Origin of the sequence: Glycomyces sp. NPDC021274, assembly GCF_040641195.1 — a bacterium.
In the GTDB taxonomy this organism is placed as follows: domain Bacteria; phylum Actinomycetota; class Actinomycetes; order Mycobacteriales; family Micromonosporaceae; genus Glycomyces.
The window spans coordinates 115344-172341 of the sequence record NZ_JBFADC010000008.1 but is presented as its reverse complement, the minus strand read 5'-3'; the positions used below and the strand labels follow the sequence as shown (position 1 = coordinate 172341).

Below are 56998 nucleotides of genomic sequence, written 5' to 3'. Positions count from 1 at the left end.
ACCCCCGAACCGGTCGGCCGCGGACGCGCCTCGCGCGGCGCGGCGGTCCCCCCGCCCTCCGACCACGAGGGCTTCGGCGACCTGCGCGGCGGCGACGACGAGGGCTTCGGCTTCCTCGCCGGTCCCCCCGACGACGACTATGATGATCCGTTCGCGCAGCGCAGCGGAGCGGACCAAGGGCTCAGCGCCAAGCGCAACGGCGCCGGCCAGGACTTCGGCCGCGGCGGCCCGAACGACTTCGGCCCCGGGCAAGGCGACTTCGGACGCGGCGGCCTGGGCGATTTCGGTCCGCCCCGCGACGAGTTCGGCCCCGGCCAGGGCGACTTCGGCGGCCAGCGCGGCGGCAACGGCTTCGGCCCGCGCGGCGGCGCCCCTGAACCCGCCGGGTTCGGCAACGAGTACGGCGCGCCTGAACCTGCTGGATACGGAGCCCCTGAACCTGCTGCTTTCGGCAATGAGTACGGCGCTCCCGAGCCGAGCGGTTTCGGCAATGAGTACGGCGCCCCGCGCGGCCCCGAGCCGGTGCGCGGCGACTTCGCCCCGCCCACGCAGGCGGTGCCCCGCGCCGGGATGCCGATGCACGACGGCCCGCAGGCCGGTCCGATCCCGCACGGCGCCACCGAGCAGCTCCCGCTCCAGTCCGACCCGCGGCGCGCCGGTGGTTTCGGCCAGCCGAACGACATTCCCGGCCCGTTCGCGCAGAACGACGCCCCGGGCGGTGGTTTCGGCCAGCAGAGCGCGCCGAACGACGCGCCCGGCGGATTCGGCCAGAACGACGCCCAGACCGGCGTCTACGGCCAGGGCCGGCGGCCCGCTCCGGAGCCCGCTCCCGGGTTCGGCGCGGCCTACGACGACGAGTTCAGCGACACCGGGAGCCGCCGCGGCGTGCCGCAGCAGCCCCCGATGCCCCAGCCGCCCATGCAGGGCGGCCACCAGGGCCCGCCCTCCGGCGCGATCCCGCAGGCCGGGCGCTACAACCAGCCCGAACCCGAGCCGATGCCGCCCGCGGCGCCGACTCAGGCGATTCCGCAGAGCCTCGTGAACGGCATGGGCCAGAACCCGATGGGCCGCCCCGAACCGCAGCAGTCCGACCCGTACGGCGGTGCCCCGCGCGGCCGCGACTACGGCCAGGGCGGTTTTGGACAGCAGAACGGTCAGCAGCCGCAGGAGGACACCGGTTACGGCCGCCGCGCGGCCGCACCGAGCCCGCCGATGCAGCAGGGTTTCGACCGCGGTCCGCAGCACGAGCCGACGGGCGGCTTCGGCGCCCCCGCCGGACCGCCTCCCGGCCCCGCCGACCACGGTTTCGGACCCCAGGGCGGCCCGCAGGGCGCCCCGCCCGTACCTCCTCCCGACCCCGCAGGGTTCGGTCAGCCGAGCGCCCCGCGCGGTGCGGCCACCCCGCCGGACTTCGGCCGCCGCAACCCGTACGAGGGCCGCGGCGCGTTCGAGGCCCCCGGCCGGCACGGCCGCGAGGAGATGACGACCGAGATGCGGGCGTCCGACTCCCCGTTCACCCCGGACGACGTGCAGCGCCTGGAGCAGATGCGCCGGGCCTTCCAGCCGCGACGCTTCGGCTCGGGCTACGACCCCAGCCAGGTGGACCAGATGTTCGACGCGGTCTCCGCGGCGATGACCGGGCGCAACCCGGTCCCGCTCTCGGACCGCGAACTCGACACGAGCCAGTTCTCCCTGGTCCAGGGCGGGTACTTCGAAGCCGAAGTGGACTCGGCGCTGCGCGAGGTGCGCGAGATGTTCGCCCGCCGCGGCATGATGCACTAGCAGAGCACGGAAAGGGGCGGGTCCGCGATCGCGGACCCGCCCACTGCTTTTCGTATGTTCGAGGCCCCGGGCGCGCCGGGGCGGTGCCTAGCGCAGGCCGGTCTTGCGCATCCAGGCGTCGGAGACGATGACGCTGAGGAGCACCACGACGGTGATGCCGATGAAGACGTCCTCGATCCAGCCCTGGTGGTTGCCGAACAGGTACGCCAGGTTGATGACGATGGCGACGCTCAGCGCGGTGTACAGGGCCTTGCGGCTGGTGGGCTTGCGCTGCGCGGGCGAGAGCACCTGCTCTTCTGCGGCCATGTGACTTCCTCCGAGCTCTTCGTTGTTCGGCCACAGTCTCCCACGCCACAAGCCCGAACGTCCGGGCCCCGTCGATGCTGTGACTTGTAGAGTTGAGGCGTCGTCGTCCTCCTGTCCGGAAGGGTCACTGTGCGAATCACCGGTACTGGCCACGCCAGCATGTTCATCGAGACCGCCGCGGGGTCGATCCTGTGCGATCCCTGGGTGAACCCCGCCTACTTCGCCTCGTGGTTCCCCTTCCCCGACAACTCGCAGCTGGACTGGGACACGCTCGGGCAGGCCGACTACCTGTACGTCTCGCACCTCCACCGCGACCACTTCGACGAGGAGAACCTCTCGGAGCACATCAGCAAGGACACGACGGTCCTGCTGCCGGAGTACCCCACCGCGGAGCTGGAGTCGGAGCTGCGGGCCCTGGGCTTCCACAAGTTCATCAAGACCGTCTCCGAGGAGATCGTGGAGCTCCCCGGCGGCGTCAAGGTCATGATCCAGGCGCTCACGAGCCCCACGGACGGCCCGATCGGCGACTCGTCGCTGTGGGTCGAGGACGCCGACGGCACCCGCATGCTCAACCAGAACGACGCCCGCCCCACGGACATGGGCGTGTTCCTGCAGCACGGCAAGATCCACGCCCACCTGCTGCAGTTCTCGGGCGCGATCTGGTTCCCGATGGTCTACGAGCTGCCGGACAACGCGAAGCGCGCCTTCGGCAAGCAGAAGCGCGAGCGCGGCTTCGACCGCTCGCTGCGCTACATCGACGACGTCAAGGGCGACTGGGTCTTCCCGATCGCCGGCCCGCCCTGCTTCCTCGACGACTCGCTGTACCAGTTCAACGACGTGTTCGGCGACGAAGGCAACATCTTCCCCGACCAGATGTCCTACGTGGAGTGGCTGGAGGAGCAGGGCCGCAAGCAGAACATCATCCTGCTGCCCGGCTCCGTGGCCGAGATCAGCGCCGACGGCTCAGCCTCGGTCGAGCACCCGGTCGACGACATCCGCGAGTGGTTCAAGAACAAGAAGCAGCACCTCGACGAGTACAAGGAGCGGATGCAGCCGCGCCTCGAAGCGGAGAAGGCCTCCTGGTCGCACCCGGAGATCGACGTGCTGGAGACCCTGCGCGAGCGCATCGAGCCGCTCATGGAGTCGGCCGAGCACATCGCCACGGGCATCGGCGGCCCCGTCCGCTTCGACCTCACGGCGGCCGACTCCGACCAGGTGGTCGAGTCGATCGTCTTCGACTTCCTCGAGCGCAAGATCTACCACGACGACGGCGCGAAGGTCCGCTACCGGTTCCGCACCGAGCGGCGCCTCATCGAGCACCTGCTGCACATCCGCGAGGTCGACTGGGTCAACTCGCTGTTCCTCTCGTGCCGCTTCACCGCGGCGCGCATCGGCCAGTACAACGAGTACGTGTACGCGTTCTTCAAGTGCCTCTCCGAGGAGCGCCTGCAGTACGCCGAGGGCTGGTACGCCGAGCAGCGCCCCGACGACGAGGACATCACGGTGCAGGGCTGGCAGTTCCAGCGCCGGTGCCCGCACCTCAAGGCCGACCTCTCGGTGTTCGGCAAGGTCGAAGAGGGGGTCCTCACCTGCCAGATGCACGGCTGGAAGTGGAACCTCAAGTCCGGCAAGTGCATGACGAGCGTCGGGCACGACATCCGAAGCGCTCGCGCTGAGGATGCTTGAGCTGAGTAGGAGCGCTCGCGCTGAGGATGCCGACGCGGAGGCCTGAGGCCTTCGATCAGGATTTCGGGAACGGCCGGACCGGTGGGGTCCGGCCGTTCACTCTTCCATGCCGAAGTCGCGCAGCATGGACTTGATCTGGGCCTTGTAGAACTCGTCGATGTTCTGCTGCACGGGCAGGGACCCGAACGCCTCCATGGTGACCAGGCCGAACACCCGCACCCAGGCGGAAGTGAACGCGAACACCCAGGACAGGGGCAGGCGTTCGCCGATGATCATCGCCGAGCAGCTCTCGATGAGCTCCTGCTGGAGCCCTTCGGACATCTCGGGCAGGGTGACCGAGCCGAACTCGAACCCCGCGCCCTCGGTCTGGCGGTAGAACGCGGCGAGTTCGTGCCCGCACAGCTGGGCGTGCTCCATCGACTTGAGGGTCACCGGGTCGAGGTCGCCGGCGTCGATGGTCGTCGGGTCGGCGCAGATCGACATCGCGCTGTTGCCCTCGGGATAGCTGATCATGAGTTCGAATTCGCGGCGGTTGCCCACTGACCAGGCCCGGAACGCCCAGACCCAGGCCTTCATCCGTTCGAGGTGCGCGTCGGACGGCGCTTCGTCCATCGCCGTGCGCGTGGCGGCGATAAGTTCGTCGTAGAGATCGCAGACGAGTTGGATGAGCAGCGCGTCGAGGCTGTCGAAGTACCGGTACAGCGCGGCGGGCGTGACACCGACCTCGCGGGCGATGGCTCGCAGGGAGATGCCGCTCGGCCCGTGCTGCAGCAGCTGGCCCCTGGCGCTCGCCTTGATCTCGGCGATCGTCTCGGCGCGCATCCGCTCGCGACGGGACGGGCCTCCCGCGGTGTTCGAGGTCACTGCTCTCCTCAGGCTACAACTTGGTTAACGGTGTTGACTCTTTCAATGGGCGTTTATAGAGTGAACACTGTTAGCAAATTAATCAACGATCACTATCCTACCGCCAGGCGCCCCTCGCGCACCAGCGGTCAACGCCTCACCTTTTCTGGAGAAGCACATGTACTCCCTGCTAGGCAGAGCGGTCATCAAGGCCCGCTGGTTCATCGTCGCAGGCATCATCGCGGTCTTCGCGATCGGCGCGACCTGGGGACTCGGCGTCTTCGACGAGTTCACGGACGGCGGTTACGTCTCCCAGGACTCGCAGTCGGTGCGCGACGCCGAGGCGATCGAGGAGGAGTTCGGCTCCACCGGCGCCGAAGTCGTGGTCCTGTACGAGTCCGAGACGATGACGGCGGACGACCCGGCATTCGCCGCGGCCGTCGAGAGCGCCGTCGCCGACATCGACGACATCGACGAGGTCGAGAGCGTCACCTCGTACTACGACACGCAGCTCCCGTCGTTCGTCTCCGAGGACGGGCACGCGACCTACGCGGCCGTCTCGCTCGCCGGCGCCTCCGACGAGGCCCAGGCCGAGTCCTTTGAAGCCATCGAAGACCAGCTGCGGGACGCCGGGGACACCGGCGACCTCACCGTCTCCCTCGGCGGCGGCGCCGCGATCTTCGCCGACCTCAACGAGCAGGTCCAGCACGACCTCGAGATCGCCGAGATGATCTCGATGCCGATCCTGCTGCTCATCATGATCGTGGTCTTCGGCGCGCTCGTGGCCGCCTCGCTGCCGCTGCTCATCGGCGGCATGTCGATCCTCGGCGGCTTCGCGATCACCCGCGTGATCACCGAGTTCACCGACGTCTCGGTCTTCGCGGCCAACGTCATCACCATCATCGGCCTCGGCATGTCCATCGACTACTCGCTGTTCGTGCTCCGCCGGTTCCGGGAGGAACTCGCGGCCGGGCGCGACAAGCGCCGCGCCGTGCTCAACACCGTCGCCACCGCCGGTCGCACCGTGATGGTCTCGGGCGTCATCATCGTCCTCTCCATGGGCGGCCTGCTCCTGGTCGACGTGCCGTTCCTGCACGGCATCGCCTACGGCGTCATGTCCGCGGTCGGCGTGGCCATGCTCTCGGCGCTCGTGGCGCTCCCGGCGCTGCTCTACCTGCTCGGCCACCGCGTCGACAAGGGCCGCCTGCCTTGGCGTAAGAACAAGGAGCCCAAGACCGACACTGGCTTCTGGCACGGTCTCGCGGCCGGCGTGATGCGCCGCCCGGTGCTCGTGCTGCTGCCGGTCCTCGCGTTCATGGCGCTGCTCGCCAGCCCGATCCTCGGCGTCCAGTTCGGCGGCGTCGACGAACGGGACATGCCGAAGGACGCCGAGTCCCGCGTCGTCACCGAGACCATCGCCGCCGACTTCCCCGGCGGGGAAGAGGAACGGTTCCAAGTCATGGTCACCGGTGGCCAAGATGCGGCCGCCGAAGCCACTGCGGCGCTCCTGGAGCTCGACAACGTCGACGACGTGGTGCCCGCGGCCCAACCCCACGACGACGCGACCCTCCTCGACGTCCTCTACGACCTCGACCCGTTCAGCGCCGAGGCCCGCACCCTCATCGAGGACGCCCGCGGCATCGAGGTCGGCAGCGCCGACCTGTACGTGACCGGCGGGGCCTCCGACCGCGTCGACATGCTCGACGCGATCGGCGAGGGCCTGCCCTACATGCTCGGCTACATCGTCATCGTGACCATGGTGGTGCTCTTCCTGGCCTTCGGCTCGATCGTGCTGCCGATCAAGGCGGTCCTGATGAACGCCGTCTCGCTCGGCGCCGCGCTGGGCATCGTGGTGTGGATCTTCCAGGAGGGCCACCTGTCGGGCCCGCTGGGCTTCACCCCCTCGGGCTTCATCGACCCGTCGAACCTGCTGCTCATGATCGCGCTCCTCTTCGCCCTGGCCACCGACTACGAGGTCTTCCTGCTCTCGCGGGTGCGGGAGGAATGGGACAAGGGGGCCGACAACCGCACCGCCGTGCTGCGCGGCATGCAGGCCACCGGCTCGATCATCACCGCCGCGGCGCTGATCCTCATCGTGGTGGTGGGCGCGTTCGCCTTCAGCGGCATCACCTTCATGAAGATGATCGGCCTGGGCATGGCGATCGCGATCTTCCTGGACGCCACGGTCGTGCGGATGCTGCTCGTGCCCGCCACGATGCGCCTCCTGGGCCGCGCCAACTGGTGGGTCCCGGGCCCGCTCGGCCGGCTCTACTCCAAGTACGGCATCAAGGAGGGCGACGACTCGGTTGCCGCCGTTGAGGAGCGGTCGCCCGCCGGCGTCCGCTGAAGGACCATCCACTGGGGAACCAGCGGCCCGCCCGGAATTCCGGGCGGGCCGCGTTCCGTTGCGGGAGCAGCGGAATCGCACTACGGTAACGATTCGGGGCCGCGACCCGAAAGATATTCGGGAATTTAAGTACAGGCATTGACAAGAGGCAAGCGGTTGCATAGCCTGATGTGATCTAGGAGCCAACCCCCTCCGAAAGGTCCCAAAACCTTATGACCGACAACGATGTCGCTGTGGTGCGCCCGAAGCAGCGCAGCTCGGGAGCACCCCCCGGGCCCGCCGCCTCCGGCCCCCCGCCGAGCCCCGAACGGGCCCGCAGGAGGACCGGCGCGTCCATCCGCTCCCGCGAGCGGTGGGCCGCGCTGAGCTTCCTGTCGCCGTGGCTGATCGGCCTCCTGGCCATCACCATCGGGCCCATGATCGCCTCGTTCTACCTCTCGTTCACCGACTACAGCCTCGGCTACGGCGAATGGGTCGGCGGCGAGAACTATGCGCGCATGTTCGACGACCCGCGCCTGGCCAACGCCATCAAGGTCACCGCCGTCTACACGTTCGTGTCGGTGCCCCTGCAGCTCGCCGCCGCGCTCCTCCTCGCGATCGTGCTCGACCGCGGCCTGCGCGGCATGGCGTTCTACCGCTCGATCTTCTACCTGCCCTCGCTGCTCGGCGGCTCGGTCGCCATCGCCATCATGTGGCGGCAGGTGTTCGGCACCGAAGGCCTCGTCAACCAGGTCCTCGCCCTCTTCGGCATTCAGGGCGAAGGCTGGGTCTCCCACCCCGACTACGCCCTCGGCACCCTGATCATCCTGCACGTGTGGACCTTCGGCTCACCGATGATCATCTTCCTCGCGGGCCTGCGGCAGATCCCCACCATGTACTACGAGGCCGCCAAGATCGACGGCGCCGGCGTCATGCAGCGCTTCGTGAGCGTCACCCTGCCGCTCTTGACCCCCATCATCTTCTTCAACCTCGTGCTGCAGATCATCAACTCGTTCCAGTCCTTCACGCAGGCGTTCATCATCTCCAGCGGCAAGGGCGGCCCGGCCGACTCCACGATGTTCCTCACGCTGTACCTCTACGACCAGGGCTTCACCCAGTTCGACATGGGGTACGCCTCGGCCATCGCCTGGCTCCTGCTGGCCATCATCGCGATCTTCACCGCGCTCAACTTCCTGATGTCGAAATTCTGGGTGTTCTATGGCGACAATGACTGAGACTCCGACCCCCGCGCCGCCCAGGCCGCGCGCCAAGCAGCGTCCCGCCACCGTCGGGCTCAAGCGCTTCGTCTTCCACCTGGTGCTCATCGCCGCCGCGATGGTCATGATCTACCCGCTGCTGTGGATGCTCTCGGCCAGCCTCAAGCCGATCGACGAGATCTTCGCCGACCCCGGGCTCCTCCCGTCCTCCTGGGAATGGGGCAACTACGCCGAGGGCTGGAACGCCCTGCCGCACCCGTTCGAGAAGTACATCTGGAACTCGATGCTCATCGTGGCCGGGTCCATCCTCGGCAACCTGGTCTCCTGCTCCATGGCCGCCTACGCCTTCGCCAGGCTGCGGTTCCCCATGCGCGGCATGCTCTTCGCGGTCATGCTCGGCACCATCATGCTGCCGATCCACGTCGTGATCATCCCGCAGTACATCCTGTTCAACAACCTCGGCTGGGTCGACACCTTCTGGCCCCTCATCGTGCCCAAGCTCCTGGCGACCGACGCGTTCTTCGTCTTCCTCATGGTCCAGTTCATCCGCGGCCTGCCCAAGGAGCTCGACGAGGCCGCCTCGATCGACGGCTGCGGCTACTGGGGCACCTACCTGCGCGTCATCATGCCGCTGTGCATGCCCGCGCTGGCGACGACCGCGATCTTCACGTTCATCTGGACCTGGAACGACTTCTACTCGCAGCTGATCTACCTGCGCGACGTCGACCTCCAGACGGTCCCGCTGGCGCTGCGCCTGTTCATGGACTCGACGGGCACCACCAACTGGGGCGCGCTCTTCGCGATGTCTATTGTGGCTCTTGGCCCGATCTTCGGGTTCTTCCTCGCCGGCCAGCGCTACCTCGTCCGGGGTATCGCCACCACCGGTATCAAGTAAACCGGCAAACAGCCCTCACGAAAGTCCTGAAAGGACCACGACAATGCAGTCATCCAACCCCTCGGGCGTCTCTCGGAGAACGCTCGCCAAGGCCGGGATCTTCGGCGCCGCCTCCGCACCCCTCCTCGCGGCCTGCGGCAACGGCGACGGCGGCGGCGGTGCCGAAGGCGACGGCGAGCTCGACTTCTGGTGGTGGGGCTCCGACCCGCGCCACGAGTACACCCAGAAGATCATCGAGGCCTTCCTCGCGAAGAACGACGGCGTCACGATCAAGCCGAGCCCGAACGAGTTCGACGCCTACTGGGACGCCCTGAACGTCTCGGTGTCCGGCAACAACGCGCCCGACGTCCTCCAGCAGGACGAGCGCTACCTGCGCGACTACGCGGACAAGAACGCCCTCCTGGCGCTGGACGACATCGGCATCGACCTGTCGAACATCGACGAGGCCGCCATCAAGGCGGGGCAGCTCAACGGCGAGACCTACGGCATCGCCACGGGTCTGAACTCGCTGTGCCTCATGGTCAACCCGGTCCTCCTGGAGGCCTCGGGCGTCGCCATGCCCGATGACAAGGCCTGGACCTGGGACGACTTCAAGCAGTTCGTCATCGACGTCACCAACGGCGGCGACGCGATCGGCAACTCCGGCATCTCGTTCAACAACGAGTCGCTGTTCAACGTGTTCGCACGCCAGAAGGGGGAGAGCCTCTACACCCCCGAAGGCGAACTCGGTTTCAGCGAGGCCACCATGAACGAGTGGTGGCAGATGGTGATCGACCTGCGCGACGCCGGGGCCACCCCCGGGGCGAGCCAGATCGTCGAGGCCTACGCGGCCGGCCAGGACCAGGCGCCGCTGGCGACCGGGACCGGCGTCACCGAGTTCTACTGGACCAACCAGGTCGGCGCCATCCAGAAGGTGCTCGGCGGCGACCTCGTGCTCCTGCGCATCCCGGGCGAGTCCGCCGGCACGCAGCCGGGCATGTACCTCAAGTCGGCCATGTTCTGGTCGATCGCCCGGTCCACCTCCGACCAGGAGGCCGCTGCGAAGCTGGTCGACTTCCTGCTCAACGACGACGCCTCGATCGACCTCATGCTCGGCGACCGGGGCCTGCCGTCCAACACGGCGCAGCGCGATCGCGTCCTGCCGATGCTCCCGCCCGACCAGGCGCTGGCCGCCGACTTCATCGCGGCGCTCACTCCTGACCTGGTCGAGGGCCCGCCGGTGCCGCCGGTCGGCGCGGGCGGTGTGGCCGACATCATGCTGGGCCTGTACGAGACCCTGCTGTTCGACCAGACCTCCGTCGAGGAGACCACCGCCGGGTTCATCGAGCAGACGAACGCGGCGATCGGCGCTTAGCGTTACTTGACAATCACGCCGAGTGAGTTATAATGAAGGTCGAAGGGTGAACTCGAAAGAGTCCGCCCTTCCTCCTTGTCCGGCCCCTGCCGCGGCGCCGATCAGGTCGAAATGCGACACCCCGTGACAACCCGTCCGTGACGGAAGTCGATGGCCGCCCGCTCGGGCCGCTCCGTATCATTGGTGGGATGACCAGCCAGTTCGTGCTCACGCTCTCGTGCCCCGACCGCCTCGGCATCGTGTACGCCGTCTCGGGTTTCCTGACCCGCCGCGACGCCAACATCGAGGACTCCCAGCAGTTCTCCGAGCACGGATCGGGTCGCTTCTTCATGCGCGTCGAGTTCAGGACGGCCGCGCAGCGCGACGAGCTGGCCGTGGGCTTCGCCGACATCGCCCGCGAGTTCGGCATGGACTGGCAGCTGCACGACCGCGCCGTCAAGCGCCGCGTCCTCATCATGGCCTCCAAGCAGGGGCACTGCCTCAACGACCTGCTGTACCGCTTCCGCATCGGCGCCCTCCACGGCGAGGCCGCCGCGGTCGTCTCCAACCACCCCGACTGGGCCGACCTCGCCGCCTCCTCGGGCGTGCCGTTCCACTACCTGCCGGTCGGCGTCGAGGGCAAGGCCGTCCAGGAGCAGCGCATCCTCGACCTGATCGAGGAGGAGCGCATCGACACCGTGGTCCTGGCCCGGTACATGCAGATCCTGTCCTCGGACTTCTGCGCGAAGCTCCCGGGGAAGATCCTCAACATCCACCACTCGTTCCTGCCGAGCTTCAAGGGCGCCAAGCCCTACCACCAGGCTCATGAGCGCGGCGTCAAGCTCATCGGCGCGACCTGCCACTACGTCACCGCCGACCTCGACGAGGGCCCGATCATCGAGCAGGAGGTCGCCCGCGTCGACCACGCGCACAGCCCCGAGGAGCTCGTGGCCGCCGGCCGCGACCTCGAATCGACCTGCCTCGCCCGCGGCCTGGCCGCCCACCTGGACGACCGCGTCCTCATCAACGGCACCAAGACGGTGGTTTTCCGCTAGCGGATAATCATGCCCGTGACTGACCAACGCGAGATCGTGCTCCTGGGGTCCACCGGCTCCATCGGCACCCAGGCCATCGACATCGTCCGCGCCAATCCCGACCGCTTCCGCGTCGTCGGTATCGGCGCGGGCGGCGGCAACCCGGCGCTCCTGGCCGAGCAGGCGATCGAACTGGGGGTCGACGTCGTCGCCGTCGCCGACGCCACGTCGCTCGAGGACGTCCAGCTGCGGCTCTTCGCCGCCGCCACCAAAGCGGGCTGGACCTCCGGGGACGCCCGGATGCCGAAGCTCATCGCCGGACGCAAGGCCATGACCGAACTCGCGGCCTGGCCCTGCGACACCGTCGTGAACGGCATCAACGGCTCCATCGGCCTCGAGCCCACGCTCGCCGCCCTGAAGGCCGGACGCCAAGTGGCCCTTGCCAACAAGGAGTCCCTGGTGGCCGGCGGCCCGCTCGTGCGCGATCTCGCGAAGCCCGGCCAGCTCGTGCCGGTCGACTCGGAGCACTCCGCGCTCGCGCAGTGCCTGCGCTCCGGTTCGATGGAGCGGGTCGCGAGACTCATCCTCACCGCCTCGGGCGGCCCCTTCCGCGGCAGGACCCGTGGCGAACTCGCCGAGGTCACCGTCGACCAGGCGCTCGCCCACCCCACGTGGGCCATGGGGCCGGTCGTCACGATCAACTCCGCGACCATGGTCAACAAGGCCCTCGAGGTGATCGAGGCCCACGAGCTCTTCGACGTGCCGTACGACGACGTCGCGGTCGTGGTCCACCCGCAGTCGGTGATCCACTCGATGGTCGAGTTCACCGACGGCTCCACCATCGCCCAGGCCTCCCCGCCGGACATGCGCCTGCCCATCGGCCACGCGCTCGCCTGGCCCGACCGCCTCCCGGGCGCCGCGCGTCCGGTCGACTGGACGAAGGCCGCCGACTGGCACTTCGAGCCGCTCGACGAGACCGCGTTCCCGGCCGTCGCCCTCGCCAAGGCCGCCGGCCGCGCGGGCGGCCTCATGCCCGCGGTCTACAACGCCGCCAACGAAGAGGCCGTCGCGGCCTTCCGCGACGGGCGGCTCCCGTTCCTCGGCATCGTCGACACCATCGAAGCCGTCCTCGCCGCCAGCCCCGAGTTCGGGCGACCCGCCGGTGTCGCAGACGTACTCGAGGCGGAGAACTGGGCGCGCGCGTGCGCCCGGCGGCTAGTGTTGGACGCGTCCGAGCGTTAGAAGGAGACCGACTTGCTGGCCTACATCACCGGGATCGTCCTGTTCGCGTTGGCGATCCTCATTTCCGTGAGCCTGCACGAATTCGGCCACATGCTCACGGCCAAGGGCTTCGGCATGAAGGTCACCCGCTACTTCGTGGGCTTCGGGCCCACCCTGTGGTCCTTCCACAAGGGAGAGACCGAGTACGGCCTCAAGGGCATTCCGCTCGGCGGCTTCGTCAAGATCGTCGGGATGACCCCGCTCGAAGAGGACGAGAAGGAGCTGAACGAGGCCGACAAGAAGCGGGTCTTCTGGCGCAAGCCCCTGTGGCAGCGCACGGTCGTGCTCGCCGCCGGCTCGGTCACCCACTTCATCATCGGCTTCATCGCGCTGTGGATCCTCGTCGCGTTCGTCGGCGTCACCCAGAACCCTGCCTACGCCGAGGCGGTCAGCGAATCCCAGGCGAACGCGCAGGTCGCCGTCTCCCCGTGCGTCGTCTCCACCGACACCGAGGCCGCCACGGGGGACTGCCCCGACGGCCAGATCGAGGGCCCGGCCTACGCCGCCGGCATCCAGGACGGCGACGCGATCAAAGCCGTCGACGGGACGGCCGTCGACGGCTGGGAATCGCTCGTCGCCACGGTCTCCGAGCTGACCCCCGGCGAGCCCGTCGCGGTCACGGTCGAATCGGGCGGCACCGAGAAGACCGTCGAAGTGACCCCGTACCCCGCCGCGGTCGAGACCGAGGACGGCGAGACCGAGACGGTCGCCCGCCTCGGCGTCGTCGGCTACGTCGACCCCGCGATCGCACCCGCCATCGCCGTGGGCCCGATCGACGGCATCGGCGAGACCGCCAGCGTCACCGGCGACATGTTCAAGGAGACGTTCATCGCCCTGGGCCAGCTGCCCTCGAAGATCGCGCCGCTGTGGGACGCGATCATGGGCGGCGAGCGCAGCGCGGACTCGCCCGTCAGCGTCGTGGGCGCCTCGCGCCTGGGCGGCGAGATGGTCCAGTACGACCAGTGGGCCATGTTCTTCATGCTCCTCGTCGTCCTGAACTACTTCATCGGCATCTTCAACCTGCTGCCGCTCCTGCCGATGGACGGCGGGCACATCGCCATCGCCTGGTACGAGAAGGCCCGCTCGTGGGTCGCCGCCAGGCGCGGACGGCCCGACCCCGGGCGTGTCGACTACCTGAAGCTCATGCCGCTGACCTACGCTGTCATCGTCCTCCTGGGCGGCTTCATGCTGCTGACGATCACCGCAGACATCGTCAACCCGATCACTATCTTCAATTAACCCGCGAATCAAGGTGGAAACTAGCCACATGACCGCAGTGAACCTCGGTATCCCCACCAAGCGCCACGACCACGAGATCGAGCCGCTCGCCCCGCGCCGCAAGACCCGGCAGCTCAACGTCGGCGGCGTGCTCGTGGGCGGCGGCGCGCCCATCAGCGTCCAGTCGATGACCACCACCCGCACCTCGGACATCGGCGCGACGCTGCAGCAGATCGCCGAGCTCACCGCCACCGGCTGCAACATCGTGCGCGTCGCGTGCCCCACCCAGGACGACGCCGACGCGCTCAAGATCATCGCCAGGCAGTCGCAGATCCCGGTCATCGCCGACATCCACTTCCAGCCGAAGTACGTCTTCGCCGCGATCGACGCCGGATGCGCCGCCGTGCGCGTCAACCCCGGCAACATCAAGCAGTTCGACGACCGCGTGGGGGAGATCGCCAAGGCCGCGAAGGACGCCGGCACGCCGATCCGCATCGGCGTGAACGCCGGTTCGCTCGACAAGCGCCTGCTCCAGAAGTACGGCAAGGCCACCCCCGAAGCGCTGGTCGAATCCGCGCTGTGGGAGGCCTCGCTGTTCGAGGAGCACGACTTCCGCGACATCAAGATCTCCGTCAAGCACAACGACCCGGTCGTCATGATCAAGGCCTACCGGCTCCTCTCCCAGCAGTGCGAGTACCCGCTGCACCTGGGCGTCACCGAGGCCGGGCCCGCCTTCCAGGGCACCATCAAGTCCGCCGCCGCGTTCGGCGCGCTGCTCGCCGAGGGCATCGGCGACACCATCCGCGTCTCCCTCTCGGCCCCGCCGGTCGAGGAGGTCAAGGTCGGCAACCAGATCCTGGAGTCGATGGGCCTCAAGGAACGCGGCCTGGAGATCGTCTCCTGCCCGTCCTGCGGCCGCGCCCAAGTGGACGTCTACACGCTCGCCGAGCAGGTCACGGCCGGGCTCGAGGGCCTGCCCGTGCCGCTGCGCGTCGCCGTCATGGGCTGCGTCGTCAACGGCCCCGGCGAGGCCCGCGAGGCCGACCTGGGCGTCGCGAGCGGCAACGGCAAGGGCCAGATCTTCGTCAAGGGCGAGGTCATCCGCACCGTGCCCGAGTCGCAGATCGTGGAGACGCTCATCGAGGAGGCCGTGAAGCTGGCCGAGGCGATGGGCGCGGACCTGCCCGAGGAGCTCAAGGGCCTCACCGGCCCGGTCGTCCAGGTCCACTGACGCGACTGTCGGATCGCCGACTCACAAGTCGGCCGCTCTTCCGTACGCTGGTACGCAGCACCAGCTGCAGGCCCGTGAAATCCGACATCCGGATCATCTTGTGCGAAATTCCACAAAGGTGACTCGAAGGGATTCCGCCGAACCGCCGTCCGGTGCCGCGCATAATGACTTCCGTGCGTGTCAAGCGCAGCCCGACGGCTGCGTCCGCGAAAGGGGAGCGACCGGCATGGGGAAGTTCGAACGACAGATTTCCGAGGGCGTCACCAAGTACTACTGGTACCCCGGCGAGAAGGTCGACTGGATCAGGGGCGTGCTCACCGTTCTCGGCGGCGGCCTGCTCTTCGTCCTGATCTACGTGGTCACCGAGAACCTGCTCCTCGCCGCCGTCGTCTCGGGCACCGCCGTCCAAGCGGTCGTCGGCGCCTACCTGGGCCGCCGCGACGCCGCAGGCCTCTCCGAGTTCCACGACCCCGCGACCGAGCGCCGCGAAGCGGTCGTGGACGGCACCCGCGCCGCCTGGCGCGGAACGCTCCAGGGCCTGCTCTGCGCCGGTTCGGCGATGCTCGTGCTGAACATGCCGCACTCGGGGTTCCTCGCCGACTGGGTGCTCCCGTTCGTCCCGTCGATCGTCGGCGCGCTGGCCCACTCCGGGGGGATGCTCTGGGAGCGGCTCGCGCAGGAGGTCGGCACCGCCGACATGGAAGCGGCGGCCGAAGCGGACGCGGAGGCGCCCACCAAGGCGCTCGAAGCCGCGTAACCGCCGTATTCGTCAAATTCGTCAAGGCCCGCAGCCGATCTGAGGCCGCGGGCCTTCGCGTGTGCGGGGGAGGGGACGTGGAGAGCCGACGCGGGGCGACTGCACGCCGCCTGGGTTGGACAGGCGGGGCGCTCGACCGCAGCAGGTGTCGTACACCGGGCCCGGCCTGAGCCGGACCGCGGAACTCCTGCGGGAGCCGCGCCCCGCGCCGGCTCGGTAGGAAAGTCGTTCGGACTCTCGGTGTTCGCCGTGTTCGCGGGGTCCCGGATCACCCCGCTCCGAAACGCTCGGGCACGGGCTCGCCGGAAGTCCAGAATGCTGCCTGGCGTGCCGGAACGCAAGCGGTTTTCGCGGTCACCAGGGCTTTTCTGCGCGTCGTCTCGGTAACGGACCGGACCGCCCCCGAACCCCTCCGGTTAGGCTTGGCGCATGGAAACCCGTCCCGCGCTGCGTCCAGGCAGGCAGAGTCCCCGCAGGAGTGTCCCGGAGGCCATCGAGCGGCCCGAGTACGTCGGCAAGCCCGCGCCCTCGCCGTACACCGGTTCGGAGGTGAAGGACGCCGAGACGATCGAGCGGATGCGCGTCGCCGGCCGCATCGCCGCCGACGCCCTGGAGACCGCGGGCAAGGCCGTCGCCCCCGGCGTCACCACCGACGAGCTCGACCAGATCGTCCACGAGTACCTGTGCGACCTCGGCGCCTACCCCTCGACGCTCGGCTACCGCGGGTACCCGAAGTCGTGCTGCACCTCGCTCAACGAGGTCATCTGCCACGGCATCCCCGACTCCACGGTGGTCCAGGACGGCGACATCGTCAACATCGACATCACCGCGTTCATCGGCGGCGTGCACGGCGACTGCAACGCCACGTTCCTCGCCGGGGACGTCTCGCAGGAGGCCCGCGACCTCGTGGAGCGCACCTGGACGGCGACGTGGCGCGGCATCAAGGCGGTCAAGCCCGGCCGTCAGCTCAATGTCGTCGGCAAGGTCATCGAGGCCTACGCCAAGCGCTTCGGGTACGGCGTGGTCCGCCAGTTCACCGGCCATGGCATCGGCACGGCGTTCCACTCCGGACTGTACGTGCCGCACTACGACAACCCCGGCCTCGAAGTCGTGATCGAGACCGGCATGACCTTCACGATCGAGCCGATGATCAACCTCGGCACCGCCGAGCACGAGATGTGGGACGACGGCTGGACCGCCGTCACCCGCGACCGCAAGTGGACCGCCCAGTTCGAGCACACGCTGCTCGTCACCGACGACGGCTTCGAGATCCTCACGATGCCCTCCAGCGGCGTGCCCGCGGGAACGCCCGAACACCACCGCTGAACAGCGGCATTGTCATTGGCACCCCCTGCATAGGCTGGAACGGGGCGGCTCACAGAGATGCCGATGTCTCCGAGGGGTCGAGCCGGCGCCGCCTCCCGGTCGGACCTGCCAAAGCCGAAGGGCCCCAGCGCATTCGCGCTGAGGCCCTTGGCTTCCTTGGAGTGTTACGTCAGGCGTCGCTCACTCGGGAGCCTCGCCTTGGTGAAGACGAGCGCCCCGACCGCGGCGAGGACCGGCACGGCCAGCAGGCTCACCGCGATCGCCGCCCACGGCAGCTCCCAGCCGTAGAGGACCTCGAACGGGTACACGAACTGGAGCGCCCGGTTCAGCGCCTGCTGGATGAGCGCGTACCCGATGACGCCCGCCACCGTGCCGAGCCCGGCACCGAACACGGCGATCATCAAGGTCTGCCACATCGCGAACCGCTTCCGCAGCCCGGGAGCCGCCCCGACCGCGCCGAGCGTGGTCATGTCCTTCTTCTGCTCGGCGATGATGAGCCCCGTCGAGACCGCGGTCGCCCCCAGTGCGACGAGGGCGCACAGCCCGGACACGAGCAGCACCATGTAGAACGAGAAGTCGTCCGTGTAGTCGGTGACGCTGACCCGGGCGCTGACGTCCGAGCCGCTCGTCGCCTGCTCCAGGTCGGCGGCCAAGGCCTCCTGCACCGAACCCTCGACCGCAGTGGGCGTCTCGATCAGGTACTGCCGCTCCCAGTCGCTGTACGTCTGGCCCATCTGCTCGGCGGCCTCAGGGCTCAAGAAGATCTTGTTGAACCCCAGGAGCTCGTCGTCGACGGCCATCGCGGGCAGTTCGAGGTACTGCGGATCGAACGTCTCGGGTTCGCCGTTCTCCGTCCACACGAAGATCGAGCCCTCGAGGACGACCGTGCCCTCGTCGGTGACGGCGAGCGGGTCGGCGACGAGCACGCCGCCGCCCTCGAGGAACGCCACCGCCTCATCGAGCTCCGCGCCCTCGAAACCGGTGTAGGCGGCCACGACCCGCGGGTCGGTCGAACCGGGAGTGCCGTCCGAACTGATGCCGATGTCGTTGGTGGTCTCGTTGCAGTTGGGGTCCTCCCGAGCGGCCTCCACCGCCGCCCGCATCGCGTCCTCGGTCGCGACGTCGGCTTCAGCGAGCCAGTACGAGCACTGGTTCGCTTCAGGGCGGGTCACGGTCCAGGAGCACTCGGCCTGGCCCTCGATGCCCTCGACGAGCGGCAGGGTGCAGCCGTTCCAAGCGGAGTACATCGGGATCTCCACCGCCTCGACATCGTCCAGGTGGCGTTCGAGCACCGGGCGGGACGCCTCGAACCCGGACTCCCAGTCCGGCTCGACATCGCTGTCGCCCATGTTGGTCAAGGTGAGCACCGGGGTGCCGTCGATGAGCTCCTGGGCCGCCATCTCCTCCGAGCGTTCCGCGTCGGCGGTGATGTACATGGAGAAGACCATGCCTCCGGCCACGACCCCGAGGACCGCCGCGATCGCGGGCGCGGCCGAACCGCGGTTGCGTCCGGCCTCCCGCAGTGCCATGCGCGGCGCGAGCGGCAGCAGGCGGCCGAGCTTCGCGGCGGCCGACAGCAGCGCCGGCGTGCACACCACGAGGCCCAGCTGCGCCAGGACGATCGCCGCGGCCATGAGCGGGAAGACGCCCATCGTCACGCCCGCGAAACCCGAGGCGACGCCCGCGCCGAGCATGAGCAGGCCGATCACCAGCCAGCGCTTGGAGCCCTTGCGGCCCGGTGTGCGCCCCATGAGCGCCGCGACCACGTTGACGCGCGAGGCGCTGATCGCCGCCGCGAGCGCCGAGAGCAGCCCGGTCGCGATCGCGACCCCCACCAGCGCGACCTGCAGCCACGGCATGACCCGCAGCCCCGCGCTGCGGTAGCCGTAGATCCCCTCCAGGAACGGCAGTCCGGCGAACACCACGAGGACGCCGAGGGCGATCGCGATGAACGCGGCGATGAGTCCGAAGAGGACGCCGCCCGCCAGGACGATCCGGCGAATCTGCACCGGTGTCGCGCCGTTGGCGCTCATCAGCGCGAACTCGCGGGTGCGGCGGCGGGCGCTGATCGCGAACGCCGGCCCGGCCAAGAGGATGACCTCCATGGCCACGACCACCACGATGAGCCCGATGATCATGAACAGCGTCGAGTCGAGCTCCTCCGAGTAGTAGACCTCCTCGGACATGGGCCGGTCGATCAGCGAGGTCGCCCAGACCGTGACGCCCAGCTCATTGAGGGCCAGTGCGTCCTCGTACGTCAGCTCCTCGGGCGTGTCCAGCAGCCAGCCCCCGGACGGGACCGAGAACATCGAGCCGATCGCGAACCGCTCGTTCAGGTTCCACGGGATCTCGACGATCCCGCTCACCTCGGCCTCCTGCGTGCCGACGGTCTGGTCGGCGACGAGCATGTCGCCGACCCCGAGCTCGAGGTGCTCGGCGGCGGCCTCGGAGAGGACCACCTCGCCCTTCCCCGGAGCCGAGCCGTCGAGGAACTCGACCCCGGCCTTCTCGTACAGCTCGTCGGAGAGGTTGTACCCGTAGGCGGTGATCGATCCGAGACCGTCAGGGGTCTGGACCTGGATCTCCTCCCAACCGCCGTCGAAGCTGTAGGGCACGATCCAGGAGCCGATCGGGAGCGCGTTGAGGATCTCGCCCTCAGTCGGGCCGGTCGCCCCTTCGACCCACTCCTCGTCGCTCCCGTAGGAAGCCCACTGATCGCTCCACGAGTACTGCTCGATCGGTATGCCGCTGCCGGTGTCCTGGATGAACGCGTCGTTCTCGCCCAGGTGCTGGAGCGCGTTCTCCTCGTCGGAGAGCGTCATCGTGTCGTAGGCGCTCACGCCGATGGCCACGGCCAGCAGCGGCAGGCCCAGCAGCGTGATCGACAGCGCCGAGCGTCCTTTGTAGCGCAATGCCTCGCGGCGCGCGATCCTGAAAGCGAGTCGTTGGCTCGCCAGCAGTCGTCCCACGTTACGAACCCGCGCCTTCGAGCAGGCTGTCCGCTCCGGCGAGCGGCGCGGAGGTGTCCACGATCCGCCCGTCCCGCAGGAACACCACCCGGTCGGCCCAGCCCGCATGCCGGGCGTCGTGCGTGACCAGGAGGCCGGCGGCGCCCGCGTCCACGCGGCGGCGCAGCAGCTTCAGCACCTCCTCGCCGGTGTGCGAGTCGAGCGCCCCGGTCGGCTCGTCGGCGAGCACGAGCCGCCGCTCCCCGATGAGGGCCCGCGCGATGGCGACGCGCTGCGCCTGCCCGCCCGAGATCTCGTCGGGGAACCGGTCGGCCTGCTTCACGTCCAGCCCGACCTCCTCCAGCGCCTCGAGCGCCAGCTTGCGGGCCTTGCCCGCGGACAGCCCGTCGAGTTCCAGCGGCAGGGCCGCGTTCTCGGCGGCCGTGAGGCTGGGTACCAGGTTGTAGTCCTGGAACACGTACCCGACGCTGCGCCGCCGCAGCCCCGCGAGCTGCTTCTTGTTCAGCGAGGCGAGGACGGTGCCCTCGACGAGGACCTCGCCCGAAGTGGGGGCGTCGAGCCCTCCGGCGAGGTTGAGCAGCGTGGACTTGCCGGACCCGGACGGGCCCATGATGGCGACGAGTTCGCCGGCCTCGATCGTGAGCTCGGCGTCGACGAGGGCGTGGACGATGTTCTCGCCGGTGCCGTGGGTGCGGCTCACGCCTTTCAGGTGCAGAACGGTCATGGGGGGTACCGCGTTCTCTCTTAGTGGGTTCGGGTTCGGTTGCGTTCAGGCGTCGCGTCGGCCGAGTCGGGCTCGACTTCCGGGAAAGGGAACGGCGCGGGCACTCCGGCGCGGGCGACGACGGCCTCGGTGTGGTCCAGCCAGCGGATCTCGGCTTCGGCGCGGAAGATCATCGACTCCAGCACCAGGCGCCAGGCCAGTTCCGCGTGCTCCTCCGCCGATTTGAGCCGCGTGTACTCCTGCAGCAGGCGCAAGGTCGCCGCCCGCTGCCGCTGGATGACGTCCGCGACGTCCACGCCGGGCGTGGTCACCGCGAGGGCCAGTTTGATGGTGAGCTCGTCCCGGGGCCGGTCCGCGGCCTGCACGGGCGAGGCGAACCAGCCCGCCAGGTGGCGGCGGCCGGTCTCGGTGATCCGGTACGGGCGCTGACCGGAGTCGTTCTCCGGCAGGGCTTCGACGAGTTCGTCGCGTTCGAGCCGGTTGAGGGTGGTGTAGACCTGTCCGATATTGAGCGGCCAGGTGTTCCCCGTGGCGCTCTCGAACGCGGCCCGCAGTTGGTAGCCGTAGGCGGGTCCCCGTTCGAGCAGCGCGAGGAGGCTGTGCTTGACACTCATGTGCAACCTCGTATCGCTACTTCACTCTCCATCTGGAGAGATACCGAGTATGGCATAACTGGTATGCAGCTCGGGGATACGGGGTATGGAATGCGCGTTGCGCGTCGGTGAACGGGGTCGGGCTACGCGGGGCGGCCCGGCCAGGGGTCGGCGGCGGACCGGCCGACCGCGAGGCGCCAGCGGGCCAGCGCGACCGCGGAGTCGCCGTACATCCGCAGGCAGATCTCGCGCTCGTGCGGCTCGGTGGAGGCCACGCCCGCGCGCCAGGTCGCGGTCACGCTCGTCTCGATGCCGAGCAGCAACTCCTGCGCGGCGGCGGCGTCGGCCACCGGCTCGATGTCGTATCCGGCCAGGGACGGGGCCGCTTCGAGCCCGTGCTCGTCGTAGAAGTCGAGCAGCGCGTCGCGCCGCGAGCGGTGCTCGGACTCGAGCTCCTCGGCGATCCAGCGCGGGTCGCCGTCAAGGTGCACCGTGGCGGCGCTGTAGGCGTAGATCGCCGCGTACTCGGCGGCGAGTCCGGTGTCGACGACGGTCATGCGAGCACCGCCGCGTGGGCGGCGCGGCAGGCCGCGATCTCGGCGAGGAGCACGGCGTAGTCCGATTCGGTGGTGAGGCAGGCGTCGCGGGCCGCCGTCCCGGCGGCGGCCTCGGCCTCGGCGAGCGCGGCGGCGTCCGCCGGGAGCTCGCCGGTCTGGTCGCCGACCACATTGGGCCGCAGGAGCCGCTCCAATGTGGCGGCGTGGGTCCGGTGGTCTTCGGCGAAGTCGCCGAATTCCAGGGCGTCGGAGGCCGCGGCCAGCATGCGCGCGGCGTGGAGCGCGGCGGTGAGGTCCGCGTCGGACGTGATGATGTGCGCCGTCTCCCGGGTGCATCCGGCGGCCGTGAGAACGGCCGCCCCGACCAGGAGTCCGCGTCGGGTCGTGAACACCCCCCCAGTTTCCCAGGCTGCCTTTCCATTCTGTCCCCGGGCGGTTAATCTCGGCCGAACAGCCAACGGGAGGGAAGTGCGCATGGGTGCTGAGCGGCAAGCGGAGGTGGAGGCGATCCTGGCTCCGGCCGTCGCCAAGATCGGGTTCGACCTCGAAGGGCTGCAGGTGACCAAGGCCGGTCGGCGGCTGCTCGTCCGCGTCCTGGTCGACAAGGACGGCGGGATCAGCCTGGACGATGTGGCCGTCGTCTCCAAAGCGTGCTCGAAGGCCCTGGACGAGGCGGAGACCACGGGCGGGCCCTTCGCCGACAGCGCCTATACCCTGGAAGTGTCCTCGCCGGGCGTGGACCGTCCGCTGACCGAGCCTCGGCACTGGCGGCGTAATATTGGGCGCTTGGTAGCCGTGCACATCGGGGAGGAGCCCTTCACTGGGCGCGTCACGGCCGCCAGCGAGCGGGGGATTGAACTAGAAGCCGACGGCGTGCGCCGCTCGGCTACCTATGCCGAGCTGGGGCCCGGCAAGGTGCAGATCGAGCTGAGATGAGCGTCTGCTCGAAGACGCGGCTCGCACGCCTTGAACGGCCGCGGTGAGGACAACTCAAGACTTAAGGAGAACGGGTGCATATCGACCTGGCCGCGCTGCGGTCGCTGGAACGCGAGCGCGACATCCCTTTCGAGACCATCCTCGGCGCTATCGAAACGGCGCTGCTGACCGCCTACAAGCACACCCCCGGGGCCGATGAGCGCGCGCGAGTAGTGGTGAACCGCGACAGCGGGATCGCCAATGTCCTTGTGCCGGTGCTGAACGAAGAGGACGAGGTCGTCTCGGAGCGCGACGACACCCCCGAGGGCTTCGGCCGCATCGCCGCCCAGACCGCGAAGCAGGTCATCCTCCAGCGGCTCCGCGAGGCCGCCGACGAGGTCAACTACGGCGAGTACTCCGGCAAGGAGGGCGACATCGTCACCGGTGTCGTCCAGGCCCACGGCGAGCGCAACGAGCGCGGCATCGTCACTGTGGACCTCGGCAAGATCGAGGCCACCCTGCCCCTCAACGAGCAGGTCCCCGGCGAGAACTACGAGCACGGCAAGCGCATCCGCGCGATCGTCATCCAGGTGAACCGCACCGCCCGCGGCCCCCAGATCACGTTGTCGCGCACCCACCCCGCCCTGGTGAAGAAGCTGTTCGCGTTCGAGGTGCCCGAGATCGACGAGGGCGCCGTGGAGATTCCGGCCATCGCGCGTGAGGCCGGTCACCGTTCCAAGATCGCGGTGCGCGCCACAACGAAGGACGTCAACGCGAAGGGCGCGTGCATCGGCCCGATGGGCTCGCGCGTGCGCGCCGTCATGAGCGAGCTCGGCGGCGAGAAGATCGACATCGTGGACTGGGACGCCGACCCCGCGCGTTTCGTCGCGAACGCCCTGTCGCCGGCGAAGACCCTGTCGGTGCGGGTGGTCGACGAGTCCACCCGGTCCACTGAGGTGATCGTCCCGGACTATCAGCTTTCGCTCGCGATCGGCCGCGAAGGCCAGAACGCCCGCCTCGCCGCGCGCCTCACGGGATGGCGGATCGACATCAAGTCCGACGCGCACGTCTCCGGCGGCGCGAAGGAGGAGACCGGCCCGGCCGGTGGCGGTCGGCGGTCCGGGAGGTAGACTGAATATCGGATCGCAACGTGACGCAGCGGTTGTCCGCACTTGTGTGGGCTGCCGCAGACGCGCATCGGCCACTGAGCTGCTGCGCGTCGTCGTTCAACGCTCTGAGGGTTCCCTGAATCGCTTGGTTCCGGACCCGCAGCGCCGCCTCAGCGGCCGCGGAGCACATGTGCACCACGACCTGAACTGCCTTGACCAGGCAGTTCGCAAGCGTGCGTTCGCCCGAGCCCTCAGAATAGAGGGGACGGCAGACGTTGAAGCGGTGCGAGCCCATGTCGAGTCGGAGTCGGCCGAGAGGCCGACTCCCGCACACGAAGCAGGTAGAGACCGAATGAAGACCACGCGATGAAGTTCTTCGAATGAACACGTTGCTAGTCGGTAGATAAGGTCGGCGGGCGCTGCCCGTACGACCTCGAATTGAGGAGTGCAGTGGCAGCAAAGCCCCGCGTACATGAACTTGCCAAGGAACTGGGCACGACGAGCAAGGAATTGCTCTCCCGCCTCGGTGACATGGGCGAGTTCGTGAAGTCAGCGTCGAGCACGGTCGAAGCGCCAGTGGCGCGTCGACTGCGGCAGGAATACGACGCCGCACAGGGCGCCCCGGCAGCGTCGGCCGGGAAGACCGAGTCCCCGACGCCTGAGCCCGCCAAGGCCGCGGCCCCCAAGGGCCCGCGCCCGGCGGCACCGAGCCCGTCCAAGATCATGCAGGCCAAGGTCGAAGCCAAGGACGCCAAGTCCGAAGCCAAGGCCGAGGCCGAGGCGAAGAAGGCCGAGAAGAAGGCCGCCCCGAAGCCGGGTGCGGCCGCCGGCCCGAAGCCGGGCCCCAAGCCCGCGCCCGTCGCGCCCCAGCCCGAAGTGAAGCCCACGAGCGCCCGCGACATCGAGGTGGCCGCGGAGCAGAAGCGCGCCGAGGAACTGGTCAAGCGCCAGCAGGAGCAGGCAGAGGCCGCCAAGCGCGCCGCCGCTGCTCCGAAGCCCGGCCCCAAGCCCGCTCCGGCCGCCCGTCCGGGCGGCCCGAAGCCGGGCCCCAAGAACCCGTTCGGCGTCGGCAACGCCGGTGCCAAGCCGCGTCCCGCCGCCGCTGACGGCGGCGCGGAGCGCCCGGGCGGTCCCCGTCCGAGCCCGCGCATGATGCCCCCGCGGCCGAACCCGGGCATGATGCCCGGTCGTCCCGCAGGCGGCGGCCGTGACGGCGGCGGTCCCCGCGGGGCCCGCGGCGGCGGTCGCGGCGGCCCCGGTGGCGGCGCAGGTCGTCCTGGTGGCGGCGGCGGTCGTCCCGGTGGCGGCGGCGGCAACTACCGCGGCACCTTCGGTGGTGCCGGCGGCGGCACCGGTGGCGGTGCCGGTGGTGCGGGCGGTTCCGGTCCTTCGACCGGCACGCCCACCCCGTACCGCGGTGGCGGCGGTCGCGCAGGCGGCGGCGGCAAGGCCCGCGGCGGCGGTGCGGCCGGTGCGTTCGGTCGCGGCGGCCCCCGAGGCAAGAGCCGCAAGTCGCGTCGTCAGCGTCGCCAGGAGTTCGACAACCTCGCAGCGCCGAGGATGCAGTCGGGCGCTCCGCGCGGCAACGGCGAGACCATTCGCCTGGCCCGCGGCGCGTCGCTCTCCGACTTCGCCGACAAGATCGGCACCCTGCCGGGCACGCTCGTCCAGGAGCTGTTCGGCCTGGGCGAGATGGTGACGGCCACGCAGTCCGTGTCCGAGGACACCTTCACGCTGCTCGGCGCCCACCTCGACTGGGACATCAAGATCGTGTCCCCCGAGGAAGAGGACCGCGAGCTGCTCTCGCAGTTCGGCATCGACCTCGACGCCGAGGACAAGGACACGTTCGTCGCGCGTCCCCCGGTCGTCACGGTCATGGGCCACGTCGACCACGGTAAGACGAAGCTGCTGGACGCGATCCGCAGCTCCAACGTGGTCGCCGGCGAAGCGGGCGGCATCACCCAGCACATCGGCGCGTACCAGGTGCACGTCGAGCACGAGGGCGAAGACCGCGCGATCACCTTCATCGACACCCCGGGCCACGAGGCGTTCACCGCCATGCGTGCTCGCGGTGCGAACGTCACGGACATCGTGGTGCTCGTGGTCGCGGCCGACGACGGCGTCATGCCGCAGACCGTGGAGGCTTTGAACCACGCGAGTGCCGCCGGCGCTCCCGTCGTGGTGGCGGTCAACAAGACCGACCTCCCCGACGCGAACCCGGGCAAGGTCCGCCAGCAGCTGACCGAGTACGGCCTGGTCGCCGAGGAGTACGGCGGGCAGACCATGTTCGTCGACGTGGCCGCCAAGCCGCGCATCGGCATCGCGGAACTGCTCGAAGCGGTGCTCCTCACCGCCGACGCCTCCCTTGAACTGGAAGCGTCGGAAGAGGGCAACGCGCAGGGCATCGCGATCGAGGCGCACCTCGACAAGGGCCGCGGCCCTGTCGCGAGCGTCCTGGTCCAGAAGGGCACGCTGCGGGTCGGCGACTCGATCGTCGCCGGCGGGGCCCACGGCCGCGTCCGGGCGATGCACGACGCCGACGGCAACCGCGTCACCGAGGCGACCCCGTCGTTCCCGGTGCAGGTGCAGGGCCTCGCGTCCGTCCCGATGGCGGGGGACGTGTTCCTCGCCGCCGACGACGACCGCATGGTCCGGCAGATCGCCGAGCAGCGTCAGGCTCGCCGCCGCGCCGCTCAGCAGGCGTCCCGCGTCTCGCGCACCACGCTCGAGAACCTCATGGACAAGATCGCCGAGGGCGAGCGCACCACGCTCTCGCTCATCATCAAGGGCGATGGCGCCGGTTCGGTCGAGGCCCTCGAAGAGGCCCTGGTCGCGCTGGAGATCCCCGAGGAAGTGCACCTGCAGGTCATCCACCGCGGCGTCGGTCCGATCACCGAGAGCGACGTCAACCTCGCCGCGGCGGGCGACGGCGAGTCGGCGACGATCATCGCCTTCAACGTGCGAGCCGAGGGTCGCGTCCGCGACATGGCCGAGCGCGAAGGCGTGGACGTCCGGTACTACACGGTCATCTACCAGGCGATCGAAGAGATCGAGACCGCGCTCAAGGGCATGCTGAAGCCCGAGTACGAGGAAGTCGCGCTCGGCACCGCCGAGATCCGCGAGGTCTTCCGCTCCTCGAAGCTCGGCAACATCGCCGGTGCGCTGGTCACGAGCGGTTCGATCAAGCGCAACGCGAAGGTGCGCCTCATGCGCGACGGCAACGTCGTCATCGAGACGACCATCTCCTCGCTGCGCCGGTTCAAGGACGACGCGACCGAGGTCCGCGAGGGCTTCGAGTGCGGTTTCACCTTGAAGAACTACAACAACATCGAAGAGGGCGACATCGTCGAGGCCTTCGAGATGCGCGAGAAGCCGCGCCTTTAGTGCGACTGCTCGAAACCGAAGCCGCAGCGCGGCTCGGCGAAGCCTTTCGGGGCTTCCGCCGGGCCGCGCTGTCGGCCGTCTACGGCGACCAGGCGATGCACGCCGCCGACCGCGGCGACTACCGGGCCCTCCTCGCGCAGTGCGGGGACGACCGGCTCGGGGTGTGGACTCGGCTGTTCGTCGCCGGTGTGCCCGTGCTCGCCGATGCCGCGTCAGCGGCCTTGGCGCCCTTCACGTTCGATGAAGCGCTCGACTGCGGACTCTTGGAGCCCCTGGACTGCGGCCGCCTCTCGGGCGACGGCGAGGTCGCGGCCGGCTGGGGCGCCCAGTTCGAAGGCAAGCGGCTGCTCTTCTCGGACCAGCTGCCGAACACGACGGGCGGGCGGATGCGCGAGCACGTGCTCGGTATCGGCGGCGCCTCGAAGCTCCTCATGGACGCCACGCTGCGCGCTCCGGTCGGCAGTGCCCTGGACCTGGGGACCGGCTGCGGGGTCCAGGCGCTCGGCCTGGCCGAGCACGCCGACAGTGTGACCGCCACCGACCTGAGCGAACGCGCGGTGGCCTTCGCCGCGCTGAACGCCGTCGTGAACGGCGTGGAGCTCGAACTCCTGCAAGGCGACCTGCTCGCGCCGGTGGCGGGCCGCAGTTTCGACCTCGTGGTCGCGAACCCGCCGTTCGTGATCGGTACGCCCGGATCCGGTTGGACGTACCGGGACGGCGGCCGGGAGGCCGACGGCCTCGCCGCCGAACTCGCAGCGGCCGCGGCAGGCCTGCTCAACCCGGGCGGCACCATGCAGTTCCTCGCGAACTGGCTGCACGTCGCCGGCGAGGACTGGGCTGAACGTGTCGCGGGCTGGTTCCCGGACGACGGCCTCCAGGTGTGGGCCGTGGAGCGCGAGCGGCTCGACCCGCTCGACTACGTGCGCACCTGGCAGCGCGACTCCGGCGAGGACCACGACGCCGCGCAGGCCGCGGCCTGGCTCGACTGGTTCGAGTCCGCTTCCGTTGCGGGCGTGGGCTTCGGCTTCATCAACGTCCGCCGCGTCGCAGGCCCGACGACCGTGGTCTGCGAGGAGGCCCGCCACGCGGTCGAGACCCCGTGGCGCGACCGCGTAGCTGACTGGTTCGCGGTGCGCGCCAAAGACCTCGAGCCCGAAACGCTGTGGCAGGCGAAGCTCCGCGTCGCCGACGGCGTCGTGCTCCAGCAGACCGCCGGGATCGGAGACGAAGGCTGGGACGTCGATCGCCAATGGCTCCAGCAGTCCGGCGGCATGCGCTACGCCGAAGAACTGGACCCGCTCGTGGTCCAGTTCATGGGTGCGTGCACCGGCGAAGCCGAAGTGCGCCTCCAGGTCCAGCTCCTCGCCGACACGTACGGGGCAGAGCCTGCGATGCTGTACGCCCAGCTCTACCCCGTGATCCGCCGCCTCGTCGAACGCGGCTTCCTCGAGTTACGACCGCAGGTAGGCCAGGACGGCCTTGACCCTGCGGTGGTGGTCGCCGTCCTCGCTGCTGAGCGTCAGCTTGGTGAAGATGTTGCGGATGTGCTTCTCGACCGCGCCGTCGGAGATGAAGAGCTTCTTCCCGATCGCCTTGTTGGAGTGGCCCTCGGCCATGAGGCCCAGGACCTCCTTCTCGCGGGGGGTGAGGGTCAGGACCGGGTCGTTCTTCCTGCGGCGCACCATGAGCTGCGAGACGACCTCGGGGTCGAAGACCGTGCCGCCCCCGGCGACCCGCTTCAGCGAGTCCATGAAGTCGTCCACGTCGATCACGCGGTCCTTCAGCAGGTAGCCCACCGCGCCGCGGGCGTCCGCGAGGAGGTCGTCCGCGTAGGAGACCTCCACGTACTGGCTGAGGATGAGCACCGGCGCGCCCGGCACGAGCTCACGGGCGCGGGTCGCGGCCCGCAGCCCCTCGTCGGTGAAGGACGGCGGCATCCGCACGTCCACCACCGACACGTCGGGCTTGTGCTCGACGACGGCCTCCACGAGGGCGTCGCCGTCGCCGACCTCGGCGACCACGTCGCAGCCGAACTCCTCCAAGAGCCTGACCAGGCCGGAGCGGATGAGCACTGCGTCATCGGCCACCACTACACGCACGGAACCTCCACGACGATCACTGTCGGACCGCCGTCGGGGGAGTCGATGGTCCACTGGCCCTCGACGGCTTTGACCCGGTCGGTGAGACCCGAGAGCCCGTGCCCCTTCGAGACGTGCGCGCCCCCGATCCCGTTGTCGCCGACCGAGAGCACCAGCCTATCCCCCCAGTCCTCGACCGCCACCGTCGCTTTGGTCGCCTGCGAGTGCTTCGCGATGTTCGTCAGGCACTCGGCGGTCACGAAGTACACGGTGCTCTCGACGCTGGCCTTGTAGCGGCCGTTGAGGTTCGTCTCCAGCTCCACCGGCACGAGCGAGCGCGCCGCGAGCGCCGCCAGCGCCGCCGCGAGGCCCCGGTCGGTGAGGATCGGCGGGGCGATGCCACGCGAGAGCGAGCGGAGCTCGTCGATGGTCTCCCGGGTCTGCGCGATCGCGGCCTCCAGGGTCGCCTGCGCCGCTTCGGGGTTGGTGCCGAGCTGGCGTTTGACGCGGGCCAGTTCCATGCCCAGGCCCACCAGCCGCTGCTGCGGGCCGTCGTGGATGTCGCGTTCGATCCGGCGCAGCGCGTCGGCCTCGGCGGAGGTGGCCGCGTTCCGGGACTCCTCGAGCTGGTCGATCCGCTCGTGCAGGCCGCTGATGGAGGTGAGCATGCCTTTGCCGACGAGCGCTTGGGCGAGCGCCAGGCCGCGCAGGACGGGGACGAGCGTCAGCGCCATGATCACGCCGCCGATCATCGCCAGGATCGACCGGGCCAGGTACGAGTCGCCCCAGCCGAGCCATGCCGTGGCGTACTGCAGGCCGTCGTCGTTGTCGCCGTTGGTCGCGGCGTCGATGATCCACGAGTAGGCCGGGTACAGGAGCGCGGCGGCGGTCGCGGCCCACCACGAGATCGCGACCGCGAACCCCGCGATGGCGATCGGCAGGATCGCGACGGCCCACAGCACGTTGAGCCACGACTGGCCGTCCGTGAGCGGGGTCAGGTACCGGCGCAGCGCCGACGCGTCTTCGCGGGCGCGCTTGTAGCGGGGGCGGGGCAGCTCGCGCCGCAGTACCGCGGGGAGCATCGACCGGCCGGCGGCGGCCATGCCGCGCATAGCGAAGAGGGTGGCGGCGGCGATGGGCACGCCGATCCAGATGACGGCGGTGCCGACGCCGAGCACGGTGCCGACCACGCCGATGATGAAGGCGGGCAAGGCGATGAAGAACATCGACAGGAGATAGCCGGTGTCGATGCCCAGTTGTCGCAGGGTTGTACGCATGCGTCAACACTAGAAAGGCCGGGCCGCAGTCGCGACCCGGCCGTCCTGTGTCTTCGTGGTAGGGACAGCCCTACCTCAGTACGCTGCCGCCCCAGGCTGGCGCGGTTCGCGCGTCGCGATCCCGGCCACGGAGTTGAGCAGGCTCAGGATGCAGAGCCCGATGACGAGGTTCAACCCGGCCGTCGCGATCTGCGAATCCAGATCGGCCACGACGGTGAACGGGATGAGCACGCCCACCGCGATCACCAGCAGCATGATCCAGACGAAGAAGCTCATCGGACGCGGCATGAGCAGCAGCAGCATGTGCACGACTGCGGTCGCGAGGATCGCGACGCCGAACGCGCCGCCCGCGTAGGTCGTCGTGGTCGCGTCGCCGTACGCCCCCGCATCCGACGGCGACAGGATGTGGATGCCGAAGACCCCGCGCACGAGCAGGATGCCCACCAGCGCGACCAGCGCGGCGACCACGGCCGTGCCGAACCCGCCCGCCCACAGTTTCGCGGCGTCGACGGAAGGCCGCTGCCGGGGCTCGGCCGCCGACGGATAGCGCCTCGTAGGGTCGTTCTCGGCCCAGCCGCCTTGCGGTGCCGACATGGTTCCTCCCTCTCGGCGAAGATCGCGGACCGCCCGGAACGGCCCGCTTCTCGGCCTCATGGTGGCAGTTACCCGTGATGGAGGTCGCGAAACCGTTGTTTTCGGACAGCTGAAAAGATCTTGGGGATGTCAGGGCCTGCGCGTAATCTAGAGCGGTGTTCACCGGATGCGCAGAATTCGACCTCCTCCTCCCGCAGGACTCCCGTTCGCTGAAGGCCAAGCGCTCCTATGTGCGCCCGATCGTCGCCTCGCTGCGGAAGTACGAGGTGGCGGTGGCCGAAGTCGGCGACCAGGACGTGCACGGCCGCACCACCATCGGCGTCGCCGCAGTGGCGGGCGAGCACCGGCACGTGCAGGAACTCCTGGACGCCTGCGAGCACCACGTCGCGGGGCGACCCGAAGTGGACCTCCTGAGCGTCAGGCGGCGGGTCTTCGGCCCGGAGGACGAATAGACGCGGCAGCGTCGGCAACACCAGTAGCGGCACGCCCTACGGGCGAGCGGCAGAACGGCCCCGGGGGCGCTCGGCGGGCCGTGCAGGAGTATGGCGCATCCGAACCGAGGTGCGCGTCGAGCGGAAGGCAGGAATGCGATGGCAGACGCGGCGAAGCGAGCCCAGGTTTCCAAGCGGGTCATGGAGTTGACCGCCCAGGCGGTGCGCAAGCTCAAGGACCCCCGGGTCGGCATGGTCACCATCACTGATGCGCGCATGACCCCCGACCTGCGCGAAGCGACGGTCTTCTACACCGTCCTCGGCGACGAAGAGCACGTCAAGGCCTCCGCGGCCGGTCTGGAGCGCGCCACCGGGCACCTCCGCACCACCGTCGGACGCGCCCTCGGGATGCGCCACACGCCGTCCCTCACCTTCGTGGCCGACACCGTCCCCGACCAGGCCAACCGCATCGAGGAACTTCTCGCGAAAGCCGCCGCGGCGGACGCCGAGGTCCACAAGATCGCCGAAGGCGCCGCCTACGCGGGCGACGAGAACCCGTACATAGAGAAGGACGCTGAGGAGGACTCGGAAGAGCCCACCCGGTGACCCCGGCGCCGCAGGACGCCGCCCCGCGCCCGGCCTCGTACCGGCGCATCGCGTCCCTGGCGGTCCCGGCCCTGGTCGTGCTCGCCGCCGAGCCGATCTACCTCCTCATCGACACGGCCGTCGTCGGCCACCTCGGCGCGGTACCGCTCGGCGGCCTCGCCCTCGGCGGCGTCATCATGGGCCTCGCGCCGTTCGTCGGCGCGGTCCTCGCCTACGGCACCACCGCCCGGGCCTCCCGCCGCTACGGCGCCGGAGACCGGCCCGGCGCGGTGGCCGAAGGCGTCCAAGGCACCTGGCTCGCGCTCGCCGCCGGCCTGGTCATGATCGTCGCCTTCCAGTTCCTCGCCGGCCCCGTCGCCGGACTCATGGGCGACGACCCCGCCGTCGAGGCCGCCGCGGCCGAATGGCTGCGCGTCGCCGTGCTCGGCGCCCCGTTCCTGCTCGTGGCCGGCGCCGGCCAGGGCTGGATGCGCGCGGTCCAGGACACCAAGCGCCCCATGTGGTTCGTGACGGCCTCGTTCCTGCTCTCGGCCGTCCTCGCGCCGATCCTCGTCTACCCGGTCGGCCTCGGCCTGGTCGGCTCAGCCTGGGCCAACGCCGTCGCGCAGGCCGTCTCGGGCGTGCTGTTCCTCCTGGCGCTGCGCCGCGAACGCGTGCCCCTGCGCGTCGACCGGGCACTCATGTCGAAGCAGCTCGTCGCCAACGGCGACTTGATCATCCGCGGCATCGCCTTCCAGGTCAGCGCCTTCTCGGCCACCGCCGTGGCCGCCCGCGTCGGCACCGTGGCGCTCGGCGCGCACCAGATCGGCATGCAGCTGTGGTTCTTCGCGGCGCTGGCGCTCGACGCCGTGGCGATCGCGGCCCAGGCGCTCATCGGCGCGGACCTCGGCGCGGGCCGGCCCGCCGCCGCGCGGGCCTCCGCGAAGCGGCTGACGATCGTCGGCCTCGGCTACGGCGTGGCCTTCCTCGTCGCGGTGCTCTTGCTGCTCCCGGTCCTGCCCGGCCTGTTCACCGCCGAAGCGGGCGTGCACGAGCAGCTCGGCCGCATCTGGCCGTGGCTCGTGCTCCTCCTGCCGGTGGCGGGGGTGGTCTTCGCGCTCGACGGCGTGCTCATCGGCGCGGGCGACCTGCGGTTCATGCGGAACATGACCGTCATCTCGATCGCGAGCGGACTGCCGTTCACGTGGCTCACGCTCGTCTTCGGGTGGGGCCTCTCCGGCATCTGGGGCGGCATCGCCGTCTTCATGCTCGTGCGCCTCGGCCTGATCCTCTGGCGTCTGCGCTCGGGTGAGTGGGCCGTCACCGGAGCCGAGCGCTCCTGAAAACTCTTGTCCCACTATGTGAATTCCTCACAGAACGTGACCTGAACCTTCGTTAAGGTGTCGAGGATGAAGACTGATTCATCGACACGACGGAAGCGCCGCACCCGTCCCAATACTTGGGACGAGGAGAAGGCGGAGGCACTGCGCGCCCTTCAGGAATCGCTCGACCGGCACCAGTAGCCACCCGCGCGGCGGGCGCGGTCCGGGGCGCGGTTAGCCTCTACGACCGTGACCACAGTGCCGCCCTCATCCGCGCAGCCCGCATCCTCGAAAGCCGCGCGCCCGGTGCAACCGGGCCTCATCGTCGTAGACAAGCCGCAGGGCATCACCTCGCACGGCGTGGTGTCCCGGATGCGCCGCATCTGCGGCACCCGCAAGGTCGGCCACGGCGGCACGCTCGACCCGATGGCGACCGGCGTGCTCATCATCGCGGTCGGCAAGGCCACCAAGCTGCTGACGTACGTGTCCGGCCTTGACAAGTCCTATGCCGCGACCATCCGGCTCGGCCAGTCCACGGTCACCGACGACGCTGAAGGCGATGTGCTCGCGAGCGCCGACGCCGCTGCGGTCGCCGACGCCGCGATCCGCGACGGCCTTGCGGCCATGACCGGCGAAATCGACCAGGTGCCGAGCGCGGTGAGCGCGGTGAAGATCGACGGCCAGCGCGCCTACAAGCGGGTGCGCGACGGCGAGACCGTGGAGCTGAAGGCCCGGCGCGTCACGATCGCCTCCATCGAGGTGGTCGCGATCCGGCGCGAGGGCGAGTTCGTCGACGTGGACGTCGACGTGTCGTGCTCTTCAGGCACCTACATCCGCGCGATCGCACGCGACCTCGGCGACGCACTCGGGGTCGGCGGCCACCTGACCGCGTTGCGGCGCACCAGGATCGGCGGCTTCGGCATCGACACTGCGGCGACCCTGGAGACGCTGGGGGAGCGGTCCGAGGCGGGCGAGCCGCTGGGCGTGCTCGCGATGGGCGAGGCGGCGGCGCGGCTCATGCCGACGCGCACGGCGACTGAGGCCGAGGCGAAGGCGCTGTCGTACGGCAAGCAGCTCGACGCGGTCGGCATCGAAGGGCGCTACGCGGTGCTCAGCGCGGACGGCGACCTGCTCGCGGTCATGGTCGAGAAGGACGGCAAGGCCAAGCCGGAGACGGTCTTCGCCGCGGCTTCCTGAAACGCGAGCGAGATGACCCCGAACGGGGTCGCCGGGAGGCATCGCAGTGTCGTACCCCGCTGGCACCGTTGAAGACCGGGGGCCCAAACCCGAAGGTCCCGAGGGCTTTCGCAATGCCTGCGGTTCGGCGGGCCTCAGCTTCCTTGCGACTGCGCTGCGGCGCGGAAGGCGATCGGGGTCGTGCCGGTTCGCTGGGCGAAGAACTTGTTGAAGTTGGTGGCGCTGCTGAAACCGAGCCGCTCGCCGATGCGGGCCGCCGGGATCGGCGAGCAGGCGAGCATCCGCTTGGCCTCCAATATGACCCGACGATCGATGAACTCCTTTGCCGGAATCCCCGCCGCCGCGAGCGTCGCGCGCGACAGCGTCCTGGGGGAGTAGGCGAGCGCCTCAGCGTAGTCGCTGAGCCGCCGCGAGTTCGCGAAGTCCCGCTCGACCGCGTCCCGGAACGCCAGGTACACCTCGCTCGGGTCCGGACCCGCCTGCGGCGCAGGCAGACTCGCCACCCGGAGCACCAGCACGGCGAGCAGGTGCCGCAGTACCTGCAGCCGCGTGTCCAGCGCCAGCCGGTCCGCCGAATGCTCCCATTGCAGCTGCGTGGTCGCCGCGCGCAGCAGCGCGTGGTCGTCCTTCTGGGGGACGCGCACCGCCGGGGCGTGCGGGTCGTCGACGCACACGCCGATCGCCGTGTCGGGGTCCAGGAACTCGGTCGCGAACCGAATCACAATGCCCTCGGCCTGGTCGAGGCCGCGCCACTGCTGCACCTGGCCCGGCCGCGCCCACAGCCACTGGGTCGGCGCGAGGGCGTGCTCGGTGAAGTCCACCGAGTGCCGCATCGCACCGGAAGTGAGGGTGAGCAGGCAGTGCCGGTCCGACCGGAACGGCCGCGCCAGCGCGGGAGCGTCGCCGCTCGCGCGCAGCCGAGCGAGCGTGAGGATCTCGATCAAGGGATCGCGGCCGTCGTGCGTGGCCGGCTCCGAAGCGGGCGCGAAACTGCGGCCCGTTATGTCGTCTTGTCGCGTATTCACCAGCATCGACGGCAAGTTTATCCCTTTTATCGTGGTTCCACGTTGTGTCTCGATCATAGGGCCGAGCCGCCCAGAGAACTTGTTTAAATTTGAAGTAGTGTAGTGCGCATGGCTGAAACCAAGACTGTCGACTTCTGGTTCGACCCCGCCTGCCCTTGGGCGTGGATGACCTCCCGCTGGATCCTCGAGGCCGCCAAGCTGCGTCCGATCAACGTCCGCTGGAACGTGATGAGCCTCTTCGTGCTCAACGAGCCGAAGCTGGACGAGCTTCCCGAGTTCTACCAGAACCTCCTGCCCAAGACCGTTCCGGCCGTGCGCGTCGCGACGGCCGTGGCCGAGCAGTACGACAACGAGACCCTCGGGCGCCTCTACACCGCCCTGGGCAACCGCATCCACCTCGGCGGCGAGAAGGACGCCGAGGTCTACATCCCGGCCGCGCTCGAGGCCGTCGGCCTCCCGGTCGAACTGGCCGACGCCGGCAAGACCGAGGAGTGGGACGAGGCCCTCAAGGCCTCGCACCAGCGCGGCATCGGCCTCGTCGGCACTGACGTCGGCACGCCCGTGGTGGCCGTCGAGAACGACGAGGGCGTGCAGGTCGGGCTCTTCGGTCCCGTCGTCACCCCCGCGCCGATGGGCGAGGCCGCCGCGAAGCTGTGGGACGGCGTCTACGCCGTGGCCACCACCCCGGGCTTCTACGAGCTCAAGCGTTCGCGCACCGACGGCCCGAACTTCGACAACCTCACCGCCGAGCTCTAGGCGGCGCGAACGAACTGAGGCGGGCCCCGCATGTCGCGGGACCCGCCTCGTAGTGTCTTGCGCCGGCGGAGCCGGTCTGCAGTGGCGTTCGGCGGCGCCGGCTGCAATCGCCGCTAAGCGCCAGTGCCGCTAACCGACCTGGGACAGCCAGGACTGCTCGGTGCCGCCCGCGGCCTGCCGGTAGGGCCGCAGTTCCCGGTCCCACTCCAGGCCCAGCAGCTGGTCCAGCCCATTGCGCAGCGCCTCGGCGCTGGTCGTGGTCGCCAGCAGCGCGCGGATGCGGTCCTCGGCGATCATGATCTCGCCGCCGGCGCTCATCGCCGCGCGGTAGATGCCGCGGCCGGGGACGTGCATGATCCGCTCGCCGTCGACGCCCGCGCTCGGGTCCTCGGTGATCTCGAAACGCAGCATCGGCCACTGCGCGAGGGCCTTCGCGAACTCGGCGCCCATGCCGGCGTAGCCGGTCCAGGGGCGCTCGGCGCGCATGGTGGCGCGCTCGACGTGCTGCGGGGTCCATCCGAGCTTCACGCCCTGGCCCGCCGCGGAGCCGGAGCGCTCCAGGACACGTCCGATCGCCCACTCGACATGCGGGCAGACCGCAGACGGGCTGGAGTGGATGTAGATCACGCCGCGTGTCTGCATCGCGCACCTCCTTGGGAATCGGCGTATCTGAGTACTGGCTCACTCCTTGTGGTCATTTCATTACGACTTGAAGTCGTGCAACGGGTATCGGCCGGGATGAGAGTGGGATGAACTCGAACCCGGCACGCTATTCCGCTCAGTTACATACTGACAGCTTCGAAAGCATCGCGCTAGGCTTAAAGCGCCCCGGGGGCTCACTTTTTCGATCATTCGATGCGTCACACCCGGTACGTGTGCTAGTTGCCGCACCCCGCGGCTGAGCTAGACTTGCGCATGACCGGCGGACTGTCGGTTTTCTTTTGTGGTCCAACCCAGGTTCAGAGCCCGCCTTTCGAGCTGCTCTCCCTGCGCCGGGCCGAAGATTCGTCGTAACGACATGGTGAGGAGACCGGCGTGGCAGCCAACACTTCCAAGACAGCACGCGCTTCCGTCAAGGCCGGCCAGAAGGGCGGCTCCGCTGGGGGACTCAACGTCCTCGGCGAGTTCAAGTACCTGATCCCGCTCAACAACGGGAAGCACGTGTACCTGCGCAACCTGACCAACGGCAAGACGCTGCACCTGGCCACCGGCTCTGAGGCGTTCACCGAGGCCGTCAAGGCCCTCGCCGCCGCCGGCCACGGCGCGAAGATCAAGGCCGAGATCGAGGGCCTCGCCGCCAAGCTCCCCGCGGAGCAGGGCTGGGACACCACCCTCAAGACCCTCGAAGAGGCGGACGCTTTCGCCGCCGAGGCCGTCGCCGCCTAGGTTTCGCACCCGCGACGTTCGCGCTCCATGCCCGCGAGGGCGTGGAGCGCTTTTTCGTTCTCGGATCCGCGGCACTCCCGAATTGCTCGATCGCCTGTTCGAGTGTGTCTATGCAAATTGCGGTTCGCAGTTAATCGGAAGCACTCCGAATGCGCCCTCGAAGGCGCATGCCTCCCCCGATCGGACGATCCCCATTGGGACGAGCGTCTCAGTCCGCCAGATCGGCGGTGCAGACCGGTTCGGACATGGGGATCGTGTTGTAGTCCCACAGTGCGCTCACCGTGAAGCAGTACTCCTCGCCGGGGATCAGGCCGGCCGCGGTGAACTCGGTCTCGAGGGTGCCGTCGGGATTGAGCGGCTCGGCCTTTTCGTCGCCGACCCGCTGGGCGAAGACGATGTACCGCAGGCTGTCGGTGCTCTCAGGCGGCGCCGTCCAGGTCAGGACCACCTCGCCCTCGTTCCAGGACTCGATCGCCAGCTGCTCGACCGCGGCGCCGTCGTCCGTGTTCGCCTGGTCGAGGTCATCGGGCCCTTGGTTCGGGGTCAGGAGCCACAGCCACACGGTCATGATGCCGCCGAGCAGCACCGTGATCGCGAGGCCGAGGAACACGTACGACTTGAGGCTCCGCTCGTCCTTCTGCTTCGGCTGGACCTGCTTGGGGGCCTTGTACGCCTGGGGTTTGCGCGGCTTGGAGCCGTCGCGGCCGATCACCGGCGGCGCGAACACCTGCTCCTGCGGGGACGCCTGCTGCATCTGCGGCGACTGCTGCCCGCTCCACTGCATCGGCGGCGGCTGCATGCTCACCGGCGCCTGCGGCGGCGCGGAGTACGGGGCGACGCCAGCATGGAGCGCGGCCTGCGGCGCGCCGGAGAACGGCTGGGCGCTCATCGGCGCCCCCGAGAACGGCTGCCCGCTCATCGGCACGCCCGAGAACGGCGCGGCCGAGACAGGGCCGCCCTGCGTCCCGCCCTGGGCGAGGCCGTCGAGCTGCGCGTACCGCGGGTCGACCGCGTGGCCCAGCTCCCCGGCGTAGCCGCCCGTGCGGCCCCCGGTGAGGCCGCCGCCGAGCGTGCCGCCCCGGTCGGGCTGCGCCATCGGGTGCACGGGCGCGAACGGGTCCAGCGGCACCCTGGTGCCGCGCGAGGCGACCTCGGGCCGGTAGACCGTCTCCTCGTTGCTCACGTCGCCGATCACGGCGGGCGCGGCGGCCTTGCCGACCCCGCCGCCGTACATCCCGCGCTGGAGCTCTTCGGCGAACGCCTGCCCCGAAGCGGGGCGGCGGGCCGGGTCGCGCGAGAGGCCGCGCACGAGCAGGCTCTCCAGCCACTCGGGCACGTCGTCGCGGGGGAGTTTCGGCGGCGGCGCGTCGGAGGTGACGCGCTCGCGGTGCGTGTCCGGGTCGGTGCCGCCCTCGGGGTTCGCGAACGGCGCGTACCCGGCGAGGAGGTGCCACATGCTCGACGCGAGGCTGAACAGGTCGCTCGCGGAGGTCTGGGCCTGGCGCAGCAGCGCCTCGGGGGAGGCGTGGAGCGGGGTGAGCTTGTCGATCGCGGCGGTCGCGGCCAGCGAGGCGGGCGTGCGCGCGATGCCGAAGTCCGCCAGCGCCGGCCCGTACTGGCCGCGGAGGATGTTCTGCGGCTTGACGTCCCGGTGGAGGATGTCCGCGCTGTGCGCGGCCTGGAGGGCCTGGCCGATCTTGATGCCCATGTCGATCACGTCGTCCACGGGCAGCGGCCCGTCGACCTTCAGGATCGCCGAGTAGGAGCCGCCTTCGCAGTACTCCATGACGATGTACGGCTGCCCGGCGTCGGTGTGGCCGGTGTCGATGATCGAGACGATGTGGGGGTGGTTCGAGACCGCGACGGTGGCCTCGAGTTCCTTCTCGACCGAGTCGGCGGTGGTCATGTCGTCGTCGACGAGCAGGACCTTCACGGCGACCGTGCGGTCGAGCCGCTCCTGGACGGCGGTGTAGACGAACGCGGTCGACCCGTGCGCGACCATCGTGAAGTCGCGGTAGCCGGGGATGGCAGGAGTGGGGGAGCTCAAGGCGAGGGCTTCCTGTCAGGATGCATTTGCAGTCCTGAACAGAGTAGCCCTCGCCTTGAGGGTGCCTCAGATGCGTCCGCTTTGGCCGTTCAGCAGGTTCGCGACCCGGATGAGGCCCAGGTGCGAGTACGCCTGCGGGTGGTTGCCCAGGCCGCGCTCGGCGATCGGGTCCCACTGCTCGGGCAGCAGCCCCGTGGGGCCCGCGCACGCGAGGATCTGCTCGAACAGCTCCTCGGCGTCGGTCCGGCGGCCCACCTGCAGGTACGCCTCGGCGAGCCAGGCGGCGCAGATGATGAACCCGCCCTCGGTGCCCGGCAGGCCGTCGTCGCGGTGGTAGCGGTAGACCGTCGGGCCCGAGCGCAGCCCGGCCTCGATCTTGAGCACGGTCCTGAGGTAGCGCGGGTCGTCCGGCGGGAGCAGCCCGGAGAGGCCGATCCACAGCGAGGCGGCGTCGAGGTCCTCGTGGCCGTACGCGGCCGTGTAGGCCCCGGCCTCGTCGTTCCAGCCCAGCTCGAGCACGTTCTTCGCGATCTGGTCGCGCAGCTCGTGCCAGTCGGGGCCGTACTCCATGCCGAAGTGGTCGGCGACCTTGAGCGCGCGATCCACGGTCACCCAGCACATGACCTTCGAGTACACGTGGTGGCGGGGGGCCTGGCGGGCCTCCCAGATGCCGTGGTCGGGCTCGTGCCAGCGCTTGGCGACGGCCTCGACCATGCTCCCGAGGACCTGCTGCTCGAAGTCCGAGAGGTGCCCGCGGCGCTGCGCGACGGCCTCCACCAGCATCGCGACGGGGCCGAACACGTCCAGCTGGACCTGGTTCGACGCCGCGTTGTTGATGCGCACCGGCCGCGCCCCGGCGTACCCGGGGAGCGTGTCGATGATCGCCTCGGGGCTCGGGGCCATGCCCTCGATGTCGTAGAGCGGGGCGAGCCGCTCAGGGTGGCCCGCGGTGCGCTCGAGAATGCCGGCGACCCACGCGAAGTACGCCTCGGCCTCCTGGAGCGAGCCCAGGTCGACGAGGGCGTTCGCGGTCATCGCGGCGTCGCGGATCCAGCAGAACCGGTAGTCCCAGTTGCGGACGCCGCCCAGCTCCTCGGGGAGCGAGGTGGTGCCGGCGGCGAGGATCGCGCCCGTGGGCTGGTAGCAGAGCGCCTTGAGCGCCAGTGCGGAGCGGGAGACCATCTCGGTCTCCACGCGCGGGAGCTTCAGCGAGTCAGACCAGTTGCGCCAGCCGGCCTCGGTGGTGCGGCGGCGGACGTTGACGGCGGGCTTCCACTCGTCGAGGCTCGCCGAGCCGGAGCGCATCTCGAGGACCAGGTTCCCGCCGATGGCGGCGAGGTCGACGACGGCGACGGCGAGCGAGTGCTGGCCGTCGTACTCGATCTGCCAGTCCACGCCCGGTGAGCGCAGGCTGATGGGCTCGCGGCCGCCGAGGACGTGCAGGCCGTCGTCGCCGACGGGCTGGAGCTGCACGGGCAGCTGCCCGAACTCGGGGCGCGGCGCGAAGGTGATCTTGACGGGGACCTCGCCGGTGATCTCGCGGACGAGGACGGTGGCGTTGAGGTCGCCGCGGCGGCGCGGCGTCGAGTCGAGCCAGTCGGTGACCGCGAGGCCCGGCCAGCGGGTCTCGACGGTCATCGTGCCGGACACGTACCGCTGCCCCAGGGGGATGCCGGCGTTGACGGGCTGGACGCTGAAGTGCCCGGCGTGCTCGCCGCCGAGCAGGTCGGCGAAGACCGAACCGGAGTCGGGCCGCGGGTGGCACATCCAGGTGACGCGCCCGTCGGGCGTGAGCAGCGCGTGGTTGGCGCCGTCGGCGAGCATCGTGTGGCGCTCGATGAGCTGCGCCGATTCGCCTTGGAGCCAGGCGCGGCGGGTGTCGACGAGGCGGGCGAGGAGCTTCGCGACGTCTTCGGGGTCGCCGATGCGGTACGCGGCGCGGGTGGGGCCGGGGCCGATTCTGACGCCGACGTCCGGGCCGTGCAGGTGCGCAAACGCATTCTCGTCGGTCACGTCGTCGCCCAGGAAGAGGACCGCGGAGGCCCCCAGCTGGTGGCGCAGCTTGTCGAGCGCGTCGCCCTTGTGGGTGGTGACCACCGACAGGTCGACGACGGCCTTGCCCTCGGTGGTCTGCACGCCGTCCCAAGTGGACGGTCCCTCGTGGACGTCCTCGACCGCGCGCCTCGCGTCGGCCTCGGTCGCCTCGCGGACGTGCAGTGCGCACCCGGCGGGCTTGGGCTCGACCCGGGCGCCCTCGTAGCGTTCGGCGATCGCGGACAGCTCGGCTACGAGCTTGTCGCGCAACCGCTGGTCCTCGCTGGAGAGCGCCCGGGTGAAGCCGACGTCGAACTCGGATCCGTGGGACCCGACCAGATGGATCTCGGAAGGGAGGCGGGAGAGCGCCGCCAGATCCCGCAGTGCCCGGCCGGAGATGACCGCGACCTTCGTCTGCGGCAGGTTCGCCAGCGTCCGCAGAGCCGAGACCGACTCGGGAAGCGGCATGGCCTGCGAAGGATCGGTCACGATCGGCGCGAGCGTGCCGTCGTAGTCGCACGCGATCAGCAGCTGCGGAACGCGGGCGAGCAGTGTGAGGGCCGAGCGCAGCTCCTCGGAGGAGCTGAAGTCCTCCGGCGCGGGGCCCTCAGGGCGTGGTGCGGTCATCGTGGCGTATCTCTCCAACACCGTCGTTGCGGAAATGTCTGTGCCTGCCGCCCGACCGCCGGGTAGGTATCAGACTTCGGCAGGCGGGCTGCCCGGATTGTACGCCGCGCTGCGCTCCGGAACTCCTAGCGCTGTGAGGAAACTGCGCGCCCAGCGACTGACATCGTGCTTGCGCAGATACCGCCTCATGGCGCGCATCCTCTTCATCTTATCGTCGAGCGGCGCGTTCGCCGCTGTCACAAATCCGTCTTTCAAATCGGTCAAATCATGCGGATTCACAAGGAATGCCTGCCGCAGATCGCCTGCGGCACCGGCGAACTCGCTCAGCACGAGCGCCCCGCGGTTGTCGACGCGGCTCGCCACGTACTCCTTCGCGACCAGGTTCATGCCGTCGCGCAGCGGGGTGACCGCCATGACGTCGGCCGCCTGGTACAGCGCCGCGAGCTCGTACCGGTCGAAGCTCTGGTGCAGGTAGTGCACCGCCGGGAGCCCGACCTGCCCGTACTCGCCGTTGATCTGCCCGACCTGCCGCTCCACCCGCTCGCGCAGCTTCACGTACTGGTCCACGCGTTCGCGACTGGGGGTCGCGACCTGCACCATCACCGCGTTCGGCACCTGCAGCCGGCCGTCCTCCAGGAGCTCCCGGAAGGCCTTGAGCCGCTGCTCGATGCCCTTGGTGTAGTCGAGCCGGTCCACGCCGAGGATGATCGTCTCCGGCTCGCCGAGCTCGGCGCGGATCTCCTTGGCGCGCTGGCGGACCCGCTCGGTGCCCGCGACCTCTTCGTTGTGGGCGGTGTCGATCGAGATGGGGAAGGCGTCGGCGCGCACGAGCCGGTCGTCGACGGTGACGTAGTGCCCCCGCGGCCGGTAGCCGAGGAGGTGCCGGGTGAGCGCCAGGAAGTTCTGCGCCGCGAGGGGCCGCTGGAAGCCGACCAGGTCGGCGCCGAGGAGCCCGTTGAGGATCTCCATGCGGTGCGGCAGCTGCATGAACAGCTCCACGGGCGGGAACGGGATGTGCAGGAAGAACCCGATCCGCAGGTCCGGGCGCCGCTCGCGCAGCATGCCCGGGACGAGCTGGAGCTGGTAGTCCTGGACCCACACGACCGCCCCGGGGGCGGCCTCGCGGGCGCAGATGTCCGCGAACCGCTCGTTGACCTCGTAGTAGGACTTCCACCAGGAGCGGCGGAAGACGCGCGGTTCGACCGCGTCGTGGTAGAGCGGCCACAGCGAGGCGTTCGAGAACCCCTCGTAGTAGCGCAGGACCTCGGTCTCGCTCAGTGGTACCGGCATGAGGGTCACGCCGTCGGATTCGAAGGCGTCGGGGGCTTCGCCGGCGGTGCCGGCCCAGCCGATCCACGTGCCGCGGTTGGCTTGGAGTACTGGTTCGAGGGCGGTGACGAGGCCGCCAGGGGATCGGCGCCAGGTTCGGTTTCCCTCGTCGTCGACCACTGAGTCGACGGGGAGGCGGTTGGCGACGACAATGAAGGATGCGTTGCTCAATTCGTATTTCCTCCTTTTCGCCAGCCTACCGGGGCGCGGGGCCCGGCGGTCGCGGTGACGCAGACGGTCCCGGCGACGGGCCCGTTTGCGGGAGCGCCCCGGGACTTGACATCATTGACACCGGTCAGTTCAGTACGGCTCGTCCCAAAGCGAAGGATCAGCGTGGCGCAGTTCATCTACACCTTGGAAAAGGCGCGTAAGGCGCACGGTGACAAGGTCGTCCTCGACGACGTCACCCTGTACTTCAACCCGGGTGCGAAGATCGGCGTGGTCGGCCCCAACGGCGCCGGCAAGTCCAGCCTCCTGCGCATCATGGCTGGTCAGGACCAGGTCTCCAACGGCGAGGCGAAGCTCGCCAACGGCGCCACCGTGGGCATGCTCGCCCAGGAGCCGCCGCTGAACGAGTCCAAGACCGTCATGGAGAACGTGATGGAGGCCGTGGCCGACATCCAGGGCAAGCTCGACCGGTTCAACGAGGTCGCCATGGAGATGGCCACCGACTACACCGACGAGCTCATGACCGAGATGGGCCGCCTCCAGGAGGAGCTCGACGCCGCCAACGCCTGGGAGCTCGACTCGAAGATCGAGCAGGCCATGGACGCGCTGCGCTGCCCGCCCGGCGACTGGCCGGTCACCAACCTCTCCGGTGGCGAGCGCCGCCGCGTGGCGCTCTGCAAGCTGCTGCTCGAAGCGCCCGACCTGCTGCTCCTCGACGAGCCCACCAACCACCTCGACGCCGAGTCCGTGCTCTGGCTGGAGCGCCACCTCGCCGCGTACGCCGGCGCGGTGATCGCGATCACCCACGACCGGTACTTCCTCGACAACGTCGCGGAGTGGATCCTCGAGCTCGACCGCGGCCGCACCTACCCCTACGAGGGCAACTACTCCACCTACCTGGAGAAGAAGGCCGAGCGCATGAAGGTGGAGGGCCGCAAGGACTCCAAGCTCCAGAAGCGCCTCAAGGACGAGCTCGAGTGGGTCCGCTCCAACGCCAAGGGCCGCCAGACCAAGTCCAAGGCCCGCCTCGGCCGCTACGAGGAGATGGCCGCGGAGGCCGACAAGACCCGCAAGCTCGACTTCGAGGAGATCCAGATCCCGCCGGGCCCGCGCCTGGGCTCCACGGTGATCGAGGCCAAGGGCCTGGTCAAGGGCTTCGACGGCGAGGTCCTCATCAACAACCTGGACTTCAACCTGCCGCGCAACGGCATCATCGGCATCATCGGCCCCAACGGCGTCGGCAAGACCACGCTGTTCAAGACCATCGTCGGCCTCGAGAAGCCCGACGCGGGCGAGGTCAACGTCGGCGGCACCGTCCAGCTCTCCTATGTGGACCAGAACCGGGCCGGCCTGGCGGGCGACAAGTCCGTGTGGCAGGTCGTCTCCGACGGCCTCGACTACCTCATGGTCGGCAAGGTCGAGATGCCCTCGCGCGCCTACATCGCCGCGTTCGGCTTCAAGGGCCCGGACCAGCAGAAGCCCACCAAGGTCCTCTCGGGCGGCGAGCGCAACCGCCTGAACCTGGCGCTCACCCTCAAGCAGGGCGGCAACGTCCTCCTGCTCGACGAGCCCACCAACGACCTCGACGTCGAGACCCTCTCCAGCCTCGAGAACGCGCTGCTGGAGTTCCCCGGCTGCGCCGTGGTCATCAGCCACGACCGGGCCTTCCTCGACAAGGTCGCCACCCACATCCTCGCCTGGGAGGGCGAGGGCGAGGACGGCCTGCCGAAGTGGTTCTGGTTCGAGGGCAACTTCGACTCCTACGAGAAGAACAAGATCGAGCGGCTCGGCCCCGACGCGGCGAACCCGCACCGCGTCACCCACCGGAAGCTCACCCGGGACTAGCCGTGGCGCGCTTCAAGACCGACGTCCCGCTGCGCTGGTCGGACATGGACGCCTTCGGGCACGTGAACAACAACCAGTTCATGGTGCTGCTCGAAGAGGCCCGGGTCGCGATGATGTTCTCCGCCGCAACGGAATCGGGCATCCCCGGGTTCCGCGAGGGCGTCGTCGTGGCCCGCCACGAGGTGGACTTCCTGCTGCCCGTGGTCGTGCCCGCCGAGACCCGCGTCGAGCTCTGGGTCGAGCGGATCGGGAACTCCTCGTTCTCGTTCGCCTACGAGCTCATGGCGAACGACAAGCTCGCGCTGCGCGCCAAGACCGTGATGGTCCCCTTCGACGTGGCGGCCCAGCGGCCCCGGCGGCTCACCGCCGAGGAGCGGGCCTACCTCGAGCAGTGGACCGACTGACGCGCCGATGCTGATCCGATGACCGACACGACGACCGCCGGGGACGACGCGGCCTTCGCCGCGCGCGCCGCCCGGCTCGACCCCGACACCCTCGTGCTCGCGCAGGGCGGCCGCCTCTGGGCCGCCCTGCCCATCGGGGTCCTCGCCGTCCGCGAAGCCGGTGCGGCGCCTGAAGCCGGCGCCCTGGCCGACGGGGTCTACCGCGCCGGCGACCTCGCCTCCGGCAACGCCTCCCCGCGACCCGCCGCCGAATGGCGCGGGCGCCTCCCCAGGCCGCCGTGGACGGCCGTCGAGGCCGTCCCCGCCGCCGACATCGCCGACATCGACCGCAAGGCCGCTCAGGCCCTGCGGGAGCGCCGCGGCCAGGGCATCGGCGACCGCCGCCTGCGCGACGCCATGCTCGAGCACGTCACCCTCCGCGTCGAGCACGACGGCCGGATCTACCCGGTCGAGTTCCGGCTCGTCGCCGGCCTCTGCCGGATGGGCTTCCTCGGCGAGGACCCCGTGCGGGTCGTCAAGGCCGGGCGCCGCATCGGTCTCGCCGCCACCTACGGCACCGTCTGGGACAGGGACCGCGGCCTGCCGATGCTGTGACCGATTAGGAACACACGGTAACGGTCGCACCGATCGGTGACGGATACCCGACGTCCGGAGGATGGGATCGCCCTTCCCGTTCTGATACATATGAAACCGGTGACAGTACCCCGTTCGTGCCTGCGAACAAACGCGCGACGGTTCATACTTTTGGTCAGGATTGGCTGACGGTTGTGCCATGTCAGTGGTGAGCCCTAGTCTGCTCACTGCAACACGACGTAACTTGGCTATGCCCCGCGAAGCACAACCAATCACAACCAATGGTTCAGCCCAGCATGAATGCCAACGTATTACCCAACACTGCCAGTGATTCGCATTTGGGTGGGAAGGCGGACAACACCATGGCATGGTGGCGCAGCAGAAAACGCGACGCACAGCAAGAGTCGATCGCCGAGGCGGTCGCGGAACCCGACACCGAGCTCGGAGGAGCCGCCGAACGCGCCCAGGCGCGCGGCAGCCAGCCGAGCGCGGTCCCGAACCCGCGCGCCGAACGGCACGAGGACCCCGAGCTCGACACCGAGGAGTACGAGGTCGACCTCGAGTTCGCCTCCCGCGAGCTGCGCCACGAACTCACCGCGGAACAGCTCCTGCTCGGCCCCGAGCACGAGCAGATCTCCGAGGTCGACCGCTGGCACCTCATCAAGCGCGACCTCGAGGAGATCGACCCGGAGTTCATCTCCGACCTGGAGCAGATCGCCGCCGACGCGGTCGCCCAGGAGACCGACGAGGCCGCGCCGCTCGACTCGGACCGCATCATCGCGGCCCTGAAGAACCTCGACATCCGCTACCTCGTCGACGAGAACGGCGGCATCGTGGCCCTCTGGGAGCGCCACATCGTCCAGGTCCGCGCCGAAGGCCCCGACGCCGACATCCTGGTCCTGCGCGCCCGCGCGTACCAGACCGTCCCCCGCGAATGGGCCGAGCGCGGCTACGCGGCCATGAACGAGTGGAACCGCACCCGCCGCTTCCTCAAGGCCTACCTCGGCGAGCCGACCGAATCGGGCGCGCTCCCGGTCTTCGGCGAGATCCAGGTCCCCGTCCGCCCCGGCATCACCACCGCCCTGCTCGAAGAGCTCATCGACTGCGGCACCGCGATCTCGGGCACATTCGTCGAGTGGCTCGAAGGCGAACTGCTGTAAACCCTGCCGGTCTGACCGTTGTGCACCGCCGCCCCGGACTCCCATCGGAGTCCGGGGCGGCGCTTTGAACAGGTGCGATGAGCTATCGACCGGTACGATCATGAGGCACCCCCATCTCCAAATTGGATAGGAGACCCCATGACCCCCGAACCCCAAGGCGCCCAGCCTCCCGAGTCCCCCGCGCCTCCTCCCTTCACTCCCGACCCCGTACCTGAAGCGCCGCAAGCGGATGCCGCGGTCAGGATCCCGGCCCAGGCCTCGCCGTCGGTCTTCGAATCCGAATCCGACGCGACCGTGAAGGTCGTGCCGGGAGCCGCGCCGCAAGCCGCCCCCGAAGCCGTTTCCGCCGCTGCGCCTGCCGAAGCGGCCCCCGCCTCCCCAGTGCCGCAGTCGTCGTTCGCGTCCTCGAACGACGACTTCCTCACGGAGGCACAGCCGCCCGCGGCCTCGCACCCGGCGGACCAGCCCGGATACCCGCCGCCGGCACCCGCCACCTCGACGGGCGCCATGCCGCAGACGACCCTCCCGTCGCCGGTGGCCCCGCCCGCCCAGGGCTACGCGATGACCCCGCCGCCCATGGGATCACCCGCCGGCCCGCCGCAGATGGGCGCACCCGGCGGCCAGCCGCCGATGATGGGAGCGCCCGCCGGCCCGCCGCCCAACATGCAGACCGGTCCGATGCCGCTCCCGCCGGCACCACGAAAGCCCCGCAACAAGGCCGCAGTGGCCTTCGGCGTGATCGCCATCGTGCTGCTCGCCGCCGCCGCGACCTTCGGCATCCTCTACTCGGAGAAGTCGAACGACTTCACCGAGCAGGCCGACCGGTTGGCGTCCGTCGAGGAGCAGCGCGACGCACTCGAAGACGAGAAGGCCCAACTCGAGGACGAGCTCGTCGCACTCCAGCTGGAGCGCGACAACCTCCAGGGCGACTCCGACGCCCGCCAGGCCTGCTCCGACGCGCTCGACACCCTGATCGCCGACGAGTACCCGGGCACCATCGACGACCTCGAGGACCTCGCCAGCGACGAGTACCTGGCCTGGGCCCAGGCCCACGACGAGCTCTACCGCGAAGTCGAGCGCCAGTGCCTCGCCTGACCTGAGGACGAACGAGAACGGAGCGGCGGGTTTCCCCGCCGCTCCGTTCTGCTGTTCAGTTGCCTTGGCGCGTAAGGCTAGTCATGCGTTCCGCATGCTCTACTCATGCTTCATGCGTTCCGCATGAAGTCCGCCGCGCGCTCCATGTACTCCCACATGACCTTGTCGTACTCGGGAGCGAGGGCGACCTCGTCCATCGCGTGGCGCATGCAGCGGAGCCAGGCGTCGCGCTCGCGCTCGCCGATCGTGTAAGGGGCGTGGCGCATCCGCAGGCGCGGGTGGCCCCGCTCCTCGGAGTAGGTGTGCGGGCCGCCCCAGTACTGCTCGAGGAACATCTTCAGGCGCCGGGCGGCCGGGGCCAGGTCCTCTTCGGGGTACATGGGCCGCATGATCGGGTCGTCGGCCACCTGGGCGTAGAACGAGGCGACCAGGCGCTCGAAGGTCTCCTCGCCGCCCACGGCCTCGTAGAAGGACTGCGTGGGCGCAGGCTGTCCGGTCGGCGTCAAGGCCACCACGGCCCGCGGGCTGTCACTAGGCATCTCCCAATCGTGCCAAGGGCAGGACCGCCTGGGAAGCCGATCCGGCACGCGTCACACCGAATGGGCCGTATATCACTTGGGAAGCGCTGTGCCTAAGCGGTAGGCCCGGTCGCTCCGGACGCGCCGGCAGCGCCGGCAGCCCCGCCGTTGGCGATGCGCGGCACGTAGATCCGCCCCGATGAAGCGAGGTCGATGATCCCGGCCGCACGCAGCGCCTCCGTGACGCGCAGCCGCAGCTCGCGCCCGGCCGCCCACTGCTGGTCCGAGGTGGTCCGCACGCCGAGGCGCACCTTGATCTCGTCGATCGTCATCTCGACCGGCCCGAGGTATTCGGGTTCCTTGAGGATGTGGGTGCTCCAGTCCTCGTCCGCGACGAACTCCTCGGCGACCTGCGTGATGATCTCCCCGGCCCGGTCGATGTCCGCCGTCGGCGGCAGCGGTGTGTCCACCACCACGTACGCCCAGCTCTGGCTCGAGTTGCCGACCCGCAGGATCTGGCCGTTGCGCACGTACCACAGCGTCCCGTCGAGCGACCTGAGCGTGGTGACGCGCAGGCCCATGTCCACCACGGTGCCCTGGGCGTCGCCGACGTCGACGTTGTCGCCCACGCCGTACTGGTCCTCGATGAGGATGAAGATGCCGGCCAGGTAGTCCTGCACCAGGTTCTGGGCGCCGAAGCCGATGGCGATGCCCGCGATGCCCGCGCTGGCGAGGATCGGCGCGAGGTTCACGTTGAAGGCGCTGAGCACCAGCATGAACGCGACGGTGAAGATGACGATCCCGGAGACGTGCTGGAGCACGCCGGTGAGGGTCTCCGCTCGCTTGTCGCCGCGGTCGCCGAGGAGCTCGTCGCGGCGGGCGTTGCCGGAGCCGAGCTTGTCCGCGAGCTCGGCGATCGACTGCGGGCCCTTGATGGAGGTGACCTGCTTGATGATGCGCTCGATGGCGCGGTTGGCGAGCCAGCGGAGGAACACGGCCGCCAGGAGGATGAGCAGGACCTGACCGATCTTGTCGAGGACCACGCCGCCGTCGGCGGCGAACCCTTCGCTGCCGGTGATCTTGTACAGCAGCGAGCACGAGTTGAAACCCGCGTCGCACGGGCTCCCCTCGGTGGCGGCAAGCAGTTCCACGTTCGTCCTTCTCAAGGTCATCGAGGCGGGACCGCAGCGTTCACGGCCCTCGCGCACCCTTACCGACGTCCGTCCGATCCGGTGTCGTCCTGGGTCCGCACAGACGATATTCGCGCGTCATTCAAGATCCCACCGAACCAGGGTGCAATTTTCTGAGATATAGGTCAAACTTGACGGGACCGATGGCTTGGAGGTACGTCACCGTGATAGGTCCTCGACATAGGAGCACGCTCGACAGCGATGACCCTGCCCCAGGGATGCTCCCGAATCTTTTCACGCACAACGCGGCCACGCTGGGCTCCGCCCTCGTCCTGAACCAGAGTTACGAGCCGCTGTGCGTGATACCGGTCAAGCGGGCGGCGGTGCTACTGCTCACCCGCAAGGCCGAAACCGTCACTCCTGGTGACGGTTTTCTGCGCTCTGAAACCATGCACATCCCGGTCCCCTCGGTGGTCCGCCTCAACCGCTATGTGCCGATCCCCAGGCAGGTCGGGTCGAGCCCCTCTCGGCGCGGCGTGTTCGCCCGCGACGACTGGCGCTGCGTGTACTGCAACGCGTCGGCCGAGACCATCGACCACGTGGTGCCCCGCTCGCGCGGCGGGACGCACACGTGGGACAACGTCGTGGCGGCGTGCGCCCCCTGCAACCACCGCAAGAGCGACAAGACCCTGGCCGAGCTCGGCTGGCGCCTGCCCCGCGTGCCCCGGCCCCCCTCGGGCTGGCAGCTGCGCGGCTTCCGCGGCCAGCGCCGTCCCGACCCGGCGTGGGAGGCCTGGCTTCCCCGCCACGGGAAGGAGCGCGCCCGGCTCTCGTAGCCGCCATCGGACGAACAGGGCCCGCCGGCAGCCGCATGACCGCCGGCGGGCCCTGTTCGTGCCCACAGCCTTGCCGCACCAACGCTTTCGGCCCCGGTGCGACCGGCTGCACGGAGTTACCACCTGCGGCGATGTGAGGGGCGTAATTGGATTAGTCTGAGTGGCAGGCTTGGTGCCCGCTTGCCGGCCGTTGAGAAGGCGGGGCGGCGGCCAGCCGGCCGTGACTTCGCCGAGTCGCCCTGTACCTGTATTTAGGGGAGCAACATGACTATCCAGGACTTGCTGATACTGTTCGGCGCCCCGATCCTGGTTGTGGTCGCGGTCTTCGCCGTGATCTTCCTGCGGCACCCGAGGCCGCAGTCCCGCTACCGCGCGGGCGAGCCCTACAACTTCAAACCGGTGTGGTTCGTCGCCCGCAATGGCGCGGTGGCAGGCGAGTCCGGCTTGGCCGAACTCGAGTCCGGCGCCCACGGCGCCGAGGCTGTCGCCAGTGGACCCAAGGGAGGCTCGCATGGCAAGTGGTAACCAGGTGGCGATCGTCGAGGGCGTCGACAAGAGCCCCGAGGAGGTCCAGCCGGCCGTCCTCGAAGGCCCGTTCGACACCCGCGAACTGCTGCACATCGACGAGGCCCTCTCCGTCGCCGAGCGCGACGGCGGCGGCCTGCACTACAGCGTCTACGTCGGACCGCTGCACGACCCGTTCCGGGGCGCGGCGGAGGAGCTGCACGACAAGCTCGCCGACCCCGACCGCTCGATCCTCATCGCCGTCTCGCCCGAGCAGCGGCAGCTGGAGATCGTGACGGGCAAACTCGCCCAGGAGAAGGTCCCGGACCGCTCCGCGGCCCTCGTGGTCTTCTCGATGGAGGCCGCGTTCGGCGCCGGGCAGCTCGCCGGTGGCATCATCACCGGCCTGCGCATGCTCGCCGAGACCGCCGCGAGCCGCTAGACCAGACGTGAGCACGGCCCGGAGGCTTCGGCTTCCGGGCCATTGCTTTGCGTTGGGCTACTTGGCTTTTCCGGCCTCTTCGGGAAACTGGCGCTTGAGCAGGTCGTCGGCTTCGGTGAGTTCGAGCTTGCCGATGAACTCGACCCACGAGAGCGAGTCGGCGACGGTCTCGCGGATCGACAGGATCGTCGTCCCCGGAATGCGCATGGTCAGCGTGGCGGGGGACCCGAGCTGCTTCTGCGCCAGGACCGCTTCGGTCGGCTGGCCGTTGAGGCCCTTCGCGAGCTCGAACACCGCCGACTCGTTCTCCTTGGCCTTCGGCACCCATTCCATGTCGCGCTTGAGCATCAGCGTCGCGCCGACGGCCTTGCCGCCGGACTCGCCGCTGTAGGTGAGCACGATTCGGTTGGCGTCCCCGCGGGCGCTGGAGAGGCGCCACGCCGCGTCGGTGACGTCCACGAGCTGGCCTTCGAAGCGCCGCACCGAGTTCCGCGACTGCTTCGCCTGGCGGCGGTCGGCGAGCGGCTTCGCGACCAGCCGGAACAGGACCACGAGTGCGGCGAGCACGAGCACGCCGATGCCGACGGCGGCGACCTCGTGCAGGCCGGCGTCGATGGACCAGATGATCGACATCGGCACGAGCACACCGGAGGCGAGGCCGAGCAGCGGCTTGAGCCAGAACGGCCCGTTGCCGCCGGGCAGGCGCAGCGGCGCCATCAGCCCGATCACGGCCGAAGCGACGAGCGAGACGCCGACGAGCTCCGGCGCGGGCACGTCGTAGCGGCGCAGCCAGTCGATCGCCCACCAGGCCATGAAGCCCGAGCCGATGAGCACGGTGGGGATGAGGAGCACGACGGCGAACATCAACTGCTGGGGCTGCGGGCGGGTGCGCGAGGCGAGCACGGGACCGAGCAGCAGGAGCGGCAGGACGATCCCGAACAACGCGACCAAGGTGGCGCTCAGGACGGCCACCGGCAAAAGCGCGGACAAGACGGTCTCTCCTCATTCTTTTGAGTGCACAGCTCGGCCCGTGGAGGCACAGCGATGCCCGGGAGGCACAGGGGTGTTGCAACAGGGCGAGCTTATCAACGGTGCGAAGAGCGCTCGGGGCTCCGGACCGCCGTTGTGCTCGGCGGTTCCGGAGCCCCGTTTGCGGCTCGTTCCGGTGTTAAGCGGACTTGTCGAGCTCCCGGCCCTTCAGGGCGCGGGCGATGTCGGCCCGGCCTTCGGCGACGCCGCGCTTCACGGGCGCGGGCCGCTCCTCGGCGAGCCAGGCGTCGAGCTTCTCGAGCGTCTCGGCCTCGATCAGGTTCGACGGGAACGCGAGCTTGGAGAACTCGACGGCCTGCTGCGCGCCCAGCTTCTCCCACAGCTCCGGGACCGCGTCCAGGTACGGCTGCAGGTACGGGCGCACCAGGTCGGCCTGGTCGAGCGGCGCGAAGCCGAGCATCGAGGAGCGGCGGACCCAGTTCTCCGAGTTCGGGTCCGTGATCCGCTCCCAGGCGCGCTGCTTCGCTTCGGCGTTCGGCACGACCGCGCGGGCGATGATCGCCAGGCGCTGGCCGTCCGCGGTCGAGTCGCGGTCGAGTTCGGCGTCGATGGCGTCCTCAGGGACGGCCCCGTTGCCGACGAGCCCGGTGAGCAGGGCCCACCGCAGGTCGGCGTCCACGGCCAGGCCCTCGGGGACCTCGCGGCCCTCGAGCCAGCCCGCGATGCGGGCCAGGTCGGCCTCCGAACGCGACGCGGACGCGTAGGCCTTCGCCCACGAACGCTGCGGGTCCGAGCCCGGTGCGGCCGCTTCCATGGCGGCCTTCGCGGCCTGCGCCCACTGGTCGCGCAGCGCGGCGCGCTTGGCGGGGTCGGCGTAGGCGAGCGCCCCGGCGACCTGCCGCTGCGCGACGGTGACGATGTTGATGTCGTCCTCGGTGGTCAGGCTGCGGCAGCCGAGCTCCACGAACTGGGTCGCGGGCAGTTCGGCGTCGCGCAGCATGTCCCAGGCGGCGGCCCAGATGAGCGCGCGGGCGAGCGAGTCTTCGAGCGCCGAGGTGTGCTCGACGGCCGTGGCGAGGCTCCGCTCGTCCAGGCGCAGCTTCGCGTACGTGAGGTCGTCGTCGTTGAGCAGCAGGAAGTCGGGCTGCTTCACGCCGGTGAGCGCTTCGATCGCGGTGGCCTCGCCGGCGACGTCCACTTCGATCCGGTCGCGGCGCACCAGGCGCTCGCCGTCCAGGTCGTAGAGGCCGATCGCGATGCGGTGCGTGCGGTGGGTCGGGTGCTCGGCGGGGACCTCCTGCAGCACGGTCACCTTGGTGTAGTTGCCGTCGGCGTCCACGGCCACGTCGGGGCGCAGGGTCGAGACGCCGGCGGTGCGCAGCCAGGTGTCCGCGAAGTCCTTGAGCGGCTTGCCGCTCGCGGTCTCCAGCTCGCCGAGGAGGTCGCCGAAGACCGCGTTCCCGAACTGGTGCTTCTCGAAGTACGCGCGCAGCCCCGCCAGGAACGGGTCGATGCCGACGTAGGCGACGAGCTGCTTGAGGATCGAGGCGCCCTTGGAGTAGGTGATGCCGTCGAAGTTGGCCTGGATCTCCTCGGTGTCGCCCGCGGCGGTGTACACCGGGTGCGTGGTCGGCTGCTGGTCGGCGCCGTAGCCCCAGTTCTTGCGGGCCGAGAGGAACGTGGTCCAGGCGCCGTCGAAGCGGGTGGCCTCGACGTTCGCCCAGTGGCTGGCCCACTCGGCGAAGGACTCGTTGAGCCACAGGTCGTCCCACCAGCGCATGGTCACGAGGTCGCCGAACCACATGTGGGCCATCTCGTGCAGGATCACGTTGGCGCGCTGCTCGAGCTCGAAGTCGGTGACCTGGGAGCGGAACAGGAACGAGGCCTCGGCGATCGTGACGCAGCCGAAGTTCTCCATCGCGCCGAAGTTGTACTCGGGGGCGAAGACCTGGTCGTACTTCGGCAGCGGGTAGCGCACCCCGAAGTGCCGGTGGAAGTGGTCGAAGCCCTGGCGGGTGACCTCGAAGACCCCTTCGGGGTCGAGGTGGTCCTTCATGGACTGGCGGGCGTACAGGCCCATGTCGATGCCGTCGTGGGTCTCGTGCACCCCGAAGTACGGGCCCGCGCAGATCGCGGTGATGTACGGGCTCATCCGCACCGACTCGTGGAAGAGCGTGACCTTGAGGTCGACCGCCTCGACCACGGTCTCCGACTCGGCGGGCATGTTCGAGATCACGGTCCAGTGCTTGGGGGTGCGCACCTGGAACGTGAAGGCGGCCTTCAGGTCCGGCTGGTCGAAGCAGGCGTACACGCGCTGCGCGTCGGCCACCTCGAACTGCGAGTAGAGGTAGGTCTCCTTGTCGACCGGGTCGACCATGCGGTGCAGGCCCTGGCCGTCGGTCGAGTACGCGAAGACCGCGTTGACGACCAGTTCGTTCTCGGCCGCCAGGCCGGTGATCTTCAGCCCGGCCTTGGGGTCGAAGGCCGTCAGGTCGACCGGCTCCCCGTTCAGGTAGGCGTCCTCGATGCGCTCGGCGGCGATCTCGATGAAGGTCTCGGCACCGGGTTCGGTGCAGGAGAACTTGACGACGGTGCGCGAGCCGAAGGTGTCGCCCTGCTCGTGCCCGGTGAGGTCGAGCTCCACGGTGTAGGACTCGACGTGGAGCAGCTCAGCGCGCCGCTGGGCCTCGTCTCGAGTGAGAATGTGCGTTGCCGCCACAATGCCTCCAGTCAGGGTTCGGATATGAAAGAAGTGTGTCACATCTTGGAAGTTCATTAAGCGGCCACGTCGGCGATGAACAGGGTCGATTACCCTCGTGTCGTGACTGCTGCACACCCGATCGACCAGGCCTGGCTTTCCACCGGTAGCACTGGTGCGAAGAACTACGACGAGTTCCCCGACGAAACCGAGATCACGCGGATCATCGAGTCGAACCCGACCTCCATGCTGGGCGTCGAGATGCCCGCCCACACGCCCGAGGCGGTGGCCGCCGGACTCACCTTCGAGCAGGCGCTGCCCGCCGCGGCCGAACGCCTCGCGGCCCTCAAAGAGGCCGGGCGCTTCGCCGCGTTCGGCGACGTGGCCGTCGCCTACCGGATCTCCGGCGGCGAGGAGCCGACCGCGTACGGCGTGTTCTGCCTCGTCGACACCGCCGAGAT

Annotated in this window: 50 protein-coding genes and 1 pseudogene (2 of these 51 only partly in view); 32 read left to right on the top strand and 19 right to left on the bottom strand. The window is 69.6% G+C overall.

Translation table 11 applies throughout. The features are described 5' to 3' along the window. On the top strand, nucleotides 1–1782 hold the 3' portion of the coding sequence (locus AB0I03_RS18635) for a DivIVA domain-containing protein (RefSeq protein WP_360414334.1). It extends 438 nt beyond the left edge of the window; only the last 1782 of its 2220 coding nucleotides appear in the window; its start codon lies beyond the left edge, outside the window; it ends in the stop codon at nucleotides 1780–1782. An 87-nt stretch (nucleotides 1783–1869) separates the two neighbouring features. On the opposite strand, the gene AB0I03_RS18630 is transcribed toward AB0I03_RS18635, so the two are convergent. Further along, on the bottom strand, nucleotides 1870–2088 hold the full coding sequence (locus AB0I03_RS18630) for a hypothetical protein (RefSeq protein ID WP_360414331.1): 219 nt from the start codon (nucleotides 2086–2088) through the stop codon (nucleotides 1870–1872). A 129-nt stretch (nucleotides 2089–2217) separates the two neighbouring features. Here AB0I03_RS18630 and AB0I03_RS18625 point away from each other — a divergent pair, with 129 nt between their 5' ends. After that, nucleotides 2218–3774, top strand: coding sequence for a Rieske 2Fe-2S domain-containing protein (locus AB0I03_RS18625; protein ID WP_360414328.1), 1557 nt, complete (start codon nucleotides 2218–2220; stop codon nucleotides 3772–3774). Nucleotides 3775–3870: 96 nt separating this feature from the next. Here the strand turns inward: AB0I03_RS18625 and AB0I03_RS18620 are convergent, their stop codons facing one another. Continuing rightward, nucleotides 3871–4638, bottom strand: coding sequence for a TetR/AcrR family transcriptional regulator (locus AB0I03_RS18620; protein WP_360414325.1), 768 nt, complete (start codon nucleotides 4636–4638; stop codon nucleotides 3871–3873). 157 nt (nucleotides 4639–4795) lie between these two features. Here AB0I03_RS18620 and AB0I03_RS18615 point away from each other — a divergent pair, with 157 nt between their 5' ends. The 10 genes from AB0I03_RS18615 to map all read left to right on the top strand — a co-directional run bounded on the left by AB0I03_RS18615 (nucleotide 4796) and on the right by map (nucleotide 17235). Next, entirely contained in the window at nucleotides 4796–6964 is a 2169-nt protein-coding gene (locus tag AB0I03_RS18615) for an MMPL family transporter (protein WP_360414322.1), read from the top strand. Between the two features lie 212 nt (nucleotides 6965–7176). Beyond that, nucleotides 7177–8178, top strand: a complete 1002-nt coding sequence (locus tag AB0I03_RS18610) for a sugar ABC transporter permease (protein ID WP_360414319.1) — start codon at nucleotides 7177–7179, stop codon at nucleotides 8176–8178. Between the two features lie 100 nt (nucleotides 8179–8278). After that, on the top strand, nucleotides 8279–9055 hold the full coding sequence (locus AB0I03_RS18605; RefSeq protein WP_360414497.1) for a carbohydrate ABC transporter permease: 777 nt from the start codon (nucleotides 8279–8281) through the stop codon (nucleotides 9053–9055). Nucleotides 9056–9098: 43 nt separating this feature from the next. After that, complete coding sequence (locus tag AB0I03_RS18600; RefSeq protein ID WP_360414316.1) at nucleotides 9099–10409, top strand: ABC transporter substrate-binding protein; 1311 nt, start codon at nucleotides 9099–9101, stop codon at nucleotides 10407–10409. Between the two features lie 188 nt (nucleotides 10410–10597). Next, nucleotides 10598–11443: a formyltetrahydrofolate deformylase gene (purU, locus tag AB0I03_RS18595; protein WP_360414313.1), complete on the top strand. Its 846-nt coding sequence runs from the start codon at nucleotides 10598–10600 to the stop codon at nucleotides 11441–11443. 15 nt (nucleotides 11444–11458) lie between these two features. Further along, entirely contained in the window at nucleotides 11459–12664 is a 1206-nt protein-coding gene (dxr, locus tag AB0I03_RS18590; RefSeq protein ID WP_360414310.1) for a 1-deoxy-D-xylulose-5-phosphate reductoisomerase, read from the top strand. Nucleotides 12665–12679: 15 nt separating this feature from the next. Further along, nucleotides 12680–13942, top strand: a complete 1263-nt coding sequence (locus AB0I03_RS18585) for a site-2 protease family protein (RefSeq protein ID WP_360414494.1) — start codon at nucleotides 12680–12682, stop codon at nucleotides 13940–13942. A 28-nt stretch (nucleotides 13943–13970) separates the two neighbouring features. After that, nucleotides 13971–15152: a flavodoxin-dependent (E)-4-hydroxy-3-methylbut-2-enyl-diphosphate synthase gene (gene ispG / locus AB0I03_RS18580; protein ID WP_360414307.1), complete on the top strand. Its 1182-nt coding sequence runs from the start codon at nucleotides 13971–13973 to the stop codon at nucleotides 15150–15152. 226 nt (nucleotides 15153–15378) lie between these two features. Further along, nucleotides 15379–15909 carry a hypothetical protein gene (locus AB0I03_RS18575; protein ID WP_360414304.1) on the top strand — a complete coding sequence of 177 codons (531 nt, stop codon included), beginning with the start codon at nucleotides 15379–15381 and terminating at the stop codon, nucleotides 15907–15909. Between the two features lie 429 nt (nucleotides 15910–16338). Next, the gene (gene map / locus AB0I03_RS18570; protein WP_360414301.1) at nucleotides 16339–17235 is read left to right on the top strand and encodes a type I methionyl aminopeptidase; all 897 of its coding nucleotides are present in this window, start codon (nucleotides 16339–16341) and stop codon (nucleotides 17233–17235) included. A 164-nt stretch (nucleotides 17236–17399) separates the two neighbouring features. On the opposite strand, the gene AB0I03_RS18565 is transcribed toward map, so the two are convergent. The 5 genes from AB0I03_RS18565 to AB0I03_RS18545 form a co-directional block, all read right to left on the bottom strand. Next, entirely contained in the window at nucleotides 17400–20204 is a 2805-nt protein-coding gene (locus tag AB0I03_RS18565) for an FtsX-like permease family protein (protein ID WP_360414298.1), read from the bottom strand. Between the two features lies 1 nt (nucleotide 20205). Beyond that, complete coding sequence (locus tag AB0I03_RS18560) at nucleotides 20206–20928, bottom strand: ABC transporter ATP-binding protein (RefSeq protein ID WP_360414295.1); 723 nt, start codon at nucleotides 20926–20928, stop codon at nucleotides 20206–20208. A gap of 20 nt (nucleotides 20929–20948) precedes the next feature. Continuing rightward, a complete protein-coding gene (locus AB0I03_RS18555; RefSeq protein ID WP_360414292.1) occupies nucleotides 20949–21542 on the bottom strand; it encodes a PadR family transcriptional regulator in 594 nt (197 codons plus the stop codon). A 122-nt stretch (nucleotides 21543–21664) separates the two neighbouring features. Further along, nucleotides 21665–22078 (bottom strand): DUF4439 domain-containing protein, encoded by a 414-nt coding sequence (locus AB0I03_RS18550; protein WP_360414289.1) that lies wholly within the window; start codon nucleotides 22076–22078, stop codon nucleotides 21665–21667. Further along, nucleotides 22075–22470, bottom strand: a complete 396-nt coding sequence (locus AB0I03_RS18545) for a hypothetical protein (RefSeq protein ID WP_360414286.1) — start codon at nucleotides 22468–22470, stop codon at nucleotides 22075–22077. The genes AB0I03_RS18550 and AB0I03_RS18545 overlap by 4 nt, the downstream gene beginning before the upstream one ends. Before the next feature lie 82 nt (nucleotides 22471–22552). On the opposite strand from AB0I03_RS18545, the gene rimP reads away from it, so the two are divergent. The 5 genes and pseudogenes from rimP to AB0I03_RS18520 form a co-directional block, all read left to right on the top strand. Next, a complete protein-coding gene (gene rimP / locus AB0I03_RS18540; protein ID WP_360414283.1) occupies nucleotides 22553–23014 on the top strand; it encodes a ribosome maturation factor RimP in 462 nt (153 codons plus the stop codon). 74 nt (nucleotides 23015–23088) lie between these two features. After that, nucleotides 23089–24123: a transcription termination factor NusA gene (gene nusA, locus AB0I03_RS18535; protein WP_360414280.1), complete on the top strand. Its 1035-nt coding sequence runs from the start codon at nucleotides 23089–23091 to the stop codon at nucleotides 24121–24123. A gap of 7 nt (nucleotides 24124–24130) precedes the next feature. Next, nucleotides 24131–24472 carry a YlxR family protein gene (locus AB0I03_RS18530; protein ID WP_360414491.1) on the top strand — a complete coding sequence of 114 codons (342 nt, stop codon included), beginning with the start codon at nucleotides 24131–24133 and terminating at the stop codon, nucleotides 24470–24472. A gap of 80 nt (nucleotides 24473–24552) precedes the next feature. Further along, nucleotides 24553–27486 (top strand): translation initiation factor IF-2, encoded by a 2934-nt coding sequence (gene infB / locus AB0I03_RS18525; RefSeq protein ID WP_360414277.1) that lies wholly within the window; start codon nucleotides 24553–24555, stop codon nucleotides 27484–27486. A 95-nt stretch (nucleotides 27487–27581) separates the two neighbouring features. After that, nucleotides 27582–28283: pseudogene (locus tag AB0I03_RS18520) on the top strand (class I SAM-dependent methyltransferase); the annotation flags it as partial. Between the two features lie 654 nt (nucleotides 28284–28937). Here the strand turns inward: AB0I03_RS18520 and AB0I03_RS18515 are convergent. From AB0I03_RS18515 to AB0I03_RS18505, 3 genes are all read right to left on the bottom strand, one after another. Then, nucleotides 28938–29585, bottom strand: coding sequence for a response regulator transcription factor (locus AB0I03_RS18515; protein ID WP_360414488.1), 648 nt, complete (start codon nucleotides 29583–29585; stop codon nucleotides 28938–28940). Continuing rightward, nucleotides 29576–30841 (bottom strand): sensor domain-containing protein, encoded by a 1266-nt coding sequence (locus AB0I03_RS18510; RefSeq protein ID WP_360414274.1) that lies wholly within the window; start codon nucleotides 30839–30841, stop codon nucleotides 29576–29578. Before AB0I03_RS18510 ends, AB0I03_RS18515 begins: the two co-directional genes overlap by 10 nt. A 75-nt stretch (nucleotides 30842–30916) precedes the next feature. Then, complete coding sequence (locus AB0I03_RS18505; protein WP_360414271.1) at nucleotides 30917–31435, bottom strand: DUF6069 family protein; 519 nt, start codon at nucleotides 31433–31435, stop codon at nucleotides 30917–30919. 155 nt (nucleotides 31436–31590) lie between these two features. Between AB0I03_RS18505 and AB0I03_RS18500 the strand changes: the two genes are divergently transcribed. From AB0I03_RS18500 to truB, 4 genes are all read left to right on the top strand, one after another. Beyond that, on the top strand, nucleotides 31591–31887 hold the full coding sequence (locus AB0I03_RS18500) for a DUF503 domain-containing protein (protein ID WP_360414268.1): 297 nt from the start codon (nucleotides 31591–31593) through the stop codon (nucleotides 31885–31887). A gap of 138 nt (nucleotides 31888–32025) precedes the next feature. Beyond that, a complete protein-coding gene (rbfA, locus tag AB0I03_RS18495; protein ID WP_360414265.1) occupies nucleotides 32026–32472 on the top strand; it encodes a 30S ribosome-binding factor RbfA in 447 nt (148 codons plus the stop codon). Then, nucleotides 32469–33794, top strand: a complete 1326-nt coding sequence (locus AB0I03_RS18490; protein WP_360414262.1) for an MATE family efflux transporter — start codon at nucleotides 32469–32471, stop codon at nucleotides 33792–33794. The genes rbfA and AB0I03_RS18490 overlap by 4 nt, the downstream gene beginning before the upstream one ends. A gap of 237 nt (nucleotides 33795–34031) precedes the next feature. Next, nucleotides 34032–34970 (top strand): tRNA pseudouridine(55) synthase TruB, encoded by a 939-nt coding sequence (gene truB / locus AB0I03_RS18485; RefSeq protein ID WP_360414485.1) that lies wholly within the window; start codon nucleotides 34032–34034, stop codon nucleotides 34968–34970. A gap of 134 nt (nucleotides 34971–35104) precedes the next feature. Here truB and AB0I03_RS18480 read toward each other — a convergent pair whose 3' ends face one another. Then, nucleotides 35105–36052, bottom strand: coding sequence for a helix-turn-helix domain-containing protein (locus tag AB0I03_RS18480; protein ID WP_360414259.1), 948 nt, complete (start codon nucleotides 36050–36052; stop codon nucleotides 35105–35107). 51 nt (nucleotides 36053–36103) lie between these two features. Here AB0I03_RS18480 and AB0I03_RS18475 point away from each other — a divergent pair, with 51 nt between their 5' ends. Then, on the top strand, nucleotides 36104–36751 hold the full coding sequence (locus tag AB0I03_RS18475; protein ID WP_360414256.1) for a disulfide bond formation protein DsbA: 648 nt from the start codon (nucleotides 36104–36106) through the stop codon (nucleotides 36749–36751). 129 nt (nucleotides 36752–36880) lie between these two features. Here the strand turns inward: AB0I03_RS18475 and AB0I03_RS18470 are convergent, their stop codons facing one another. Further along, the gene (locus AB0I03_RS18470) at nucleotides 36881–37393 is read right to left on the bottom strand and encodes a DUF3145 family protein (RefSeq protein WP_360414253.1); all 513 of its coding nucleotides are present in this window, start codon (nucleotides 37391–37393) and stop codon (nucleotides 36881–36883) included. Between the two features lie 393 nt (nucleotides 37394–37786). On the opposite strand from AB0I03_RS18470, the gene AB0I03_RS18465 reads away from it, so the two are divergent. Further along, a complete protein-coding gene (locus tag AB0I03_RS18465) occupies nucleotides 37787–38137 on the top strand; it encodes a hypothetical protein (protein WP_360414250.1) in 351 nt (116 codons plus the stop codon). A 208-nt stretch (nucleotides 38138–38345) separates the two neighbouring features. Here AB0I03_RS18465 and AB0I03_RS18460 read toward each other — a convergent pair whose 3' ends face one another. The 3 genes from AB0I03_RS18460 to AB0I03_RS18450 form a co-directional block, all read right to left on the bottom strand. Then, nucleotides 38346–40184, bottom strand: a complete 1839-nt coding sequence (locus AB0I03_RS18460) for a protein kinase (RefSeq protein ID WP_360414247.1) — start codon at nucleotides 40182–40184, stop codon at nucleotides 38346–38348. A gap of 66 nt (nucleotides 40185–40250) precedes the next feature. Continuing rightward, nucleotides 40251–42845, bottom strand: coding sequence for a trehalose-phosphatase (gene otsB / locus AB0I03_RS18455; RefSeq protein ID WP_360414244.1), 2595 nt, complete (start codon nucleotides 42843–42845; stop codon nucleotides 40251–40253). Between the two features lie 69 nt (nucleotides 42846–42914). Further along, nucleotides 42915–44345 carry a trehalose-6-phosphate synthase gene (locus tag AB0I03_RS18450; RefSeq protein WP_360414241.1) on the bottom strand — a complete coding sequence of 477 codons (1431 nt, stop codon included), beginning with the start codon at nucleotides 44343–44345 and terminating at the stop codon, nucleotides 42915–42917. A 162-nt stretch (nucleotides 44346–44507) separates the two neighbouring features. Between AB0I03_RS18450 and ettA the strand changes: the two genes are divergently transcribed. The 5 genes from ettA (at nucleotide 44508) to AB0I03_RS18425 (ending at nucleotide 49419) form a co-directional block, all read left to right on the top strand. Then, a complete protein-coding gene (ettA, locus tag AB0I03_RS18445) occupies nucleotides 44508–46187 on the top strand; it encodes an energy-dependent translational throttle protein EttA (RefSeq protein WP_360414238.1) in 1680 nt (559 codons plus the stop codon). Nucleotides 46188–46189: 2 nt separating this feature from the next. Further along, the gene (locus AB0I03_RS18440; protein ID WP_360414235.1) at nucleotides 46190–46591 is read left to right on the top strand and encodes a thioesterase family protein; all 402 of its coding nucleotides are present in this window, start codon (nucleotides 46190–46192) and stop codon (nucleotides 46589–46591) included. An 18-nt stretch (nucleotides 46592–46609) separates the two neighbouring features. After that, a complete protein-coding gene (locus AB0I03_RS18435) occupies nucleotides 46610–47185 on the top strand; it encodes a hypothetical protein (protein ID WP_360414232.1) in 576 nt (191 codons plus the stop codon). Nucleotides 47186–47526: 341 nt separating this feature from the next. Beyond that, nucleotides 47527–48324, top strand: coding sequence for a YbjN domain-containing protein (locus AB0I03_RS18430; protein ID WP_360414229.1), 798 nt, complete (start codon nucleotides 47527–47529; stop codon nucleotides 48322–48324). 138 nt (nucleotides 48325–48462) lie between these two features. Beyond that, nucleotides 48463–49419, top strand: a complete 957-nt coding sequence (locus AB0I03_RS18425; protein WP_360414226.1) for a hypothetical protein — start codon at nucleotides 48463–48465, stop codon at nucleotides 49417–49419. Between the two features lie 110 nt (nucleotides 49420–49529). Here AB0I03_RS18425 and AB0I03_RS18420 read toward each other — a convergent pair whose 3' ends face one another. Continuing rightward, complete coding sequence (locus AB0I03_RS18420; protein WP_360414223.1) at nucleotides 49530–49958, bottom strand: globin; 429 nt, start codon at nucleotides 49956–49958, stop codon at nucleotides 49530–49532. A gap of 92 nt (nucleotides 49959–50050) precedes the next feature. Next, a complete protein-coding gene (locus AB0I03_RS18415) occupies nucleotides 50051–51088 on the bottom strand; it encodes a mechanosensitive ion channel family protein (protein WP_360414220.1) in 1038 nt (345 codons plus the stop codon). 257 nt (nucleotides 51089–51345) lie between these two features. On the opposite strand from AB0I03_RS18415, the gene AB0I03_RS18410 reads away from it, so the two are divergent. The 3 genes from AB0I03_RS18410 to AB0I03_RS18400 all read left to right on the top strand — a co-directional run bounded on the left by AB0I03_RS18410 (nucleotide 51346) and on the right by AB0I03_RS18400 (nucleotide 52849). After that, a complete protein-coding gene (locus AB0I03_RS18410; protein ID WP_360414217.1) occupies nucleotides 51346–51903 on the top strand; it encodes an HNH endonuclease in 558 nt (185 codons plus the stop codon). 264 nt (nucleotides 51904–52167) lie between these two features. Beyond that, nucleotides 52168–52428, top strand: a complete 261-nt coding sequence (locus AB0I03_RS18405; RefSeq protein ID WP_289954543.1) for a hypothetical protein — start codon at nucleotides 52168–52170, stop codon at nucleotides 52426–52428. Beyond that, a complete protein-coding gene (locus tag AB0I03_RS18400; protein ID WP_360414213.1) occupies nucleotides 52415–52849 on the top strand; it encodes a DUF5130 family protein in 435 nt (144 codons plus the stop codon). Before AB0I03_RS18405 ends, AB0I03_RS18400 begins: the two co-directional genes overlap by 14 nt. A gap of 57 nt (nucleotides 52850–52906) precedes the next feature. Here the strand turns inward: AB0I03_RS18400 and AB0I03_RS18395 are convergent, their stop codons facing one another. After that, nucleotides 52907–53839 (bottom strand): hypothetical protein, encoded by a 933-nt coding sequence (locus AB0I03_RS18395; RefSeq protein WP_360414211.1) that lies wholly within the window; start codon nucleotides 53837–53839, stop codon nucleotides 52907–52909. 178 nt (nucleotides 53840–54017) lie between these two features. After that, nucleotides 54018–56558, bottom strand: coding sequence for an aminopeptidase N (gene pepN / locus AB0I03_RS18390; RefSeq protein WP_360414208.1), 2541 nt, complete (start codon nucleotides 56556–56558; stop codon nucleotides 54018–54020). Nucleotides 56559–56660: 102 nt separating this feature from the next. On the opposite strand from pepN, the gene AB0I03_RS18385 reads away from it, so the two are divergent. Beyond that, on the top strand, nucleotides 56661–56998 hold the start of the coding sequence (locus tag AB0I03_RS18385; protein WP_360414205.1) for a DUF1015 family protein. The gene runs 868 nt beyond the window's last position; only the first 338 of its 1206 coding nucleotides appear in the window; the start codon lies at nucleotides 56661–56663; its stop codon lies off the right edge, out of view.

What these genes read in the sequence shown, in the direction of transcription:
- AB0I03_RS18630 (WP_360414331.1), bottom strand. Translation starts at nt 2,088, where the DNA reads ATGGCCGCAGAAGAGCAGGTGCTCTCGCCCGCGCAGCGCAAGCCCACC.
- AB0I03_RS18615 (WP_360414322.1), top strand. Translation starts at nt 4,796, where the DNA reads ATGTACTCCCTGCTAGGCAGAGCGGTCATCAAGGCCCGCTGGTTCATC.
- AB0I03_RS18610 (WP_360414319.1), top strand. Translation starts at nt 7,177, where the DNA reads ATGACCGACAACGATGTCGCTGTGGTGCGCCCGAAGCAGCGCAGCTCG.
- AB0I03_RS18605 (WP_360414497.1), top strand. Translation starts at nt 8,279, where the DNA reads ATGGTCATGATCTACCCGCTGCTGTGGATGCTCTCGGCCAGCCTCAAG.
- AB0I03_RS18600 (WP_360414316.1), top strand. Translation starts at nt 9,099, where the DNA reads ATGCAGTCATCCAACCCCTCGGGCGTCTCTCGGAGAACGCTCGCCAAG.
- purU (WP_360414313.1), top strand. Translation starts at nt 10,598, where the DNA reads ATGACCAGCCAGTTCGTGCTCACGCTCTCGTGCCCCGACCGCCTCGGC.
- ispG (WP_360414307.1), top strand. Translation starts at nt 13,971, where the DNA reads ATGACCGCAGTGAACCTCGGTATCCCCACCAAGCGCCACGACCACGAG.
- AB0I03_RS18575 (WP_360414304.1), top strand. Translation starts at nt 15,379, where the DNA reads ATGGGGAAGTTCGAACGACAGATTTCCGAGGGCGTCACCAAGTACTAC.
- map (WP_360414301.1), top strand. Translation starts at nt 16,339, where the DNA reads ATGGAAACCCGTCCCGCGCTGCGTCCAGGCAGGCAGAGTCCCCGCAGG.
- AB0I03_RS18560 (WP_360414295.1), bottom strand. Translation starts at nt 20,928, where the DNA reads ATGACCGTTCTGCACCTGAAAGGCGTGAGCCGCACCCACGGCACCGGC.
- AB0I03_RS18555 (WP_360414292.1), bottom strand. Translation starts at nt 21,542, where the DNA reads ATGAGTGTCAAGCACAGCCTCCTCGCGCTGCTCGAACGGGGACCCGCC.
- AB0I03_RS18550 (WP_360414289.1), bottom strand. Translation starts at nt 22,078, where the DNA reads ATGACCGTCGTCGACACCGGACTCGCCGCCGAGTACGCGGCGATCTAC.
- rimP (WP_360414283.1), top strand. Translation starts at nt 22,553, where the DNA reads ATGGGTGCTGAGCGGCAAGCGGAGGTGGAGGCGATCCTGGCTCCGGCC.
- AB0I03_RS18510 (WP_360414274.1), bottom strand. Translation starts at nt 30,841, where the DNA reads ATGCGTACAACCCTGCGACAACTGGGCATCGACACCGGCTATCTCCTG.
- AB0I03_RS18505 (WP_360414271.1), bottom strand. Translation starts at nt 31,435, where the DNA reads ATGTCGGCACCGCAAGGCGGCTGGGCCGAGAACGACCCTACGAGGCGC.
- rbfA (WP_360414265.1), top strand. Translation starts at nt 32,026, where the DNA reads ATGGCAGACGCGGCGAAGCGAGCCCAGGTTTCCAAGCGGGTCATGGAG.
- AB0I03_RS18480 (WP_360414259.1), bottom strand. Translation starts at nt 36,052, where the DNA reads ATGATCGAGACACAACGTGGAACCACGATAAAAGGGATAAACTTGCCG.
- AB0I03_RS18475 (WP_360414256.1), top strand. Translation starts at nt 36,104, where the DNA reads ATGGCTGAAACCAAGACTGTCGACTTCTGGTTCGACCCCGCCTGCCCT.
- AB0I03_RS18470 (WP_360414253.1), bottom strand. Translation starts at nt 37,393, where the DNA reads ATGCAGACACGCGGCGTGATCTACATCCACTCCAGCCCGTCTGCGGTC.
- otsB (WP_360414244.1), bottom strand. Translation starts at nt 42,845, where the DNA reads ATGACCGCACCACGCCCTGAGGGCCCCGCGCCGGAGGACTTCAGCTCC.
- AB0I03_RS18435 (WP_360414232.1), top strand. Translation starts at nt 46,610, where the DNA reads ATGACCGACACGACGACCGCCGGGGACGACGCGGCCTTCGCCGCGCGC.
- AB0I03_RS18430 (WP_360414229.1), top strand. Translation starts at nt 47,527, where the DNA reads ATGGCATGGTGGCGCAGCAGAAAACGCGACGCACAGCAAGAGTCGATC.
- AB0I03_RS18425 (WP_360414226.1), top strand. Translation starts at nt 48,463, where the DNA reads ATGACCCCCGAACCCCAAGGCGCCCAGCCTCCCGAGTCCCCCGCGCCT.
- AB0I03_RS18420 (WP_360414223.1), bottom strand. Translation starts at nt 49,958, where the DNA reads ATGCCTAGTGACAGCCCGCGGGCCGTGGTGGCCTTGACGCCGACCGGA.
- AB0I03_RS18410 (WP_360414217.1), top strand. Translation starts at nt 51,346, where the DNA reads ATGCTCCCGAATCTTTTCACGCACAACGCGGCCACGCTGGGCTCCGCC.
- AB0I03_RS18405 (WP_289954543.1), top strand. Translation starts at nt 52,168, where the DNA reads ATGACTATCCAGGACTTGCTGATACTGTTCGGCGCCCCGATCCTGGTT.
- AB0I03_RS18400 (WP_360414213.1), top strand. Translation starts at nt 52,415, where the DNA reads ATGGCAAGTGGTAACCAGGTGGCGATCGTCGAGGGCGTCGACAAGAGC.